This is a genomic window from Sphingomonas sp. P3_C6 (genome assembly GCF_056402595.1).
This window is the reverse complement of record NZ_JBFUHB010000001.1, coordinates 281740-335216: the sequence shown is the minus strand read 5'-3', so window position 1 is coordinate 335216 and position 53477 is coordinate 281740. Positions and strand designations below refer to the sequence as shown.

Genomic DNA, 53477 nt, shown 5'->3' with positions numbered 1-53477 from the left:
TGCACCGCCATGATCGCCTGCGCCGCCATCCGCCCGGTCTGCGCGCCACCGTTCATATAGCCCGGATAGGCATCCGACAGATGTTCGCCGGCGAATTGCAGGCGGCCCGACAGGGCATGATGCTTCGGTCCGCTCTCGCCCTCGACCCAGATCAGTTCGCCGAAGCGGGTGAGCTGGCCGGGGCGGAAATTGACATACGCGCCCAGCGTCAGCGGATCGCGGTGCCAGCCGGTGCGCCGTACCACGCCGCTCATCGCGGCACCGAAGCCGGGCACGCCGCCCTCGGCCATGCCGGCAAAGCCGCGCGCGAGCCCGACGGGGTCGGCCGCAGCGGCCGCCTCGACCTCGTCGCCGCCGAGGAACCAGGTCCAGACGCTGCCGGCATCGCCGGAGGGTCGGATGCCACCGTCCCAGCCAAGCGCCGCGCCGGCCGACGCGTCGGTCTGCCACAGCTCGCCCCCGCGCCCCAACGGCCCCTCCCAGGGACGTGACGTCATGACGGCCTGGACCTTCTCGTTATGGCCGAGATCGACCTCCGCGATGAAGCGGCGCCACAAGGGGGGCAGGGGCACGCGGAAATCGATCTGGCGCGTCAGCGGCGCGGGCACCGCGACGATCACCGCCCCTGCGCTCACCGAAGTGCCGTCGAGGAAGGTCAGTCGTGTACCGGCGCCCTCGGTGTCGATCCTGAGCAGGCGCTTGCCGGTCTCGATCCGGTCGCCGAGCGTCGCCTGCATCGCGGCGATCAACGCGCCGCTGCCACCCTGGATCAGATATCGTTCGTCGCTATGGCTGAGCACATCGACCCGCTCGCCATCGACCGTGGGCAGGTTGAAGATCAGTTCGATCGCCGAGGCCTGGCCTGGCTCGACGCCATATTCGGTCCGGCTGGTCGCCTCCATGAGCTGGCGTACCCAGGGCTGGGGCAGCTTGTCCGCATGGTTGTCGAGATACCCGCTGATCGACAGGCGATCGAGCGCGCGCGCGGTGCGGTCGTAATCCTTGTCGAGCCGGTCCGAATCCAGCGCGATCTGCGCGGCGATCGGGCGGAGCCCTTCAGCCAGCGCGGCTGGCGACAACACCGTGCCGTTGGCAAGCACCATCGTCCGGTGCGCCTCCCCCTTGCGGTCGATCAGGCCGATGCCGAAGGCCTTGGCCAGCTTGTGCATGTCGTCATGGTCGGTGTTGACGAGCTGGCCGCCGATTTCCATCGGCACGCCGTCGGCCGGCTTGTGGGTGAACATGCGCCCGCCGAGCCGCGGCCGCGCTTCATAGATGCGCGCATCGATACCGGCCTGGGTGAGGTGCCACAAAGCGGTGAGCCCGGCGATGCCGCCGCCCACGATCGCGACTGGCCCGTGGAGCGGCGCAGCACGCAGCGGGCGGGGCAGGGCGGTGACGAGGCCCGCGGCGCCGATCGCCTTGAGCAACGCGCGGCGGCTCACGCCCGGCGATCCCGCGATCGGTGGCTTCTCCCCCGCCGCCGCCAGATTCATCCGGCGCGCCGCCTCCAGCGCCCCCCAGAAAGTCGCACTGCCCCGCATTCGGCCATCCCCCCATTTCGCCGTTCCCTAGCAGGAGTACGGCCGAGCGTCAGCGTGCCTTAGCGGAACCTTGCCTAAACCCCGGCCTTGAGCCATGCGGGCGGCCATGTTGCCCTTCGCCCGTATCACCATCATCGGCATAGGCCTGATCGGATCGTCGATCGCCCGTGCCGTCCGCGCCCAGATGCCGACGGTGCGCCTGACCGGCTATGATGCCGATGGCGACGTGCGCGCGATCGCCGACCGGCTCCAGCTGTTCGACGACATCACCGACACGGCCGGCGCGTCGGTGATCGATGCCGACCTGGTCATCCTGTGCGTGCCCGTCGGTGCGATGGGCACCGTCGGGGAAGAGATCGCCGCCGACCTGCCCGCCGATGCCGTCGTCAGCGATGTGGGCTCGTGCAAGGAGGACGTCGTCCGCGCGCTGGCCAGGGTGCTGCCCGGCGCGACCGTCGTCCCGGCGCATCCGGTGGCCGGCACGGAGCATAGCGGGCCCGAGGCGGGCTTCGCGACCTTGTTCCACAAGCGCTGGTGCATCGTCACGCCGCCCGAGGGCGCAAATCCGGTCGCGGTCGAGCGGGTCAGCGAATTCTGGCGCCGGCTCGGTGCCGAGGTCGAGACGATGGAGCCCGGCCATCACGACCGCGTGCTCGCCATCACCAGCCATCTGCCGCATCTCATCGCCTACACCATCGTCGGCACCGCTTCCGACATGGAGGAAGTGACGCGCAGCGAGGTGATCAAATACTCGGCCGGCGGCTTCCGCGACTTCACCCGCATCGCCGCGTCGGACCCGACCATGTGGCGCGACGTGTTCCTCGCCAATCGCGAGGCGGTGCTCGACATGCTCCAGCGCTTTTCCGAGGATCTGTCGGCGCTGCAGCGCGCGATCCGCTGGGGCAAGGGCGACGAACTGTTCGACCTGTTCACCCGGACCCGGGCGGTCCGGCGCAACATCATCGAGCAGGGCCAGGACGATCCGGCCCCCGATTTCGGCCGCACCCACGACTGACCGACCCTAAACGTCGAGCGCGTTGATCGCCTCGTGCACCCGGCGCTCCACCTCGGCGCGGGGCAGGCCGGGGGGAATGGGTTCGCCGAACCGGAAGGTCACGGTGCCGGGCAGCTTCGGCCCATGCTTCGGCCAGACCTTGCCGCTGTCGATCGCGACCGGGATCACCGGTATCTTGAGCATCTGGTAGAGCCCGGCAAAACCGGCGCGGAGCGGCGGCTGCTCGCCCGGCGGAACGCGCGTTCCCTCCGGGAAGATCAGGATCGACCGGCCGAGCTTCAGCTCGGTCTGGCCCTCGCGCACCATGCGCCTGAGCGCGCCCGCCGAGGCCTCGCGATCGACGACGATCACGCCGTACCGCCGCGCCGCCCAGCCCCAGACCGGGATCGAGGCAAGCTCCTGCTTCATCACGATCGCCGGGGTGTGCAGCAGCCGCCCGAGCTCGAGCGTCTCGTACATCGCCTGATGCTTGGCGGCGTAGATCACCGGGCCGTCGGCGAACAACTCGCCCTCGATCCGCCGATGGATGCCGAGGATATGCTCGGTCGCCCAGCCATGGAACTTCGTCCAGATATGGGTGTGCACGATCAGCGCCTTGCGGCCGAACAGCGCCGTGACCGGCGTCAGCAGCACGATCGGCACGGAGATGCCGTAGAAGACGATCATGAACAGGATCGTCCGTAGCCAGGTCATGCGCCGATCCCCACCCACAATGCGACCCGCCTGAGCAGCAGCTTGTTATACTCGGCGACGAGCAGGCCGAAGCGCGGATGGCTCGGCACGCCGTCGCCCAGCACCACCACATCGTCGTCCAGCGCGTTGGTCAGCTCGAGCCGCGCCCGCGCCAGATGCCAGTCCGACGTCACCAGCCGCACCGATTTATACTGGTGGGTCTTCACCCAGTCGGCGGTCTCCTCGGCATTGGAGCGGGTATCCACCGCCTCGCGGCCGAGATCGATGCAGCAGGCGAACAGCGACGGCGCCTCGCGATATTCGTGCGCGAGCTCGCCCGGCCGGACCTCCGGCGCGACGCCGGTCACCAGCATGCGCTTCGCCCCATGCGCCTTCAGCACCGCGATACCGCGATCGATCCGCCCCGCGCCGCCGGTCGGCACCACGATCGCGTCGGTCTTCGCATTCTCCAGCGGCTTGGGCATGGCGAGCAGGAACAGCGCGAACCCCGCCGCCCAGAGCAGCGCCAGCGTGCCGAGGATCCGCACGATCACAGGATACGCCTCAGCGCACCGAGCACGGCAAGCCGCGCCGCACAGGTGGCGAGCAGGGCAAAGGCGATCGGCAGCAGCGCGAGCAGCAGCCAGTCGCGCGTCGAGAGTTGCAGGCCGCCGAGCAGGTCCGACCCGAGCGTCGCGAGCTGGATCCCCACCAGCACGATCATGCCGGCCGCAACCAGGGTGCCCAGCGCCCCGCCGAACAACGTATCGAGCGCGATCCGCCGCTGGAACAGCCGCGCGACCTGGACGTCGGTAGAGCCGAGCATGTGCAGCACCTCGATCGTCTCGCGGTGGGTCTCGAGCCCCGCGCGCGCGGCGAGGATCACCACCGCACCGGTGGCCGCCGCCATCAGCGCGACCAGCCCGGCGGCGAGCCAGGTCACCATGTTCATGAAATTGCTGACCGGCGACATCCAGCTTTCATGCCGGTCGACCCGCGCGGCCGGCGCGACCGCCCGGACCGCGTTCGTCACCCGGGTCACCGATGCGTTGCCGGTGCTGCCCAGGTCGACATCGATCATCGCCGGCACCGGCAAATCGGGATCGGCGCCGTCCGGCCCGAGCCAGGGGCCGAGCAGCCTGGCAAGCTCGGCGCGGTTCACCTCCACCGCGCGCGACACCTCGGGCAGGCCGCGCAGCGCGGCGAGCGCCTTGACCGTCTGGTCTTCGCGCGCGCGATCGGCCGGCTCGACGATCTGCACCGTCAGCCGCCCCGCAAGCTGCCGGTCGAGCAGCGTCGCCGCGCTCAGCGTGCCGAGCCCAAGCGCCCCGGCGAGCACCGTCAGGAACAGCATGATCGCCATGATCCACATCATCGCCCGCGTGCCCTTGCTCTCGTCGAGCAGGCGCCGGTCGGCGGCCGAGGGGATCAGCCGGACGCTCATCCGTGCGACTCGGCGGCCACGGGCGGGAACCGCAGCGATCCGGTCGGATCGAGCAGCCGCCCCTTGTCGAGCCGCATCATATGCGCGTTGGGAATCCGGCCGATCAGGTGGAAGTCATGAGTCGCGACCACGACGGTGGTGCCGAGCCGGTTGAGCGACTCGAACAGGTGAAGCAGCCGTTCGGCCATGTCAGGATCGACGTTGCCGGTCGGCTCGTCCGCGACGAGGATCTCGGGCCGGCCGATCACCGCGCGCGCGATCGCCACGCGCTGCTGCTCGCCGCCGGACAGGGTCGGCGGCTTGGCATCGACCCGGTCGGACAGGCCGACCCAGGCGAGCATCTCGCGCACCGGCGCCTCGACATCGTTTTCGGGCACACCCGACACGCGCAGCGGCAGCGCGATATTGTCATAGGCGGACAGATGCGGGACGAGCCGGAAGTCCTGGAACACGACACCGATCCGCCGGCGAAACCCGGGCAGTCTCTTGCGGGGCAGCGTCACCGCGTCCTCGCCGAACAGCCGGATGAGGCCGCGCGTCGGGCGCTGCGCCAGATAGAGGAGCTTCAGCAGGGAGGTCTTGCCGGCGCCGCTCGTCCCGGTCAGGAAATAGAAGGAGCCGGCCGACAGCGTGAAGCTGACGTCGGACAGCGTCTCCTGGCCAGTGCCGTAGCGCAGCCCCACATTCTCGAACTGGACGATATTCGCCATTACCGGCGCAACACTCGCTTCTACTGATGCCCCACTCCCCGCCATCGCACGTTCGGGGCGCGCGCCACAAGCGCGGGAGTGGCGTCATCGGCCTGAAAGACTTGCCTTAGGTGTCCGGTGCGTGCTTAGATTCGGGACAGGCGCCGCGCGATCCGCGGCGGCGGAAGCGGCCAACGATGATCCTCGAATGCACTCAATGCCGGACCCGTTACCTCGTACCCGATTCGGCGATCGGGCCCGAAGGACGGACCGTGCGATGCGCGAGCTGCAAGCATAGCTGGTTCCAGGCAGGCCAGGTGCTCGATCTGGTCGCCCGCGCCGAAGCAGACGTCACCACCTCTTCACAGCCGGTAGTGTCGCAGGTCACGGCCGCGCCGCCCGCTGTGTCCCCGGCACCGCCGCCACCATCGCCACCCCCACCCCCAGCCCCACCCCCAGCCCCACCCGACGTCGAGATCGCCCCGCCGGGCACCGCGCCGGACTATGACGCCTTCGCCCATCAACCGCCGTTTCGCCCGCGCCGCAACCCGGCGCGGCGCTGGACCATGATCGCCGTCGCCGCCGGACTCGCCATGCTGGTCGGGGTGGCCGCCATCCTCTATTCGGGCGCCCCGGGCCTCGCCCAGCAGTTCGGCCTGCCCATCGGCACCCCGCCGACCCCGCTGAAGATCGTCAACAACCCGATCGACCGGCGCGACCTGGCCAATGGCAGCGAGATGTTCGCGGTCAGCGGCAAGGTGGTGAACCCGACCGATCAGCGCCAGCATGTGCCCGACATCCGGGTCGAGCTGAAGGATGCGCAGAACCGGCTGGTCTATAGCTGGACGATCAGGCCGGAAACGGTGTCGCTGCCGCCCCGCGGCGCGGTCGAATTCAACAGCGCCAAGCTGGATGTGCCGGTCAATTCGAAGCAGCTGGTGCTGAGCTTCTCCGGCGAATCCGCCAACTGACCAGCAGGAAGCGGCTGCCATGCAGCAGCGTGGCGGCGACCATGCCGATGCCCGAGGCATAGACCAGCCCGGTCAGCCCCCAGCCGAGCTGGATCAGCCACCAGCCGGCGCCGCCCGTCACCAGGAAAAAGGCGATGACGCTGTTGCCCCCGGCCACCACCTGGTCGCCCAGCGAGCGCAGCGCATAGACGAACACCACCTGCACCCCGTCGAACAGGATGAACGGCGCCCATAAGGGCACCATCGCCAGCGCGAGCCGGTGCACCTCGTCCGTCGCCGGAAACAGCGCGACGACCCCGGCATTTCCGAACACCAGCAACAGCGCGAGGAGCCCGGTCAGCATCGCCGCGACCGAGGCGGCGATCATCGTGCGCGGAAAGGCCTGTCCCGGCACGCCTTCGCCGACCGCATTGCCGACCCGCACGCCCGCCGCCGATCCCAGCCCGAGCGCGACGGAGAAGGTGACGTTGTGGATCGCGAACACGATCTGGAAGGCATGGGCGACCGGGTCGCCGAGCCGGGTGGACAGCGCGATCAGGATGGAGAAGCCGGCAAGCTCCAGCCCCGAGGCGATCGCCGGCACCAGGCCGAACGCCGCGAGCCGCGCCGCCCCCGCCGGCACGCCGCGCCAGGCGGCAAGCGACAGGTCGTGCACACCGCGCAGTTTTGCCCGCGGCAGGGTCCAGACGGCGCAGACCATGCCGACCGCACCGATCGCCGACGCGATGGCGGTCGCCATCGCCGCCCCGACGGCACCAAGCGCCGGCAGGCCGAGATGCCCACCCGACAGCGCCCAGGCGAGTAGTGCATTGATCGGCAGGATCGCGAGATTGACCGTCGTCACCCGGCGCGGACGACTGACGCCTTCGAGAAAGAAGCTGGCCGCGACGATGATCAGCTGGAACGGGAAGCAGAGCGCCATGACCTGCACGACCCGCGACGAGCGTGGCACTAGCTCGTCGGCGACGCCCATGCCGGAGAGCATCGGCGCCGCGAACAGCAACAGGACAAGCGCGGCGACCGTGCCGAGCACCAGCGCAAGCAACAGCCCTTCACGCAACACCGCCCCGGTGCGTTTCAGGTCGCCCGCGCCATCGGCGCGTGAGGCCTGGACCAGCACGCCCGAAAGCGCGGCCAGCCCGGCCACGATCGCGACGAAGGTCAAGGACCGACTCGCACCGAGCGCCGCCACCTCCTCGGTGCCGGCCAGCCCGACCACCACCACGTCGGTAACGTGCAGGATCGTCCAGTTGAGGCTGGTCAGCATCACCGGCCAGGCGAGCGCGAGGATTCGCCGGGTCTCCCCAAAGATCGGAGAGGGTCCGATAGGATAAGACAGGGTGGGGCCGGGCATGCGCCCTGCTAACGATCGAACCGGACAGTGGATAGAGCAGTTGCCATCGCCGCAATGCCTTGCTAGGGGCGCTCGCCTACCAGCTGCCGGGGATTGCCGGCGGTGTTTCACGTGCGGCCGTGGCGGAACTGGTAGACGCGCAACGTTGAGGTCGTTGTGGGCGAAAGCCCGTGGAAGTTCGAGTCTTCTCGGCCGCACCACTTTTTTCCGTTTCTTTGTCGGATTCGCCTTCGGGCGCCCCAAAAGCTTGTTTTGGCGAGGCGTCCTTCCGAAGCTTTGCTTTGGCAACGCTGGATCGTCCGCGCTACAGTGGCGTTCTGCAACTGATCGGCCCCCGCCGGATCAGCCCGAAAGCCGCCCTTGCCTGACGTTACAGCCTATCTGAATGCGATCGGCACTGCCGTTCCCGATCACGACATCCACCATGCCTTCATCGCCTGGGCACAGGCCCGAATCGAGGACGACCACGCCGCGAAGCTGTTCGCACGCATGGCGAACCGGTCGGGCATCGGGCATCGCTGGTCGGTATTGAGGCGCACCAGTGGCGGCGGATCCCCGGTTTCGACCGAGGGATTCTATGCGAAGCAGCAATGGCCCGGCACCACCGAGCGCATGCGCCTTTATGCCAGGGAAGCGCCGACGCTCGGCATCGCCGCGATCGAGGCGCTCGCCGCGCAGGTACCGATCGCGGGCATCACCCATTTCGTCGTCGCGAGCTGCACCGGTTTCGTCGCGCCGGGGATCGACCAGATCATCGCCCGCCAGATCGGCCTGCCCCCCTCGACCGAACGGCTGCTGATCGGCTTCATGGGCTGTTATGCGGCGGTCGCGGCGCTCAGGACCGCGCGCCACATCGTCCGGTCCGAGCCCGAGGCCCGGGTGCTCGTCCTGTGCGTCGAGCTGTCGACCCTGCACCTCCAGGCGGAGAATGAGGTCGAGCCCCTGCTGGCGATGCTCCAGTTCGGCGACGGCGCCGCCGCGGCGCTGGTCACTGCCGATCCGCGCGGCTTCGCCCTCGAGCAACCCTTCGCCACCACCCTGCCCGATTCGGAGGCGCTGATTCGCTGGGACGTGACCGACAGCGGCTTTGCGATGCATTTGTCGGGCGAAGTACCCGGCCGGATCGCCGCCGGGCTGGCCGATCCCGATTTCGCCTCGGCCGCGACCGGCGGGCGTGCACCCGCCGAGATCGATGGCTGGGCGGTGCATGGCGGGGGACGATCGATCCTCGATGCGGTCGAGCACAGCCTTGGCCTCGCGCCGGAAGCGCTGGCCGCGTCGCGCGGCGTGCTGGCGGACAATGGCAACATGTCGTCCGCCACGCTGATGTTCGTGCTGGCGCGGCTGCTCGCCGGGCCGCCGGTGAAGGACGGCGTCGCGCTCGCCTTCGGCCCCGGCCTTGCTGCCGAGGGTTTCGGTTTCAGGACGCCGGCATGAGTCTCGCCGAACGCGCCATCGCCGAGGAACTGATGGACGCCGACGATCTCGACGCCGCGACCTATGCGGAGGTCGTCGGCGATCTCGCCACGGTCAACAGCGTGACGATGGCTGGCCGCCCGACGATCGATTTCCTCGCCCGGGCGACCCGCGGCATGACGTCGTTCCGCCTGCTCGATGTCGGATTCGGCGACGGCGACATGCTGCGCCGGATCGCACACTGGGCGAGGAAGCGCGGTCTCGCCGCCGAGCTGGTCGGGGTCGACCTCAACCCGCGCAGCGAGCTGGCGGCGGTAGCACACACGCCCCCGGAGCTCGGTATCCGCTATGTCACGGGCGATTATGCCGATCTCGCCGGCGATGGCTGGGACTTCATCGTCTCGAGCCTGGTCGCCCATCACATGACGCATCGGCAGCTCGTCGCCTTTCTGCGCTTCATGAACGCGGAATCGCGGCGCGGATGGCTGGTCAACGATCTCCACCGCCATGGTTTTGCGCATTGGGGCTTCCCGGTCCTCGCACGGATCGCCGGCTGGCACCGGATCGTCAGGCTCGACGGCACGCTGTCGATCGCCAGGTCCTATCGCCCGGCCGAATGGCCGCCGATCCTGGCCGAGGCCGGGGTCGATGCACGAATCTACCGCGCTTTCCCCTTCCGGCTGTGCGTCGAACATCTGCGCTGATCGTCGGCGGCGGGCCGGCGGGCGCGAGCGCCGCGATCCTGCTCGCCCGCGCCGGCGTCCCGCATCTGCTGGTCGAGCGCAGCCGCGAGACCGGTGACGCCCTGTGCGGCGGGTTCCTGAGCTGGCGCACCATCGAATCGCTGGCCAGCCTGGGCATCGAGCCCGAATCGCTCGGCGCCGCCCGCGTCACCCATGTGCGGCTGTTCGCCGGCAGGACCGTCGCCGAGGCACGATTGCCGCGCCCGGCGATCGGCGTGTCGCGGCGGCACCTCGATTCGTTGATGATCGACCGGGCGGTGCGGGCCGGCGCGGCGGTGGAGCGTGGCGTCACGGTCAGGGCGATCGACGGCACCGTCGTCCGGCTGCAGGACGAGGGCGTGGTCCGGGCCGAGGCGCTGTTCCTGGCGAGCGGCAAGCACGACATTCGCGGCCTGGCCCGCCCAGCGGCGGCGCGCGGCGACGATCCCGCGCTTGGCCTGCGGATTCGGCTTGCCCCCGCGCCCGCGCTTTCCCGCCTGATCGGCGCCACGATCGAGCTTCACCTGTTCGACCGCGGCTATATGGGCGTCGTCCTTCAGGAGGATGGCAGCGCCAATTGCTGCATGGCGGTCCACCGGTCGCGCCTGGCCGAAGCGGGTGGCCCGGAACGCCTGATCGAATCGCTCGCAGCCGAATCGCCCCGGCTGGGCGAGCGTCTTGCCTGGCGCAGGGGCGGCGAGACGATCGATGCGGTCGCCAACGTCCCTTATGGCTGGCGGGTGCGGAGCGGTGTCGCCGGCCTGTTCCGGCTCGGCGACCAGGCGGGCGTGATCCCCTCGCTCGCCGGGGAAGGCATGGGCATCGCGATCGCCAGTGGCATCCGCGCCGCCCATGCCTATCGCGACGGGGGCAATGACGCGGCGATTCCGTTCCAGCATCGGCTCGCGCGCGATCTCGCCCGGCCGATCGGCATCGCCGATGCGATTCGCGGCCTCGCCGAACGCCCGAAGATCGCCGCCGCGGCGGTGCCGGTCGCCCGGCGCCTCCCGGTGCTGATCGATGTTGTGGCGCGGCTCACCCGGATCACCCATTCCCGCCTTGACCGTGCCGTCACCGCGCAGGAAAACTGATGCCCATGGACCTGTTCACGCTATCCGAAGCCGAATGGCGCAAGCGGCTCAACCCCGCACAATATCACGTGCTGCGCGAGGCCGGGACCGAGCCGGCCTTTTCCGGCCGCTACACCAATAACAAGGCCGACGGCCTTTATCGCTGCGCCGGTTGCGCGACCCCGCTGTTCGACAGCGCCGACAAATATGAATCGGGATCGGGCTGGCCGAGCTTCACCCAGCCGCTCTCGCCCGAAAGAGTGACCGAACACAGCGATGTCACCCACGGCATGACCCGTACCGAGGTGCGGTGCGCCCGCTGCGACGGGCATCTCGGCCATGTCTTTCCCGATGGTCCGCCGCCGACCGGCCTGCGCTATTGCATGAACTCGCTGAGCCTGGATTTCCGGGCGCGCTCGGCAGAAAATAGCCGGGAAGGCGCCGCCTGACCGCGATCGGTTCACCGGCGCTTCATCCGATCTGCACCACATGCCCACAAGCAGGCCGCTTGTTTGCTGAACCAATAGAGCCTATTCCCACCCAGCCCCATGGCCCGCCGTTCCCGATCAACCCCGCCCCCGATCTGGCGCCGCCGGCTGATGCTGGCACTGCGCATCTCGGGCGTGCTCGCCATACTGGGGCTCATCGCCCTGGTCGTCGCCGTCTATGTCCAGCGCGCGCAGCTGCCGAGTTTCGAGGAACTGAAATCCTCGCCCAACGGCCAGATGATTCGTGTCCATGCGGCCGACGGCACCGTGATCGTGTCGATGGGGCCGAGCTATGGCGAATGGCTGTCCTACGACAAGATCCCGCCGGTCATGCGCGATGCGATGGTTGCGGTGGAGGATCGCCGGTTCAGGTCGCATATCGGCGTCGACCCGATCGGCGTGATGCGCGCGGTGAAGCTCGCCTTCGTCAACCGCGGCACCGACCGGCGTTTCCAGGGCGCATCGACCATCACCCAGCAGGTGGCGCGCACGATCTTCCTGTCGAACAAATATGATGTCGGCCGCAAATCGCGCGAGGCGCTGCTCGCGCTGGCGATCGAGCGCAAGTTCACCAAGGACCAGATCCTCGAACTCTATCTCAACAAGGTCTATTTCGGCGGCGGCGCCTATGGCATCGATGCGGCCGCACGGAAATTCTTCGGCCATGGCGCCGACAAGCTGAGCCTGTCCGAAGCGGCGGTGATCGCCGGACTGGTCAAGGCGCCCTCGCGCTATTCCCCGACCGCCGATGCCGAGGCGGCGATCGGCCGCGCCGGGGTGGTGATCCAGCTGATGGTCGAAACCGGCAAGATCACGGCCGCCGAAGCAGCGACCGCCGATCCCAAGGGCGTCGCGCTGGCGCCCGAGCCGAAGCAGAACAGCGTACGCTATTTCACCGACTGGGCGCTGCCCCAGCTCGAGCTGCTGATCGACGAGACCAGCCGCCCGCTCGAAGTATGGACCACGCTCGACCTGAACATGCAGCGTGACGCCGATGCGGCGATCCGCGCCAATGCGCCGGCCAACGCACAGGGTGCGCTGGTCTCGATCGACCGCGACGGCGCGGTGCGCGCGATGGTCGGCGGCAAGGATTATGTCTCGTCGATCTACAACCGCGCGACCCAGGCGGTCCGCCAGCCGGGGTCGGCGTTCAAGCTGTTCGTCTATCTCGCGGCGCTCGAAGCCGGGCACAAGCCCGAGGACACGATGGTCGACGAGCCGATCTCGATCAACGGCTGGAGCCCGCGCAACAGCTCGGGCACCAATCGCGGCGAGATGACCTTGCGCACCGCCTTCGCCTATTCGGTCAACACCATCGCCGCCAAGCTCGGCCAGGAAGTCGGGTTCAACACGGTCGCCGACATGGCCCGCCGCTTCGGCATCACCACCAAGGTCGATACCCATCCCGCAATGGTGCTCGGCACCTCCGACGTGCGGCTGCTCGACATGACCCGTGCCTTTGCCAGCGTCGCCAACAAGGGCGTCGCGGTGACGCCGTACGGCATCACCAAGGTGACCGCGAATGGCGAGACCATCTATGCCCAGCAGGTCGACCGCAGCCATGTGCTGGTCGCCCCTTACGTCGCGGCGCAGATGACCGACCTGCTGCAGACCGCGGTCAGCACCGGCACCGGCAAGGCAGCGCAGATCGGGCGCCCCGTCGCCGGCAAGACCGGTACGACCACGTCGAACAAGGATGGCTGGTTCCTCGGCTTCTCCAGCGGGCTGACCACCGGCGTGTGGATGGGCCGCGACGATGCGAAGGTCGTGCCCGGCCTGCAGGGCGGCACGGCGCCGGCGCGCGCCTTTGCCGCCTTCATGAAGCCGGCCGTCGCCAATCGCCCGGTCGAGCAGTTCGAGACCCAGGTGACCCTGCCCGAATGGCAGCTGGAGCCCGATCAGGAATCCTATTTCGGCGAGCCCGACAATGGCCTGTTCGTCGATCAGGACGGCAACCCGGTCGAACCGGGCACGACCGCACCCTCCGATGCCGGCCCGCCTATGGTCGATCCGAACGGCAACCCGTTACCGCAGGGCCAGCAGGAAGCGCCCGTGCGGGCAGCGCCGCCCGAGCGGCTCGACCAGGATTGGATGGATCAGGTATTGGGCCGCGGCCAGCAGCCCGGCCGCCCTGCCCCGCGCGAGCGCCCCAATGCCGTGCCGCCGTCAGAGCGGCCCGCCCAGCGCCCTCAGGACTCGCGCCCGACCCAGTGAAGCGCCGCGCCGTTGGCGCGCAGCCACGCCCGCGACCTGTCCGGGTCGCTTTCGTCGAGCCGTTCGACCAGCGCATGGAAGTCGGGCCCATGATTCATGTGAATCCGGTGCGCGACCTCATGCGCGACGGTGGCCCGGCGCACGAAATCCGGCGCCAGGATCAGCCGCCAGCTATAGCGGATCGCCCCGCTCGACGCGCAACTCCCCCAGCGTCCGCGCGGGTCGCCGATCGCCACCCTGGTGACGCCGACGCCGGCGCGGGCGGCGAACTCGGCCGTCTCCGCACTCAGCACGCGCAGCGCCTCGCGCTTCAGCCAGGTCTCGATCCGGCGCGACAGGCCGTCGCCTGGGCCGCCACAGCGCAGGACATCACCGTCGCGCTCGATGCGACGCGGCCGGCCTTCCTGCCAGTCGATCGTCAATTGGGCATCGCCGAACGGCACCACGCCGCCGGGCACCAGGGGTCGCGGCCGCGGCAGACGGGCACGCTGCGCTTCGATCCAGGCCTTTTGCCCTTCGGCCCAAAGCAGCGCCGGCTTGACCGGGGCGCGTAGCGGCAGGGTAAGCCGCACCCGGCCGCTCGCCGGATCGACCGACAATTTGGCGCGGCGCGCGCGGGCGTTGCGGACGACCTCGACCGGGGCGGAACCCGATCCGCTCCCCGACCCGGTCACAGCCGGCGATCGACCAGATGATATTCCAGGTCGCCGGCCTCGTCCTCGGAGATGGTCCAGCCGCGCACCGATTCCCCGGCGCGGTGGACCGCGTCGCGATCGCCGCAGACCAGATAGTGCCAGCGCGGCAGCGGTTCGTCGGCAGCGCGCAGGCGATAGGCGCAGGTCGAGGGCAGCCAGTCGATTTCCCGCACATTGTCGCGGCTCAGGCGCACGCATTCGCTGACATAAGCGTGGCGATGGCGGTAATCGGAGCATTGCGCCGTCTTGCGGTCGAGCAGCCGGCAGGAGACGTTGGTCGCCATCAGCTCGCCGGTGTCCTCATCCTCCAGCTTGTGCACGCAGCATTTGCCGCAGCCGTCGCACAATGCTTCCCACTGGCCCCGGTCCAGCTCGTCGATCGGGGTCGTTTCCCAGAAGCGGTCGCTCATTTCACCCAGCGTTTGATTTCTGCCGCAATCGCCTCGGGCGACTGATCCTGCGGCAGCAGGGCAAGCGGTTTGCCCTCGGGATCCATAAGATAGGTGGCCCGGGCATGATCCACCATATAGCCGCCACCCGGCGTCAGCTCGCCCTTCTTGTAATAGACCGCATATTCCTTCGCCACGGCGTCGATCGCCGCCGCGCTGCCGGTCAGGCCGACCATGCGCGGGTGGAAATTGGCGACGAAGCTCTTGAGCACCGCGGGCGTGTCGCGCGCCGGATCGACCGAGATGAAGATCGGTACGATCTTCGCCCCCAGCGCCGGATCGCTTTTCTCCACTGCGCTCAGGCCAAGGCCGATGTTGCGCGCATCTACCGGGCAGACATCGGGGCAGAAGGTGTAGCCGAAATAGACGATGCGATATTTGCCCGCGAAATCCCGGTCGGTGACTTGTTTGCCGTCCTGGTTGGTGAGCGTGAACGGGCCGCCGATCCGTGCGCCCTCGAGCGGTGGCTTTGCCGGCGTCGCCGGGCCGGAGCAGGCGGCGGGGAGCATTGCCACCGCAAGGGCAGCAACGGCGGTGCGGGTTGCGCGGACGATCTCATTCATGGCGTGGCCAGCCATGATCTGTTAAAGCCCTCGGCGCAAGTTCGACCCGAAGCCGTTTCGAAACAGCGCCTTCGGCACAGCAGGGATCCGTCCACCAGATGATCGCACGTATATTCGGCATCGCGCTCACCGCCGCGTTGCTCGGCGCAGCCGCCGTTCCCGCCCAGGCGCAGAACCAGTCCGAGGGCTATAAATTCCTCCAGGCAGTGAAGGACGCCAAGGGCGCGGACGTCGAGAAGATGCTGCGGGTGCCGGGGACGACGGTGCTCAACACGCGCAACAATTCGACCGGCGAGGGTGCGCTGCACATCGTGGTGAAGCGCAGCGACGCGACCTATCTGCGCTATCTGCTGGCCCAGGGCGCCGACCCCAACATCAAGGACGGCCAGGGCAATACGCCGCTGATGCTTGCCGTGGGCATGGGTGCCCCCGACATGATGCAGGTCCTGCTCGACAAGAGCGCCAATGTGAACCTGGCCAATTCGAGCGGCGAGACGCCGCTGATCCGCGCGGTGCAGCGCCGCGACCTCGGCATCGCCCGCAGCCTGATCGCTGCCGGTGCCGATCCGGACCAGGCCGACATCCTCGCCGGCAAGACCGCGCGCGATTATGCGAACGAGGATACCCGCTCGACCGCGATGGCCAAGCTGCTGGCGGAAACCCCGAAAAAGGTACGCCGCGCCGTCTCCGGACCGCGGCTCTAGGGTCCAGTCCATCCGGACGGTACCGGGAGGGAAGCGCACAAGTCCGTCATGCCGGACTTGTTCCGGCATCCACCGGGCCGGGATATCCTCCGCCGAAGAATTTGCGGCACGGTGGCCTCCAGAGCAAGTCGGTAATCATACCCTTCCCGACATGTACTTGTTCCGCGGCGAGGGCCGGGGGCCAGGTGGAAAGGCTGTCGTTGTGAAGCGGGGCGCCAGTTTGCAAGCGTCCGCCAACTGGACCCGACCTACGCCGGGGAACACGTAAGGCACATGCTCCAAGGGGATCGCTACCGAACAAGTCCGCGGCGACGATTCACTCAGACGACTCAGGCGCTTCCGAACTGGCCGTCCCACCCATCGCCTCGAAAGAACCGGTCCACAAAAGCTAGAGCAGCGCCCCGGCCTCCGGGTCGATCAATCCGATCATCCGGCGGCCGGCACGCCGCGCAAAGGCGAGCGTGTTGCGCTTGCGCGTCGCGCTGGACAGCGGGTCGGTATGCGCTTCACGCACGATCGCCGCGTCATAGCGGTCGGCGACGATCACCCCGGTGCGGGCGGGCAGGAACGCTTCCCCGTCGAGCGGCGATGAGTCGAAGCCGGCGGGAATCGCCCAGTAGAAGCGATCGCAACAGGCCAGGTAATCGGTCCATTTGCCGTCGCCGAGCAGATCGGCGCGCGATACCTTGATCTCGACGATGATGATGTTGCCGCGGGAATCGAGTGCCATCAGGTCGGCGCGCCGGCCGCCGTCGAGCGGTACCTCGGCCATGGCGACCAGATCGTGGCGGAGCAACATGCGTACCGTGCCACGGGCGACGTCTGCCGCGCAAAGCGGGGACCCGGGGGTCTCTACGCATGATTCGGGGGGACGCTGCAGCATCCCCCCAATCTAGAACATTTCACGAACGCGGGTCAAATCCGCGGGTCGCTCTTATGGGCTGTGCTATCGCTTAGCGATAGAAGACGTGGTTCCCGATCGACGCGACCTTGGTCATGCGCCAGCCCGGCGAAACCCGGCGGGCGTGGAAATACATCGCGTCGGGCGCGGGGCTGTCCCACGAATCCGACATGGCGACGCGGGCCACGGCGATCGCGGTACGGTAATGCGCATTGTTGCCGATGGCCGGAACCTCGCCGCCGCGGACGAAGGAAAACTGGCCCCGCTGCGTCACGACCGAGCAGATCGACTTGGGGAAGCGACCGGACTTGGTGCGGTTGAGGATCACCTCCGCAACCGCGAGCTGGCCCGACAGGGGCTCGCCCTTGGCTTCGAAATAGATCGCGCCGGCAAGGCAGGTCAGATCGCGGTCGCGCGTCTCGGTGTCCTGCGCGGCGACGGCGTCGGCCAGGCTGTTAAAATCGTCGTCGGTCTGGGTGGCAGCGACATCGGCGTCGGTCTTGGCGACCTGGTCGGCAGCGTTCGCGGGCACGGCCACTTGGGCGGCCTCTTGCGTCGGGCTGGCGCCGGTAATCGGGGAAACGGGGGGAACTGCTGCGCTGATCGGGAGTTTAAGAGAGCTGTCGAGCTCGAAAGCGAAGCCCGGCGTGCTGGCACCGATCAGGGTGGTGATGGTCAGAGACATCGCCGCGATGGCTGCGGCGCGAGTGAAAAACGACATTAAGACTTCGAAATATGCGGTGGTGTGCGGAAGCGGATCGGATCAGAATGATGCGATCGCCCGGACGTCCCCCCGACTGCGTAACCTAGCCGGATCGCACCCGGCACGGCACAACGCGCGTGACTGAGCGGGCCCTTTCGTTGTGCAACGCACTCGAGTCAACCTGACAACATCGTTTCTGCGGCGAATCGTTCTGCCGACACGATGTCCAGCTCGATGACCCACAAATCGGGGTCGCGGCTGCGTCTGCGGCGCCAATAGTCGGAAACGTCCGCCGGATTCTCAAAGGTTTTCGGGCCGACCGGCATCAGCTGAACCGAACCGTCAGGCCCGATTCCACGTTCGAAAGCGCCGGAATTAACCCCTTTTTCCAATGTGATGACCAGAATTGCGCCGGCCTGGGCATCGCCCTTTGCCAGCACCGTGCCGATCCCGCCCGCGTCGTTCACCCGCCTGAGCATGGCGCCCACCAGCAGCCCGCTCGGCAGGCGTTCACTCATCGATCGGCGCTCACGCCGCTGCCCGATAGCCGGGCAGGCCCGCCAGCGGGATACGGCTGCGCATGAAGGTGCCGGTGCCCCGTGCCGCCTCGTCGCCCGCGCCATCGATCAGCCGCGCCTCGGCGACGAACACCCGGCGCTGGCCGCTGACCCAGCGGCCTTCGGCCACCACCGGGCCCGCTTTGAGCGGCTTGGTGAGAAGCAGGTTGAACGCGGTGGTCAGCAGGAATCGATCGGTGACGAGGCTGTTGGCCGCGTAGAAGGCGGCGTCGTCGAGCATCTTGAAATAGCTCGTGCCATGCGCCGCGCCGCCGGCATGGAAATGGCGCTCGTCGATCGTGAAGCGGATCCGCGCGATGCCGGGCGCAGGAATCTCGAGCACTGAATCGAACAGCCGGTTGATCGGCGCCGCGGCGTACAGCGATTCGAGCGCCCTGAAATGCGCCTCCTCACCCTCGGCCGGAAGGTCAGGCGGCGTCACGGGCCTCGTCGGCGGTCAGCAGCGCATAGATGGCGTCGCGCGACCCGGCGCCGCGCAGCTTGTCGACGAACCCATGTTCGCGCAGGCGCCGCGAGACCCTGGCCAGGGCCTTCAGGTGAAGCGCGCCGGCATCGACCGGCGACAGCAGCATGAACACGATGTCGACCGGCAGATCGTCGACCGCCTGGAAATCGATCGGCTGCGCCAGCCGGGCGAACACGCCGACGACATGGCCGAGGCCGGCGATCCGGGCGTGCGGCGTCGCGACACCGTTGCCGAACCCGGTCGACCCGAGCTTCTCGCGCTTGGTCAGGCCTTCGGCGACGGCGGCGGAATCGAGTCCGTACGCCGCCGCCGCAGCCGTGGAGAGCTGCTGGAACAAGCTTTTCTTGTTGGCTGCCGCGAGCCGTTCGAGAACGGTCTCGGGCAGCAGCAGGTCACTCAGATCGGTCATCGTCATCCTTGGGCCACGCCACCCTGGCGCGCGCCCATAGCGCCGTTTGGCGCCGTGCGATAGCACATCGCTCAGGCGGCGCGGTGCGGCTCGACCCAGCCGATCGTCCCATCGCCGCGACGATAGACCATGTTGTACGCTCCCGATCCGGCATTGCGGAACAGCAGGGCGGTGGTGTTGCGCAGATCGAGCATCATCACCGCGTCGGAAACGGTCGCATCGGGCACGTCGACCCGGGTTTCCGCCACGATCAGCGGATAATCCTCCGTCACCTCCTCGGCGGCTTCGCGGAACACGGTGTAGCCGGCATTGTCGTCAATGCTGTCGGCGCCGTTGACCGCGCCATTGGCCTGGCCCGAATGGCGGTCCTTCAGGCGGCGCATATAGCGGCGCAGCTGCTTCTCGATCTTGTCGGCCACGCCGTCGAATGCGCCATGCGCATCCATGCCGTCATTGCTGCCCTTCAGCACCAGGCCCTGCATCACATGCGCCACGATGTCGCAGGTGAAGCCATTGTCGTGCGGCCCCTTGCCGAACGTGACCTGGGCCGAAATGGCCCGGGAGAAATATTTGGCCGCAATACCCTGGAGCCGAGTCTCGACATGGCTTTTCAGCGCGTCGCCCGTAGCGACCTGATGGCCCGAAATCCGGATATCCATGAGCATTCTCCTTCAACAGAACCAGACAGCTAGGCCCGGCCCCATAGCTGCGTCAACCGGACGCCTCGGCCCCCCAAAGCGGATTCTTGATCTTCTCCATAAACGCGGCATGGCGCATGAGTTCCTCGGCACTCGGTGCGAAATGCCGGGCAGGGCGAACCACCACCGGCGCGGCGGCCGCCACGAAGCTGGCCTGTACTTCGATCGTCTCGGTAACCAGGGTCAGCCCGATCTGGCGCCCGCCGGTCAACTCGACATAGACCTGGGACAGGAGCTGCGCGTCGAGCAATGCGCCGTGCACCACACGGTGGCTGCGATCGATGCCGTAGCGGCTGCACAATGCATCCAGGCTGTGCTTGGCGCCGGGATGCCGCGTGCGGGCGATCACGATCGTGTCGACCATCCGGTCGAGACTGACCGCCGCGCGCCCACACCGCGCCAGTTCCCCGTTCAGGAAGCCGAAGTCGAAGCTGGCATTGTGCGCAACCAGGGGTGCATCGCCGATAAACTCGAGCAGATCCTCCACCCCATGCGCGAACAGCGGCTTGTCCGACAGGAAGGCGTCGCTCAGCCCGTGAACGCGCTGCGCCTCGGCCGGCATGGTCCGCTCGGGATGATAATAAGCGTGGAAGGTGCGCCCGGTCTCGACCCGGTTGACCAGCTCGACACAGCCGATCTCCACCATCCGGTCGCCATCGGCGAAGCTGAATCCGGTTGTCTCGGTATCGAAGACGATCTCGCGCATTACTGATGTTATCGGGATTGCGGGGTCCGTAGGCAAGAGACCAATGACTCGACCGCCGCCCGGGTTTCCGCGAAACTGCCGCCGGTCGGGATGATGAAATCGGCCCGCGCCCGCTTCTCGGCATCGGGTATCTGCCGCGCGAGGATCGCGTCGAGCTTGGCCGCCGTCATGCCCGGCCGCGCCAGCACGCGAGCGCGCTGGATGTCGGCCGGCGCCGAGACGACCACCACCTTGTCGACGCGTTTCTCCCCGCCCGTCTCGAACAGCAGCGGCACGTCGAACACCAGCAACGGCGCATCGGCATGCGCGGCGATGAAGGCGGCGCGTTCCTCGCCCACCGCCGGGTGGATCAGCGCCTCGAGCCGCTTCAGCGCACGCGGATCGGCCAGCACCGCCTCGCCGAGCAGGGTCCGGTCGATCCCCTTCGGCCCGGTCGTGTCGGGAAACATCGCCTCGATCGCCGCGACGAGTCGCCCGCCCTCGCCCTGGAGCCGGTGCACCGCCGCATCCGCATCGAACACCGGCACGCCCAGCTCCTCGAACATCGCGGCGACGGTCGACTTGCCCATGCCGATCGACCCGGTCAGCCCAAGAGTCAGGCGGGGAGGGGTCAGCATGGCGTCACGACGTCAGCAGCTCGCGAAGCTCGTCGTCACGGTCGCGCGGCGGCTCCGCACCGAACAGCAGCTCGAAGGCGAGCGCCCCCTGGCCGATCAGCATGTCGAGGCCATCGACCGTGTCCAGCTCCCGCGCCCGCGCCGCCTTCAGCAACCCGGTCTCCAGCGGCGCATAGACGATGTCATAGACCACCGCGTCCTCGGGAAGTGGCGTCAGGTCGATGTCGAGCGGCGGCTGGCCGGTCATGCCGAGCGAACTGGTATTGACCAGCAGCGCCGCCGGCGGGATCGGCGCACTCAGCGGCAGCGCCTTGCCCTTCAGCCCGAAGGAGGACAGCAAGGCGGCCGCCTTCAGCACGTTGCGGTTCAGGATCGTCACCTCGCCCACACCGATCCGCGACAGCGCGAACAGGATGCCGCGCGCCGCGCCCCCGGCCCCGATCACCACCACCGGCGCACCGGCCAGCGGCACTTCGGCGATCGGCGCGTAGAATCCGCCGGCATCGGTATTGGTGCCGATCAGCACGCCGTCCTCGGCCCGCATCGCCAGGTTGATCGCGCCGATCGTCCCGCGCACGCCGCCGCGATCCTCGACCAGGTCGAGCGCGGCCTCCTTGTGCGGCAGGGTGATGTTGCACCCGCGCCAGGCGGGATCGGTCTTGCGCGCCTCGAAATAGGCCGCGAGTCCGTCGGGCGTGACGTGGTGCGCCCGGTAATCGGCGTCCATGCCCAGCGCCTCGATCCAGAACCGGTGGATCAGCGGCGATTTGCTGTGCTTGATCGGATCGCCGATCACCTCTGCATAGGGAACAGTCATGACGTCAGAACACCTCTAACCCGCAGATAATCGAGCACCGGCAGCAGCGGCAGGCCAAGCACGGTGAACTGGCTGCCCTCGATCCGGCTGAACAATTGCGCCCCCGGCCCCTCGATCCGGTAGCAGCCGACACAGCCCGAAATCTCCGGCCATTCGGCATCGAGATACCCCTGGATGAACTCTTCCGAGAGGATGCGCACGAACATCTTGGCCCGGTCGACCACGCGCCAGACCGGCCGCCCGTCGATCGCCATCACCGCCGCGCTGATCAGCTCATGCCTTTTGCCCGACATGCGGCGAAGATGCTCCGCCGCATCGGCCCGGTCGACCGGCTTGTCGAGCATCGACCCGTCCTCGAGCGCCACCACCGAATCGCTGCCCAGCACCAGCGCCTCGGGGTCACGGTGCGACACCCGCAACGCCTTCAGCTCGGCGAGCCGGTCGGCCAGGTCGCGCGGCGCCACGCCTTCGGCGCGCATCGCCGCCTTGGCCGCTTCCTCGTCGACATTGGCCGACACCGCCTTGAACGGCACGCCCGCTGCCGTCAGCATCGCGCGGCGCGACGCACTTTTCGACGCCAGTACCAGTCTCATGCCGAATCCCGCTCATTGGCCAATTGCACGATCGCCGCCGCCGTTTCCTCGATCGACCGCCGCGTGACGTCGATCACCGGCCAGCCATTGTCGGCGAACATCCGGCGCGCATAGGCGACCTCGCGCGTGACGGCCTCCTGGTCGACATAGGCGGTCTCCGGCGCCTGGTTGAGCGACAGCAGCCGGTTGCGCCGCACCTGGATCAGCCGGTCGGCGCTGGTGGTCAGCCCCACGACCAGCGGATGCTTCAGCGAAAACAGGCTCGACGGCGGCGGGCTTTCCACCACGATCGGGATATTCGCCGTCTTGAACCCGCGATTGGCGAGATAGATCGAGGTCGGCGTCTTGGACGAGCGCGAGACGCCGGCAAGCACGATATCCGCCTCTTCCCAATCCTCCCAGTTGATGCCGTCGTCATGCGCCATGGTGAACTGGATCGCGTCGACCCGCGCGAAATAGGCGGCATCGAGCACATGCTGCCGCCCGGGCCGCGCCTTGGCCTGCTGGCCGAGCAGGCTCGACAAGGCATCGGTCACCGGATCGAGCGGCGCGACCGCCGGCAGCCCCAATGCCCGACAGCGCGTCTCGAGCGTCCGCCGCGTCGCGCTGTTGACCAGGGTGAACACCACCAGCCCCGGATTCTGCGCGATCTCCTGCAGGATCCGCTCAAGATGGGTCTCGGTGCGCACCATCGGCCAGAAATGGCGGATCGTCTCGACATCGTCATATTGGGCGAGCGCCGCCTTGGCGATATTCTCGAGCGTCTCGCCGGTTGAATCCGACAGGAGATGGAGGTGCAGCCGCATCAGCGCCGCACGCTTTGGGCGAAAAGGGCGGGTGGGGATGGGGCTGTGGAAAACATCCGGAAAATCGCTAGCGCAACTTTCCCGTCACGCAAAGCGACCCGCTTCCGTGGAAAACTGCCGACTTGCCCACAATTGCCTGCACAGCTCCATGGTTCCACGCACAGCCTGTGGATAACGGGGACGAGCGCTACGACTCTGAGCCGAGTCAGGGCGCGCGCGCCGTCAAGCTGTTGGCATTTTCGGGATGAACGCATAAGCCCCGGCATCCACGCGCCAACGACTGCTACATCCTTTCTAGATTCTCTTCTTATTAGATAGAAGGACGGTTCCGATCCCGACTCCCGTGACCGAAAAGCGCCTGCTCGCGACCCTCAAGGGTGTCCGGCAGGACGTTCCTCCCGTCTGGCTGATGCGCCAGGCCGGACGCTATCTCCCCGAATATCGCGCGCTCCGGGCGGAGAAGGGCGGCTTCCTCGCGCTCGCGACCGATCCCGAAGCGGCGGCTGAGGTGACGCTGCAGCCGATCAGGCGCTTCGGTTTCGACGGTGCTATCCTCTTCTCGGACATCCTCATGGTCCCCTGGGCGCTGGGACAGGCGCTGAGCTTCGGTGCGGGCGAGGGGCCTGCCCTTGCCCCACCCCTGGTCGATCATGCGCTGGCGGGGCTCCAGGCGGTCCCTGAGCGGCTCGAACCGGTCTATGCGACGGTGGCAAAGGTCGCGGCGCTGTTGCCGGCCGACACCACCTTTCTCGGCTTTGCGGGAAGCCCCTGGACGGTCGCCACCTATATGGTAGCCGGCCATGGCAGCCGCGATCAGGGCGAGACCCGCCGTTTCGCCTATGCCGATCCCAAGGCGTTCGGGGAGATCATCGATGCGATCGCGGACACGACCATCACCTATCTCTCCCGCCAGATCGCGGCGGGCGTAGAGGCTGTCCAGTTGTTCGATAGCTGGTCGGGCAGTCTGTCCCCCGCTCAGTTCGAACGCTGGGTGATCGCACCGACGGCGAAGATCGTCTCCGCGCTCCACGCCCTGCATCCGGATACGCCGGTCATCGGTTTTCCGAAGGGCGCGGGCGGTAAGCTGCCCGCTTATGCGCGCGAGACCGGCGCCGATGCGATCGGCCTGGACGAAACGGTCGATCCGGTCTGGGCGCATGCCAGTCTGCCTCAGGGCTTGCCGGTGCAGGGCAATCTCGATCCGCTCGCGCTGATCGCCGGCGGCGAGGAACTCGATGCCGCGGCGACACGCGTGCTTGAGGCGCTGGCCGATCGGCCGCATATCTTCAATCTTGGTCATGGCATCCTGCAGGATACCCCGATCGCCCATGTCGAGCGCCTGCTGGCGCATGTGCGGAGAGCGCGATGAACGTCCTCGGAAACGCCTATCTCTGGGTGAAGGCGGCGCATGTCGTCTTCGTGATCTTCTGGATGGCGGGCATGTTCGCGCTGCCGCGCTACCTGGTCTATCATCAGGAAGCCCTAGTCTCTTTCCAAGAGGGGCCGGGTTCGGCCGAGGCGCAGAAATGGGTCGATCGGGAGACCAAGCTTCGCAACATGATCCTGACGCCATCGATGGTCCTGGTCTGGATCCTCGGCCTGGCGCTCGCGGCCAATGCCGGCATGTTCTCGGGCGCGGCCGGCCTCGGCTGGCTCCACGCCAAGTTTCTCTTCGTGGTGATCCTCAGCGGCTATCATGGCTGGGCGGTCGGCTATGCGCGGAAGCTCGCGGCCGGCAAACCGACCCTGACCGGCAAACAGCTCCGCCTGCTCAACGAAGTGCCGGCGATCCTCATCGCGGTAATCGTCGTCCTGGTCATCGTCCGGCCTTTCTGACGCGCTGGCCGTATCGGCAGGCCCGTGAGCGGGACGTGTTCGCTACTCCACCTGCTCCCCGGCGAAGGCCGGGGCCCAGTTGGGGGACGCTGCGATATTGACGCTGCGCCTCGCAACGACAGCCTTTCCATCTGGGCCCCGGCCTTCGCCGGGGAGCACTATGTGTGGGTGAGGCATAGTACCGACCTGTTCCGCGGCTCTGCGGAATGGCGGATACGGGAAACGTCCGGCGAAGCTCGCTTCCCAAAACACGCCTTTCCCCTCCGCGCGTCTTGACTTGAACCGGACCGGCACCTAGGTCCGGGGTTGTCGACGCGCGCGGAGCCATGTGTTCCGGGCCGCGGCACCCTCCTCCAGCATCGTCGCGTTTCCCCTTTCGCCGACAGACGCTAGCTCCCAGCACCATCCTACGTCCGGACGCCACCCATGCATCTCAAAGACCTCAAGAAGAACAAGCCGGCCGAGCTGGTCGCGATGGCCGAAGAACTCGGCATCGAGAGCGCGTCCACCCTGCGCAAGCAGGACCTGCTGTTCGCGATCCTCAAGGTCCAGGCCGAAAATGGCGAGCAGATCATGGGCCTCGGCACGATCGAGGTGCTGCCGGACGGTTTCGGTTTCCTGCGCAGCCCGGAGGCGAACTATCTCGCCGGGCCTGACGATATCTACATGTCGCCCAACCAGGTCCGTAAATTCGGCCTGCGCACCGGCGATACGGTCGAAGGCGAGATCCGCGGCCCCAAGGACGGCGAACGCTATTTCGCACTGACCCGCCTGACCTCGGTCAATTTCGACGATCCGGACGCGGTGCGCCACCGCGTCAATTTCGACAATCTCACCCCGCTCTATCCCGACGAGAAGCTGACGCTCGATCCGCAGGATCCGACGATCAAGGACAAGTCGGCGCGGGTGATCGACATCATCAGCCCGCAGGGCAAGGGCCAGCGCGCCCTGATCGTCGCCCCGCCGCGCGTCGGCAAGACGGTGCTGCTGCAGAACATCGCCAAGGCGATCACCGACAATCACCCCGAAGTGTTCCTGATCGTGCTGCTGATCGACGAGCGGCCCGAGGAAGTGACCGACATGCAGCGCTCGGTGAAGGGCGAGGTCGTGTCCTCCACCTTCGACGAGCCGGCCACCCGCCACGTGCAAGTCGCTGAAATGGTTATCGAAAAGGCAAAGCGCCTGGTCGAGCACAAAAAGGACGTGGTGATCCTGCTCGACTCGATCACCCGTCTCGGCCGTGCCTACAACACGGTCGTGCCGAGCTCGGGCAAGGTCCTCACCGGCGGTGTCGATGCGAACGCCCTGCAGCGGCCGAAGCGCTTCTTCGGCGCCGCCCGCAACATCGAGGAAGGCGGCTCGCTCTCGATCATCGCCACCGCCCTGATCGACACCGGCAGCCGCATGGACGAGGTCATCTTCGAAGAGTTCAAGGGCACCGGCAACTCGGAAATCGTGCTCGACCGCAAGGTCGCCGACAAGCGCATCTTCCCGGCGCTCGACGTCGGCAAGTCCGGCACCCGCAAGGAGGAGCTGCTGGTCGACAAGAGCAAGCTCTCCAAGATGTGGGTCCTTCGCCGCATCCTCATGCAGATGGGCACCATCGACGCGATGGAGTTCCTGCTCGACAAGATGAAGGATTCGAAGACCAACGAGGATTTCTTCGATTCTATGAATCAGTGAGCAGTGCGGCTTGCGGCATGCTGCCGCAAGACTCGCACAAGCACGGCCGGCGGGACGAAGTCCCGGTCGACGGCGCGGGCTTTGCCCGCGCCGCTTGTGTATCTGGAGCAGTCGTTTGATCCTCGAACACGCCCTCCTCACCATCAAACCCGGCCAGTCGGCCGCGTTCGAAGCCGCCATGGCGCAGGCCCGCCCGCTGATCGCCGCCTCGCCCGGCTTCCGGTCGATCGCCGTGCGAAAGGCCTGTGAAAACCCCGACCACTATCTGCTGCTCGTCGAGTGGCAGGATATCGCCAGTCATCGTGATGGTTTTCGCACGTCGGCGCGGTATGCGCAGTGGCGGGCGCTGCTTCATCCCTTTTATGAGCCGATGCCGGTCGTGACCTATTTCGGAGAGAGTCTGTGATCAATTTTGCGGATGTGTTCACTGCCGCGGGCCTTGCGACGCTCGGCCAGGTGATCATGATCGACCTGATGCTGGCCGGCGACAACGTCATGGTGCTCGGCGCCCTGGCGGCCGGCCTGCCGGCAAAACAGCGCAAGCAGGTGCTCGGTTTCGGTGTCGTCATCGCGATGATCTGCCTGATCGGCTTCGCGCTGATCGCGACCAAGCTGCTCCATGTCGTCGGCCTGCTGTTCGGTGGCGGGCTGTTGCTGCTCTGGGTCGCCTGGAAACTCTTCCGCGAGCTTCACCCGGCGCCTGCCGCCGTGCCGGTGGACGATCCCGCGACCCCGGCGGTGGAAGGCGTCAAGCCGACCAAGACTTTCCTGCGCGCCGCGATCCAGGTCGCCATTGCCGATCTCTCGATGAGCCTGGACAATGTCCTCGCCGTCGCCGGCGCCGCGCGGGAGCACCCCACGGTGCTGCTGTTCGGCCTGATCCTGTCGGTAACCCTGATGGCGGTCGCCGCAAACTACATCGCACGCCTGATCGAACGCTATCACTGGATCGCCTATATCGGCCTGGCGGTGATCCTTTATGTATCTGGATCAATGATTTACCACGGCATCGTGGATAACGACGTCGGCATCCTCCACCTGCTGGGGTGAGGGCGGGGGAGGGCCGTTACAGCACGGCGCCCCTCTCCCCCCTCTGCTCCCCGGCGAAGGCCGGGGCCCAGTTGGGGAACGACAATAATCATCGTTGCGCTACGTTATTCTGCCTTCCCAACTGAACCCCGGCCTTCACCGTGGAAGCAGGGAGGAAGAATCGAAGCAGCGTCCGGCAGGGGTCACCAGCTACCCCAGATTCTCCGCAAAAAACGCCGCCGTCCGCTCATCCGCCAGGGTCGCGGAAGCCTCCGACCGCCGCAGCCCGAACTCGGTCGCGAAACCATGATCCTCGCCGGGATAATCGAACAGCGTCACCCTGGGGTGATCGTCCAGCCCCTCATGCATGCGCTGCTGCGTTGCCTTGTCGACGAAGTGATCTTCCTGCGGCACGTGCAACAGCACCGGATGGGCGATCGCATGCTTCTCGCGCAGCAGCCCGTCGATCCCGACGCCGTAATAGCCGACGCTCGCATCCACATCGGTGCGCGCCGCGGTCATGAAGGCGAGGCGCCCGCCCAGGCAATAGCCGACCGCGCCGACCTTGCCTCCCGCGCCGAGCATCTCGCGCGCGGTACGAATCGTCGCCTCGATGTCCCTGATGCCGATATCCTGGTCGAACTGTCCCATCATCGCCAGTCCCTGCTGCAGCTCCTCGGGGATATCGGGGTCGAGTTGCGTGTCCGGCTCGAGCCGCCAGAACAGGTCGGGGGCGATGGCGAGATAGCCGTCCTCCGCCAGCCGGTCGCATTTGCGGCGGATGCCGGCATTCACGCCGAATATCTCCTGGATGACGATGATCGCCGCGCGGGGCGGGCCGGCGGGCTCGGCGCAATAGGCAGTGAAATCGCCCGTGCCGTCGAGCGTATCGATCGTGATCGTTGCGGTCATGACTGTCCTCGGCTGAAAGGGCGGCGCCCGCCCGAAATGCGTATGCTGCCGATGGGCGTTGCGATCAGGCCCAAGTCGCGCGCATACATGCGTGAAGCTTATGCAGCGCGGCCGTCGCCCGCTCAAGCGGAGATGGCCAATGAAGATCAATGTCGAAGTCGATTGCACCCCGGAAGAAGCACGCCGTGTCATGGGGTTGCCCGATTTCACGCCGGTGCATGAGAAATATATCCAGGGCGTGATGGGCGCGATGGACGGGGCCGTGCCGCCCGAGATGATCGAGAATATGATGAAGAGCTGGTCGCCGATGGGCGAGGCCGGCATGAGCTTCTGGCGCAAGATGTTCGAGACCTCGTCCAAGTAACGCCGATGCACAGCATCTTCGCCGTATCGAGCGGCGCCCCGCCTGCCGCGATCGCGATCGTCCGGCTGAGTGGGGAGGCGGCCTTCACGGCGGCGCGCGCGCTGGCCGGCACGTTGCCGCAGCCGCGCCGCGCCGCGTTGCGCGCGCTGCGCGACCGGAACGGCCTGTTGCTCGACCGTGCGCTCGTCCTTGTTTTCCCCGGACCCGACAGTGCGACGGGGGAGGACCTGGTCGAATTCCATGTCCATGGCGGTCGCGCCGTCGTCCAGGCCGTCGAAGCGGCGCTGGCGGAGCAGCCCGGCCTGCGCCGCGCCGAGCCGGGTGAGTTCACGCGGCGCGCCCTGTCGAACGGCCGCATCGACCTGACCGAGGCGGAGGGGCTGGGCGACCTGCTCGCCGCCGAGACCGAAGGACAGCGCCGCGCGGCACTGGCGATGGCTGAGGGTGCGGTGCGCAAACGGGCCGAGCAGTGGACCGATCGCCTCGTGGCACTGGCCGCGCAGGTCGAGGCACAACTCGACTTCGCCGAAGAAGATGAAGTCGATCAGGCAGCACCGCCGGGCTTCGCGGCCGAGGCGCTGGCGCTTGCCACAGAGATCGATGCGCTGCTCGCGGTGCCGCCCGTCGAACGCCTGCGCGACGGTCTGCGCGTGGTGATCGCCGGCCCGCCGAACAGCGGCAAGTCGACATTGCTCAACGCGCTTGCCGAACGCGACGCCGCGATCGTCTCGCCCATCTCGGGCACGACCCGCGATCGTATCGAGGCCCCCGTGATCCACGACGGCATCGCCTATGTCCTGACCGACACAGCCGGGCTGCTCGACGCGACACCCGACCCGATCGAACGCATCGGCATCGCCCGCGCCGAAGAAGCGATGCGCGCGGCCGATCTGATCCTCTGGCTGGGCGACGATGCGGCACCCGACCCGGAGGCGATCCGCATCCACGCGCGGTCAGACGTCGCGGGACGGCTCGCGACACCAGCCAATGCCGACCTCGCTTTGTCCGCGGCGACCGGCGACGGTATCCCCGAGCTATGGGCATTGTTGCGGAGCCGGGCCGGGGCCTTGCTCCCCCGCGAAGATGCGGTGGCCATCAACCGGCGCCAACGTGGTTTGCTGGCAATGAGCGCGGACAGCCTGCATGCCGCGAGCGGGCAGGGAGACCTGATCGTCCTCGCCGAAGACCTGCGCCTGGCCATGAAAGCGCTCGACCAGCTAGTCGGCCGAAGCGATGTCGAGGCCATGCTCGACGCGCTGTTTACACGCTTCTGCCTCGGAAAATAATGTTCCACGTGGAACGACCCATCCACACACAGGTCCGCCAGCGACCATCCGTACGTTCCACGTGGAACGTTCGAAAGATTTGGGAGCCCCCTCCATTCGAACTCCCCAACCCGTTCGTTTCGAGCGAAGTCGAGAAACCTGCCCGACTCTCGACGCTAGGACCGGCAAAAAATATTGATCGTACGCATAGACAGCGAAATCTGAAGCGCCCGCGCAAACCTTCTCCGCGCATCCGCTCCTCTGCGCGACCGTTTATTCGCCCGCCCTCGAAGGCCGACTCGCAACAGCAAGAGAGCCGATAGTGCGCATTAACCCCCGATTCCGTCGATCATCTTTGACAGCCGCCAAGCGCCCACCTAGCGAAACAAGCATGGATTTCGATGTGATCGTCGTCGGCGGGGGCCATGCCGGCACCGAAGCCGCAGCTGCGGCTGCCCGCCGCGGTGCGCGCACGGCGCTGGTCAGCTTCGACCCGGCAAAAATCGGCGCCATGTCCTGCAACCCGGCGATCGGCGGCCTGGGCAAGGGCCATCTCGTCCGCGAGGTCGACGCCTTTGACGGCCTGATCGCCCGCGCTGCCGATGCGGCCGGCATCCATTATCGCATGCTCAACCGCAGCAAGGGCTCGGCCGTGCAGGGCCCGCGCGTCCAGGCCGACCGCCGTCTCTATGCCGCCGCGATCCAGCAGATGTTGTCCGATCAGCCGGGTCTGAACATCGTTCCCGGCGAGGTAGCGGCCCTGTCGCTTGGCCCGGATGGGGCAGTTGCCGGCGTGACGCTGGCTGACGGAACCCTTCTCAACGCCCGCGCTGTTGTCCTTGCCACGGGCACTTTCCTCGGCGGCCGCATCTTTTGCGGCGAGGAACGACTGACCGGCGGCCGGATCGGCGAGTCGGCCGCCTCGCTTCTCGCGGTTCAGCTGCGCGACGCCAGGCTGCCCATGGCGCGGTTGAAGACCGGCACGCCGCCCCGGCTCGACGGCCGGACGATCGACTGGAGCCGCCTCGCCGAGCAGCGCAGCGACGACGATCCCTGGACCATGTCGCCGGTCACGCCGGGCCGGTCCTTGCCGCAGCTCTTCTGCGCGATCACCCGCACGACCGAAGAGACGCATGCGATCATCCGTGCGTCGCTCGATCGGTCCCCACTGTTCGGCGGCGCGATCGCCGGGCCGGGCCCGCGCTATTGCCCGTCGATCGAGGACAAGATCCACCGCTTCGGCGATCGTGACGGACACCAGATCTTCCTCGAACCCGAGGGGCTGGACGACGCGACCATTTATCCCAACGGCATCTCGACCTCGCTGCCGGCCGATGTTCAGGCTGCGATGATCGCCTCGATTCCGGGCCTGGAGGCGGCGCGGATCATCACGGCGGGCTATGCCGTCGAATATGATCATATCGATCCGCGCGCGCTCGATCCGACGCTTGAGGTTCGCGCGATGCGCGGGCTGTTCTGCTGCGGGCAGATCAACGGCACGACCGGTTATGAGGAAGCGGCAGGGCAGGGACTGGTCGCCGGCCTGAACGCCGCTGCCGTCGCGCTCGGTGCGGACCCGGTGGTGCTCGACCGGGCGACCAGTTATCTCGGCGTGATGATCGACGATCTCGTGCTGCAGGGCATCACGGAGCCCTATCGTATGCTCACCGCCAGGGCTGAATATCGCCTACGGCTTCGCGCCGATAATGCCGAAACCCGGCTCGGCCCGATCGCCGATGCGATCGGGTGCCTCGGCCCGGCCCGCGCCGCGCGGCTCGCCGGGCGCACCGCGCAGCGCCGCGAGATCGAGGCACTGCTCGATCAGCCGCTTTCCGCTGCGGCTGTGCTGGCCAATGGCGCGGCTGGTCCGCTCGACAGTCAGAAAAGATCGGGCGCGGAATGGCTGCGCTTCGCCGGCGTGACGATCGATCACGTCGCGCCGGGCCTGATGGCGGCGCGCGATCCGGCGCTGGTTGCCGAGATCGCGGAGGATGCCCGCTACGCGCCCTATCTGCGGCGGCAGGATGAGGAAGTGGCACAGCTTCGCGCCAATGATGCGATCACGCTACACGGCGATCTCGACTATCCCGCCATCCCCGGCCTCTCCACCGAGATGGTTGAGAAGCTCAGCCAGGTGCGTCCGGCGACGCTGGGGGCGGCAAGCCGTATTCGCGGTATCACTCCGGCTGCGCTGACCGCCATCCTGCTTCATGCCCGGCGGCGTGCGGCATGACCGAGGACGAAGCCAGGACCTGGATTCGCGAGCGCTTCGGTGCGGGAGGCGAGGGGATCATGGCCCGGTTCGCCGACCTGGTCATCGACGAATCCGCGCGCCAGAATCTGATCGCGCCGTCGACACTCGACTCGATCTGGTCGCGCCATATCGTCGACTCCGCCCAGCTGATCGGCCTCGCCGTGGAGAGTGAAGGCGACTGGCTCGATATCGGGACCGGTGCCGGTTTCCCGGGCCTTGTCGTTGCCGCGCTGACCGGGCGCCGCACGATCCTGGTCGAACCGCGCAAGCGCCGGGTCGAGTTCCTGCAAGCGGCGGCTGATGCCCTGGGCATTGCCGACCGGGTTTCGGTCGTCGCCAGCAAGGTCGAATCCGTCAACGAACCCGTCGCCGTCATCTCGGCGCGTGCCGTTTCCTATCTTGGCAGTCTGTTTACCTCTGCCGTCCAATGCAGCCGTCGCAAGACGCTGTGGATTCTCCCAAAGGGACGAACGGCGCGCGAAGAGGTGGCGGTGGTCGAGCAGACATGGCATGGTGTGTTTCACGTGGAACAGAGCATCACTGATCCTGAATCCCTCATCGTCCTCGCCAAAGGGGTGTCACGCCGATGAACGTTATTGCCGTCGCGAACCAGAAGGGCGGGGTGGGCAAGACCACCACTGCGATCAACCTGGGCACGGCGCTCGCGGCGACCGGCTCGCGGGTGTTGATCATCGATCTCGACCCGCAGGGCAACGCGTCGACCGGCCTCGGCATCAATCGCGCCGAGCGCGAGAAGTCGAGCTACGACATCCTGCTGGGCGAGATGTCGGTGACCGAGGCGGCGATTCCGACCTGCGTGCCGAAGCTCGATATCGTGCCGGCAACGGTCGACCTGTCCGGCGCGGAGATCGAGCTCGTCGAATATGAGGAGCGCACGCATCGGCTCAACCGCGCGCTCGAACGGTCGGACAAGCGCTGGGACGTGGTGCTGATCGATTGTCCGCCGTCGCTCGGCCTGCTCACCCTGAACGCGATGGTCGCGGCCAACTCGCTGCTCGTGCCGCTGCAATGCGAATTCTTCGCGCTCGAAGGGCTCAGCCAGCTGCTCAACACGGTCGAGCGGATCCGGGAGCGCTTCAACCCCGGCCTGTCGATCCTCGGGGTCGCGCTGACCATGTATGATCGCCGCAACCGCCTGACCGATCAGGTCTCGGCCGATGTGCGCGCCGTGCTCGGCCGGGTGGTGTTCGACACCGTCATCCCGCGCAACGTCCGCTTGTCGGAGGCGCCCAGCCACGGGCTGCCGGCGCTGATCTATGATTATCGTTGTGCCGGCTCGGAGGCTTATATCGCGCTTGCCCGCGAACTGATCGTCCGCCTGCCGGGCCGACCCGCTCCCGCAGAACCTGCCAGGGCCGCATGACCGACGACGCTACTGATCAGACGCCGCAGCATCCGCGGCCCAAGCCCCGCGCCGGTCTCGGCCGCGGTCTCAATGCCCTGATGGGCGATATCGCCCGCGAGGAACCGGTTCGTGGCGGCGAGGCTGCTCTCTCGACTGGGGTGCGCACTCTGCCGGTCGGCTCGCTGACGCCGCATCCGGGGCAGCCGCGCCGTCATTTCGCCGAAGCGGCGCTCGAGGAGCTGGCCGAATCGATCGCGGCGCGTGGGCTGATCCAGCCGATCGTGGTCCGCCCGCACGGCAAGGGTTATCAGATTGTCGCCGGCGAACGCCGCTGGCGCGCGGCGCAGCGGGCGCGGCTGCACGAAGTTCCGGTTATCGTCCGCGAGTTCAACGACACCGAGACGCTCGAAATCGCGCTGGTCGAGAATATCCAGCGGCAGGATCTCAACGCGATCGAAGAGGCCGAGGCCTATCACCGGCTGATCGACGATTACGGCCACACCCAGGAGGCGCTGGGCAAGCTGGTCCACAAGTCGCGCAGCCACATCGCCAATCTGCTGCGCCTGCTCGATCTGCCCAAGATGGTGCAGGACAAGGTCGTCGAGGGTGAGCTCAGCATGGGCCATGCCCGCGCGCTGATCGGTGCGCCCGATGTCGAGCAGCTTGCCTATCAGGTCATTTCCAAGGGCCTCTCGGTGCGCGATACCGAGCGCCTGGCGCGCGCGGCCAAGCCGGCCGAGGCGCGCATCCGCAGCGGGGACTCCGGCCGCGACGCCGACCTCGCGGCGCTCGAGCATCATCTCGCCGATCTGCTCGGCCTCGCCGTCCGCATCGGCCACAGCCCCAAGGGCGGCACGCTGACCCTGTCCTATTCGACGCTCGACCAGCTCGACATGCTCTGCCAGCGCCTCACCGGGGAACGAATCTAGCCTTCCGGCCGATATCCATCTATCTATCTGATAATAAAGTAAATTATCGGCATGAGCGCGGGCTGAAACAATGGCCCGGTATCCGGTTCAGCGCTGCCGCGCCGCCATCCTGGCCACCGCCACGATCGCCGACTGGGCCAGGACCGTCCCGGCATTGGCCGAGCTCATGATCGCCCGCTCCGCCAGCCGCGCCCGCTGGATCGCCTCGTTGATCTTCGGCGCCGACCAGGTCCGCAGCGCCCGCCCCGTCGACGCCCGCTCGCGAAAGAACACGCGCTCGACCACCGTCCCCGGGTTCGCACCGGCAGCAATCTCGGCCTGGAGCTCGGCCAGGGTCATCAGCCGCCGGACCAGCTGGCGCAACACCGGGATAGGCGAGACCCCGGCCTCCTCCAGCCGCGCGAGCTCGCCACCCAGCGTATCTGGATGGCCGTCGATCGCCGCCTCGATCGCCCGGCTGATCTCCGAATCGCCCAGATCGGCCCCGACATCGTCGAGCGCCGTGTCGTCCAGCTCCCGCGGGCGCTCCGGCGACGCGTCGAGATACAGTGCCAGCTTCTCCAGCTCCCGCGTCATCACCGCCCGATCCCCCCCGGTGGCATGCGCTAGCCGCGCCGCGGTGTCGCCGGTGGTGCGCAGGCCCTGCTCCCGCGCGATCGCCGTGGCGAGCTTCTCCGCGTCGCCACCCTCGGGCAGATAGCAGGCGAAACTCATCGCCCGCGGCGCACCCAGCGCCAGCTTCACCGCCTTGGACGTCGCCTTGAGCGACGGCGCGATGGCGACGACCGGATTGCCCGCCCGCTCGGAGTCGAGCAGCAGGGTGAAAGCCTCGGTGCATTCGTCGCCCGCGCCGCTGATCCGGATATGCCGAGCGCTGCCGAAAAGCGACATGGATGCCGCTTCGTCCGCCAGCCGGCCCGGATTGGACTTGAGCGTCGAGGGTTCGATATCGACTCGTTCCGCATCGGGCCCCATCGTGCGGGCGAGGCGCGCGGCGATCTCCTGCGCGCCCGACTCATCGGGGCCGTGGAGCAGATAGAGGCGGATATCGGGGCTCGCCGCATCAATCGCGGCACGGATCTGGTTGGCGTTGGCCTTCACAGCCAGTGTCTCATTTTGCGGGTTCGGCTGTCCGCTGCGCATACAGCGCGACGCGCGAGACGATCTGGTCGGCGACGATTTCCGTCAGCCGTTCGAGCGCCGTATTCTCGGCCGCGATCGTCGCATATTCGGAATTGACCACGTCTAGGCCGGCGTCGGATCCAGCAGTCGCATCGAGCAACACCGTGCCCTTGGATAGGTCAACGAGCTGGTAGCGCGCGCGCAGAGTCCGGCGCTCGCGCGAGACGCTGTCGTCGCGCCGAACGCCGAGCCCGATGATCTGGTCGTCGAGCTTGATTTCGAGCCGGTACAGCGGCGTGCCACTCGCGTGGAACCGGTCGTTCAGCGCGTTGGTCATCAGCCACCCGGCCTTGCCCTCGATCGCGCCGACCTCGACCCGAGTCAGCGCAGTCGCCACTGTGCCCGACCCGCCACCCGAATAGAGCGGATGCAGCCCGCAGCCCGCCAACGCCGGCGTCAGCGCGAGCGCGGCGATCAGCGGGAAATGCTTCATGCGACGATATTCACGAGACGGTCGAGCACGACGATTACCTTTTTGGGCGTGGCGCCATCCAGGATACGCTGCACATTGGCATTGGCCAAGGCGATCGTCTCCATCGCGTCGCGTGGCGTGCCTTTGGCGACCTTGACGGTGTCGCGCAGCTTGCCGTTGACCTGAAGCGCGATGGTCGCTTCATCCTCGACCAGCAGGCCAGGGTCGACATCTGGCCAGGACGCGTCGGCGATCAGGCCTTCGCCGCCATTGGCCGCCCAGGCTTCCTCGGCGAGGTGCGGCGCCATCGGCGATACCAGCCGCATCAGCGTCCGGATCGACTCGATCCGCGATGCCGAAGGACCGGCGCGCTCGATCGCGTTGACCAGTTCGTACAGCTTGGCGACGGCCTTGTTGAACGACAGCGCCTCGATATCGACGGCGATGCCGGCGATGGTCTGGTGAGTCTTGCGGTCGAGCGGGGTGTCGCGGGCGGTGCTTGCCTCGGTCTCGGTCAGGCCGTCGAACAGCCGCCACAGGCGCTGGATGAAGCGCCAGCAACCCTCGATGCCCGCCTCGCTCCACGGCAGATCGCGCTCGGGCGGGCTGTCGGAGAGCATGAACCAGCGCACGGCATCAGCGCCATACTGGTCGACGATGCCGGTCGGGTCGACAGTGTTCTTCTTCGACTTCGACATCTTCTCGACGCGGCCGATCGCCACCGGCTCGCCATCGGCCTTCAGCGTCGCCTTGCCGTCGGCGAGTTGCACGTCGTCAGGCCCATACCAGACGCGTTCGCCGCCTTCGCCGCGCGAATAGGTCTCGTGCGTGACCATGCCTTGGGTGAACAGCCCGGCGAAGGGCTCGGCCACGTCGAGCATGCCGATATGGCGCAGCGCCCTGGTCCAGAAGCGCGCATAGAGCAGATGCAGGATCGCATGCTCGACGCCGCCGATATATTGCGCCACCGGCAGCCATTTCTCGGCGACGGTGCGGTCAAATGGCGCGTTGCCCGGCTGGCTGGCGAAGCGAATGAAGTACCAGGACGAATCGACGAAAGTGTCGAGCGTGTCGGTCTCGCGCTGGCCCTTGCCGCCACAGCTCGGGCAATCGACATGTTTCCAGGTCGGATGGCGATCGAGCGGATTGCCGGGAATGTCGAAGCTGACATCCTCGGGCAGCACGACCGGCAGCTGGTCGCGCGGCACCGGCACCGCGCCGCACGCGTCGCAATGGATGATCGGGATCGGCGTGCCCCAGTAGCGCTGGCGCGAGACGCCCCAGTCGCGCAGGCGGAACACGGTCGAGCCCTTGCCCCAATTCTCTTCCTCGGCACGGCGGATCACGGTGCGCTTGGCCTCCTCGACGTCCATGCCGTCGAGGAAGTGGGAGTTCACCAGGGTGCCAGGGCCAGTATAGGCTTCGTCGCCCTTGAAGACAGGATCGGTCACCTCGCCGTCTGAGACGACGCGTCGCACCGGCAGATCATATTTGCGCGCGAAATCAAGATCGCGCTGGTCGTGCGCCGGCACGCCGAAGACGGCGCCGGTGCCATATTCCATCAGCACGAAATTGGCGATGTAGACCGGCAGTTTCCAGTCAGGGTCAAAGGGGTGTGCCGCACGCAGGCCGGTATCGAAGCCCAGCTTTTCCTGCGTCTCGATCTCGGCCGCGGTGGTCCCGCCGCGCTTGCACAGCTCGATGAACTCGGCCGCTGCCGGATCGCGCTCCGCCAGGGCGCGCGCGATCGGATGGTCGGCCGCCACCGCGACGAAGCTCGACCCGAAGATGGTGTCGGGCCGGGTGGTGAAGACCTCGACCTGCTCGCCGTCCGACAGCGTGAAGCGGAAGGTCAGGCCCTGGCTCTTGCCGATCCAGTTCTCCTGCATCAGCTTCACCTTGTCGGGCCAATGCTCCAGACTATCCAGCCCTTCGAGCAGCTCGTCGGCGAAATCGGTGATCTTCAGGAACCACTGGCTCAGCTTGCGCCGCTCGACCAGCGCGCCCGATCGCCAGCCGCGGCCGTCGATCACCTGCTCGTTGGCGAGCACGGTCATGTCGACCGGATCCCAGTTGACCGAGGATTCCTTGCGATAGACCAGGCCCGAGGCAAACAGGTCCAGGAACAGCGCCTGTTCGTGCCCGTAATACTCGGGCTCGCAGGTCGCCAGCTCGCGCGTCCAGTCCAGCGCGAAACCGAGCCGCTTCAGCTGCGCCTTCATCGTCGCGATATTGGCGCGGGTCCAGCCGCCGGGATGAACGCCCTTTTCCATGGCGGCATTCTCGGCAGGCATGCCGAACGCGTCCCAGCCCATCGGATGGAGCACTTCATGCCCGGTCATCCGGCGGTACCGGGCGAGCACGTCGCCCATCGTATAGTTGCGGACATGGCCGATATGGATCCGACCGGACGGGTACGGAAACATCTCGAGCACATAGGTACGCGGCTTGGCCGAATCGTCGCGCGCGGCAAAGGTGCGGCGGTCGTCCCACACCGCTTGCCATGCCGCGTCAGCCTTCAGCGCGTTGAAGCGTGACGCCATAAGGGAAAACCGATTCTAGTTGGCGATGGCCGCGCGGCGCAGATCGCGCGCACGCGTCAGGATGATGTCTTCCAGCTTCTGCACGGTCGCGGCGGCGACGGGCGATGCCACCCATTGTCCGCCCTGATTGACCTCACGCAGCGCAGCCACCCGAAGGCCGTCGGCGCGCAGATCCTGGTCGAGGATCGTCACGGTGACCTTCATCCGCTCGGTCGGGGCGGCCGGGTTCACATACCAGTCGGTGACGATGACGCCGCCGTTGGAATCGGTCTGGAGCAGCGGCATGAAGCTCAGCGTATCCAGGCTCGCGCGCCACAAATAGGAGTTCACGCCGATCGTGGTCACCTTTGCGGCGGCCAGATCGGGGGCGGCGCGGTCCTTGCCGCGATGGCCACAGGCCATGAGCGGGAGGGCAAGCGAAACCACAATCGCGGTACGCAAAAGGCGGTTCATCGGCGGTTTCCTGGACGGTTTCATGAAGATCTCGGGCATCTATAGATGGTCTCGCGCCTGCCGCAAGCATGGCGCGCGCGGGCGGCCTGTGTGCCGCGGGCAACACTTCGGGGGAAAATGCGTCAAGACAGTGGCAGGGCTGGATCGAATCGTGATAGGCGCCCATTTAGAGTGAAGGTGCCGAATCCGGGCATCGTGAGGGGTCGCACGTGTTTTCAAGGCGTTGGATGTCCGGAATCGGGGTGGGGGCGCTGGTCGCCGCCGGCCTCGCCATGGCGCCGGCAATCGGCGCCCCGGGTGATTCGCGCCTGACCGTCAAGCGCGCAGCACCGCTGAACATCGGCGACATCACCTCCTTCACCCCGGCTGCGGCCGACCCCAGGCTCGCTGCGGTCTTCGCACGGGGCGGGCTCGATACCAGCAGCTTCCGCTTCACGCCCACCGAATCGCGCCGTAACGGTAACCGCGCCATCACCGTCGCGGTCCGCGCGCGTTCGACCCGCACCGCGCTCGCTGCCGAGCGGGCGGGAGCGTTCATCGATACGCCGTCCTCGGTCAGCATCGCGCCGATCGCTTATAATCTGGGTGTCGCCGTCGGCTGGCGCCGGTTTGCGCTGTCGGGTGATGTCGCCAAGGTCGATCTCGCCGGCCTGCCGGGCAGCCGCGAAGCGGTCGATGTCGGCGTCAGCTATTCCGGCAACCGCTTCACGGGTCGTGTGAAGGCCGGGGCTGATCGGCCGCTGCCGAACGGCCCCACGCTGGTCGAGGAAGCGCCCGCTTATTCGCTGGATGTTGGCGGCTCCTATCGCCTGACCCGCAATCTCGATGTGACGGCGGGTGTCCGCTACAAGGCAGAGCGCGATTACCGGCTCCAGCCTGCACCGGACGATCGCCGCGACAGCCAGGCCGTCTATATCGGAACCGCATTCCGCTTCTGACCCGGCAGCCAGGCGTCGATCGCCGCCCAGCCATGAAATCCCCATTTTCCTATTGTCCTGAATCGCGCTGCGTCCATGCCGCCTAGCGCGATGATGGGGATATCCAGGTTGCGAGCGACCATCGCCGCGCGGACTGGCCCCAGGGCTTTGCCGCAGGGATGGGAGCGCGTCGGATAGATCGGCGATACGAACAGCGCGTCGGCGCCGGCGCTTCTTCCTGCCATCGCCTGCGCGCGCGAATGCGCAGCCCAGGTGCGGATACCGCCGGACCGGACCCGACCGGACCCGTGTACGCCGGCTTCGCCCGGTAGTGGTGTCGATCCCGCGCGCACGAGGACCAACCCCCTGCGCCGAGCCAGTCGTGCGATACGCGCGAACAGCGCCCGGCGTTCGGCCGGCCGAGTCCGATAGTGGCGAAAGACGATGCCCGCCCCGCGGGGTAGCGCTCCGACCGCCGCGCAAAGATCGTCGCCCATACGCTCGTCGGTCATCAGCCACAGCGTGGGAATCGACGGGCGCTTGGGGTGGCGGTGCGGCACACCCCTGCCTATAGCGCTGCCGATGCAGCCCGACGACCCCGAGACCCGCCTCAATGCCGCGCGCGAGGCAATCACCCATGCCGCACGACTTGCCGGCCGCAAGCCCGATCTGGTCACCTTGATCGCCGTCTCGAAGACGAAGAGCGCCGACGAAATCGAGCCGTTGCTCGCCGCCGGCCAGCGCGTCTTCGGCGAGAATCGCGTGCAGGAGGCCCAGTCGAAATGGCCGGCACTGCGCGAGACCCGGCCAGATGTTCAGCTTCATCTGGTCGGCCAACTCCAGTCGAACAAGGCGGAAGAGGCTGTCGAACTGTTCGATGCGATCCATTCGGTCGACAGGCCATCGCTGATCGCGGCACTCGCCCGCGCGATGGAGCGGCAGGGCCGGCGCCCCGACTGCTTCCTCCAGGTCAATATCGGCGACGAGGAACAGAAGGGAGGCTGTGCGATCGACGCCTTGCCGGATCTGCTCGCCGAAGCGCGTACGGCCGGCCTGCCGATCGTCGGACTGATGGCGGTGCCGCCGGCCGATGTGGAGCCAGCGCCCTATTTCGCGCTGCTTGCCAAGCTTGCGCGCGACAACGGCCTGTCGGGCCTGAGCATTGGCATGTCGGGAGACTACGGGACGGCCGTGACGCTCGGCGCCACCCATGTGCGCGTCGGCACGGCGCTGTTCGGAGAGCGCGCGTGAAAGTGGATGCCCTGATCTTCGATTTCGACGGGGTGCTGCTCGAAAGCGAATATGCCGGCAACAAGCAGATTGCCGACTATCTCACCGGGGCCGGTCATCCGATCACGCCGGAGGAATCCATGGCCAATTTCATGGGGCTGGCGGGCGGCGACTTTCTCGCGGCGGTCGAGCGCTGGATCGGCCGGGCGCTGCCCGATGACTTCCATGCGGCACGCCAGGTGGAAGACGACCGGGCGATGCGCGAAGGACTCGACGCGGTTGTCGGCGCGGTTGCTTTTGTGCGGAGTCTCCCGGCGGATTTCCCCCGCGCCATCGCTTCGTCGAGCTCGACCCGTTGGATCGAACGCCATCTCGAGCATCTCGGCATTCGCGATGCGTTCGGCGACAAGATCTTTTCGGGCCGCGAGCATGTCACGCGCGGCAAGCCCGCGCCCGACCTCTATCTCCATGCCGCGGCCGCGCTCGGCGTCGATATCGGACGCTGCGCGATCCTGGAGGATTCGCCCGTGGGCGCGACCGGTGCCGTTGCCTCGGGCGCCTATGTCATCGGATTTTGCGGCGGCTCCCATTGCGGGCCGGATCACGCCGGCCGGCTGAGGGCGCTTGGCGTGCGGGATATCGCGACCGACTTCGACGAGGTCGCGCGGCTACTCGTCTAACGCTCGCGTTCGAGGGTGTAAGTCCGCAGCGCCAGGGCATCATGATAGGCGTTGTGCGGCACGGCGCTCCTCGCCGCTGAATCGAAGCCGATTGGATCGAGCATCCGGAAACTGATCCGGTCGAGCGCCATGCGCCTGCCCGGCGCTATCACCATCAGCATCGCGGCGTGGGCGATATCCTCCGGCCAGTCGGCAATCAGTACGGGGTCGGGATCGTTGCCGAGATATACCTCGAACCGCGCTGCCATTTCCCTGCGGCTTACCGGATCGGTCCGAAGCACCGGCAGAACGTGCTGGGCGACCCAGGGCGTCGGCCGGTCGCACTCGACCGCCTCGTAAAAGGGCGGTGCATCCTCCGCCTCCGGGACGAGCGCGAGCGAGATCAGCTCACCGCCGAACCCGTTGAATTCGACGTCGAGGAAATAGCGCATCTAGAATTGATGCCCGGTGCGGTCGCGCTTGGTCGCCAGGTAGCGCTCGTTATGCGGGTTTGCCGGCAGGATATGCGGCACGCGCTCGATCACCCGGATTCCTGCCCCTTCGAGTTGCGCGACCTTCTCGGGATTGTTGGTCAGTAGCCGCACCGATCGCTGCCCGAGCAATTCGAGCATACGCGCCGCTACGCCGAAATTGCGCGAATCCACCGCGAAGCCGAGCCGGGTATTGGCGTCGACCGTATCGAACCCCTGATCCTGCAGTGCATAGGCGCGCAGCTTGTTGATCAGGCCGATCCCGCGGCCTTCCTGCCGCAGATAGAGCAGGATGCCCCAGCCGCTGTCCGAGATCGCCCGGATCGCCGCGTCGAGCTGCGGCCCGCAATCGCATTTCAAACTGCCCAGCACGTCTCCGGTAAGGCACTCGCTGTGCAGGCGGACCAGCGGGGGCTGGCCGTTCGGCGCGCCGATCAGCAGCGCGATATGCTCGCCGGGCATTTCCGGCGTGCGGAAGGCGACGATTTCCGCATCTTCGGCGCCCGACACTGGCAGGCGCGCTCGCGTCGCGATGGTCAGCCGGGCGGCATCTTCATGCGCGTCGATATCGGCCGGGGTCAGCGTCAGGTCGGTCGATGCGGTGCCGCTCGCGAAAAAGGCGGGCAGCACGCCGCCAATTCGGGCCAGGCGCAATGCCGCACCGGCCGCTTCGGATGCGGGGACTGGAATCGCACGGAAGGGGCCCTTCAGCGGCGTCTGGAGATCGAATTGCGGGTCGGCCAGTGCCGTCGCCGTGGCGAAATCGAGCCAGGGCGCGCGCTCGACCACCACAGGCGAGTCGGGGGCGGCCGCGTCGCGCTGGTTGGCGAGCTTCAGCGTAGCGGCCCGGCCGGCGGTCAGCAGAACGGCGGCGGTCCCGTCTGGATCGAACGCGGCGAGCCGCTCGGGATCGGTCGTCTCGATCGGCAGCAGGGCGAGTATCCCGTCCGATCCGGCGATCGAGATTGGCCATCCGCGCCGCAAGGCATCGATCGCGCTGGCAGTCGTACGGGCGTCGCTCACACTGCGAACTCGGTCATGATGGGAATGTGATCCGATGGTTTGAGCCAGCTTCGGCAGTCCTCGAACACAATATGGCTGGTTGCCGTCTTCGCGACATCGGCGGTTGCCCACATATGGTCGAGCCGCCGCCCGCGATCCGAAGCGAGCCAGTCCTTCGCCCGGTAGCTCCACCAAGTGAACAGCCGGCCGGGGGGCGGCACGAAATGCCGGCCAAGATCGACCCAATCGTTCGAAGCCTTCAGCCCATCGAGCGCCGCGACCTCGATCGGCGTATGGCTCACCACGTCGAGCAGTTGCTTGTGACTCCACACATCGGCTTCGAGCGGAGCGATGTTGAAATCCCCGACCAGGATCGTCGGTACCCTGAGCCCTTCGGACCAGCGCGTCATGCGCTCGACGAAATCGAGCTTCTGGCCGAATTTCGGATTCACCTCGCGGTCGGGCACGTCGCCGCCGGCCGGAACATAGACATTTTCGAGTCGTACGCCGTTTTCGAGTCGTACGCCGACATGCCGTGCCTCGCGATTGGCCTGCCAGTCGAACCGGTCATCCTCGATCAACGGCACCCGGCTGATGATCGCCACGCCGTGGTGCATGCGCTGCCCATGCAGGATGATGTGGTTATAGCCGAGCGCGCGGAACGGCGCGGTCGGGAAATCCCCGTCGATCACCTTCGTTTCCTGAAGGCACAGAATGTCGGGCGACACCTCGCGCAGAAAACGTTCGACAATCTCGATACGGAAACGAACCGAGTTGATGTTCCAGGAAACGATCTTGAGCGCCATCAAGGCGATGTAGCGGGGGGAAGGGGGGCCGACAAGGAACGGGCGGACGTGGAAAGGGCCGGAAACGGTGCAGAAAAGGAAAGGCCCTCGCTCCGGGGGCATGGAGCGAGGGCCGACCTAGCGTTCGTCACGCAGGCGGGAAGTGGGCCGTTCGAGCAACAGGGGGAAAATCCCGATCCGCCCCACATCCGCAATGTCTTTTTAGGGACCCGAACCTGTCACTACTATGAACGAAGGATCAGTTTCGGCCCAAACTCCGCCGCGGGTCGTTCCAATTGAACGTCCTGTCGCTGACCGGCACGTTGAACTGCTGATTCGACAGGCGGATCGTCGTGCGATTATTCTGTGAATCGAGGGCGACCCATCCCTGCAGCATCAGCCCTCCCGGCGCGCTTGCGTCGCGGATGAAGACCAGCGTGATGCGGCCATATTCGGGGTGCTTGGGATCGTTCGCCTCGACCGAGATGATGCGCGGATCGAATCCGGGCACCAACTTGGCGAAGCGGGTGATGTCCTTGCTGGGGTCGAGCAGCACGCCAAGCGGCGAATTGCCGATCGGCCAGCGTTGCACCTGCTTCACGGAATAATCGATGAAGGTCAGTGCCTTGCCGTCGCCCACGATCAGGATCGGCACGCCTTTCTCATACTGAAAACGCACCTTGCCCGGTTTCTTCAGGGTGAGGGTGCCGGTCAGCACCTTGCCGGCGCGGTCGGTCTGACTGAACGCGGCGGTCATGCTCTGCACCGACTGGAGATGAGTCTGGACGAGCGCGAGATCGCCGGTGGCCGGGGCCGCTGCGACCAGTGCGGGGACGGCGAGCGCCCCAAGCACGGACAGGTTGCGAAGGATCACGATATTCTCCCGAGACAGGCTCCGGCGCTAGCCGCGCCGGCTTGAACCCCTTCTGAACCGCAGGGCTTAGAGCGGGTTCCCGTCCCGGTCGCGCAGCACGTCGCGCCGCCCGACATGATCTGGCCGGCTGACGATGCCGTCCTTCTCCATGCGCTCGATCAGCCGGGCCGCGCTGTTATAGCCGATCCGCAGCTGGCGCTGCAGCCAGGAGGTCGACGCCTTCTGGCTTTCGACGACAAGCTGGATGGCGGAGCGATATTGCTGGTCCTCGGCCGAATCCTCACCGTCGGGCGCGCCGTCTAGGGCGAAGCCGTCCTCCGGCTCCTCGGTGACCGACTGGATGTAATCGGGCCGACCCTGCGCCCGCCAGTGGTCGGCGACCGCGCGCACCTCGTCGTCGCTGACGAACGGGCCGTGTACACGCACGATGCCCTTGCCGCCCGGCATGTAGAGCATGTCGCCCTTGCCCAGCAGCTGTTCGGCGCCCTGTTCGCCCAGGATGGTGCGCGAATCGATCTTCGACGTGACATGAAAGCTGATCCGGGTCGGCAGGTTCGCCTTGATCACGCCGGTGATGACGTCGACCGAGGGGCGCTGAGTCGCCATGATCAGGTGGATGCCGGCCGCGCGCGCCTTTTGCGCGAGGCGCTGGATCAGGAATTCGACTTCCTTGCCCGCCGTCATCATCAGGTCGGCAAGCTCGTCAACGATTACCACGATCTGCGGCAGCGGCTGGAAGTCGAGCGTCTCCTCCTCATAGACCGGCTGGCCGGTTTCCGAATCATAGCCGGTCTGCACGCGGCGGCCGAGCGGCTGGCCCTTTTGTCGCGCCGCACGCACCTTCTCGTTGAAGCTGGCGAGGCTGCGCACGCCGACCGAGGACATCTGGCGGTACCGGTCCTCCATCTGCTCGACGGCCCATTTTAGCGCGCGTACGGCCTTGGCCGGATCGGTCACGACCGGGGACAGCAGATGCGGGATATCGTCATACATGCTCAGCTCGAGCATCTTCGGATCGATCATGATCATGCGGCATTGGTCCGGCCGCAGCCGGTAGAGCAGCGACAGGATCATGCAGTTGAGCCCGACCGACTTGCCTGAACCGGTGGTGCCGGCGACAAGCAGATGCGGCATCGGGGCAAGGTCGGCGATGACGGGGTCGCCGGCAATATTCTTGCCAAGCACCAGCGGCAGCGAGGCTGATTGATCGTCGAAGGATTGCGATCCGATCAACTCGTGCAGCCCGACGGTCTCGCGCCGGACATTGGGCAGCTCGATACCGATCACGGTGCGTCCCGGGATGGTCGCCACACGGGCCGAGATGGCGGACATATTGCGCGCGATATCGTCGGCGAGCTGGATGACCCGGCTCGCCTTGATGCCGGAAGCGGGTTCGAGCTCGTACATCGTCACCACCGGCCCGGGCCGGATGTTGATGATCGATCCCTTGACGTGAAAATCGTCGAGCACCGATTCGAGCAGCCGGGCATTGCGCTCCAGGGCCGCCTTGTCGACCGGACCGCCCGGCGCGGGCGGCGCGGGCTTGAGCAGGTCGAGCGGCGGAAGCTGAGAATTGTCGCCGAGATCGAACGACGCCTGTTGCGACTTGGGCTTCGCCACCGACGGCGCGAGCGTGCGTTCGGCGATGACCGGGCCCGGCCGCGAATCGGGTGTCGCGACGGCACGGGGCGTCGGTTTGCGCGCTGGCTCCGGGGCGAGCACTTCCTGCTCGGGCGTGCGGCGTTCGGCCTTGATCGGTATCGGCTTGGGCAGGCGCCGCGGTCGCTCGCCGATGTCGATGATGAAGCTCCACGCCCAGGTCGCGACGCCGGCAAGGCCGATCACCGCGCCAACCGCGCGCGACGTCCACAGGATCGCGGTGGCGTCACCGATGAAGCCGATGCCCCAGCGCAGCAGATCGGCGAAGCCAAGGCCGATCATCCCGCCGAAACCGGCGGGCATGCCGTGCAGCGCGGCGCGCGAGATCATCGCGATGGTCGTGTCGATCAGCACGATCCCGCCGAGCGACGCCGCCAGCATCAGCCTCCAGCGCCCGACCGGCACGTCGCTCCACAGCCGGGCCGCGATCATCAGCGCGAGGGGCAGGAGCAGGAAGACGGGGAAGCCGAACAGCGCATAGGCGATATCGGCGACCCAGGCGCCCGGCGTGCCAAGCCAGTTCTCGGCCGGCCCGCCCGAGGCGGTGTTCAGCGACGGATCGCCCGAATGATAGGTGACGAGCGAGATCAGCACGAGGATCGCGGCGATGGCGATCGCGATCGCGCCGATCAGCGCACCGCTGCGCGCGGCACCTGCCTTCACCGTCTCGCGCCACAAGGGCGGCTGCGCCCGGCTAGCCATGATCTGGTCCTTGATTGTTCGCTGTCTGTACGCATGGAATCATCGCCCCTGGCGAGTCCGGCGTCAAGGTGGACGCATTGGCACCGTGCCTCACCCACGCTAGAGCGAGCCAATGGATAGAGCAGACGTCATCATCCTCGGCGGTGGCCTGGTCGGCAGCGCGCTTGCCGTGGCGCTCGACGCGCATGGCCTTACCGCCATCGTCATCGACATTGCGGATCCGCAGGTGATCCTTGCGGCGGGTTTCGACGGCCGGGCCTCGGCGATCGCCAGTGCGCCCTACCGCATGCTCGAAGCGATCGGGGTGATCGACCGGCTGGCTGGCTATGGCTGCCCGATCCGGGGAATCCGGGTCAGTGACGGGCTCGAACCCGGCGCGCTCGATTTCGAGCCCGATACCGACAGCGGCGCGCTCGGCCATATGTTCGAGAATCGCCGGCTGCGCGGTGCGCTGCTTGCAGCGGCCGAGGCGGCGCCGGGCGTCGATGTGCGCATGAAGACCCGCGCGGTCGCAGTCGACCGGGGTGAGCATGGCGTCACCGTCACGCTCGATTCGGGGGGCGTGGTCACGGCGCCATTGCTGATCGCCGCCGAAGGCCGCAATTCGCCGACGCGCGAGTCGGCCGGGCTGAAGGTCGCGCGCTGGACCTATGACCATGCGGCACTGGTCACCTCGCTTCATCACGAGGTCAGCCACGAGAATGTCGCCTATGAAATCTTCTATCCCAAGGGCCCCTTCGCCATCCTGCCGCTGAACGATGACGAGCAGGGCCATCGCTCGGCGATCGTCTGGTCGGTGCGGCGCGACGAGGCGCCGGGCATGCTCAAATTATCCGATCGCGGCTTCCTGGCCGAGGCCGAGAAGAAGATGGGCGGTTTCCTCGGCCGTCTCGGACCGCTCGGTGCCCGGTCAAGCTATCCTCTCGGTTTCCACCATGCGGCGACGATCACCTCGAACCGGCTCGCGCTGGTGGGGGACGCCGCGCACGGCATACATCCGATCGCCGGGCAGGGCGTCAATGTTGGTTTCCGCGACGTGGCGACCCTGGTCGAGGTGCTGGTCGACGGCAAGCGTCTCGGCCTCGATCTCGGCGACCCGCAGTTGCTCGCGCGCTATGAGCGCTGGCGCAGCCTCGACACTTTCATGGTCGCCGCTGCGACCGACGGCCTGACCCGGTTGTTCGGCATTCCCGGCCGCACCGCCTCCGCCGTGCGCCGCTTCGGCCTGTCCGCGGTGCAGAAGCTGCCGCCGCTCAAGGATCGCTTCATGTCTGAAGCGCGGGGCGAAAGTGGCGAGGTGCCGAAGCTGCTGCAGGGGCTTACGGTCTAGCGGACCGTTTCCGCGGCCTGGCGCTCGACCGCTTCGGCCTTGGCGGATTTGCGCACCATGATGAAGGTGCCGGACCAGACGCCGGGCACGTCCCATCTTCCGTTGATCTCGTTGCCGTCGGGCGCGACCGTTCCGGTATAGCGGACGACATAATGGGCACGTGACGCCGAATCATAGGATTTCACGAATCGCACGGCGTCGCCGTTGCGCCGGCCTTCCAGCCAGGCATGGAGCATGGTCGGGTCGCCGGCTTCCTCACCCGATTCGGTCGTCTCGCCGGTGATGGCGCCGGCTGCTTCACGCAGCACCGCGGTGAACGCATTGGGCGGCATGTGGCGCGGATAGTTGAAGATGCCGTCCCATTCGCCGCTGAGACTGTCGGCCGCGCTCACTGCAGCGTCACCGAATCCTCGCCATCATGGCGTCCGAAGAACTGCATCAGCTGGATGATCAACTCCGCACGATCCTCGATGCCCGGCGCTTCGAGCAGCGCCTGCTTCGCCGCCACGTCGAACGGCGCGATCTGGGCGATGCCGTTGACCAGCGCCTCGTCGTCGAGCCGATTCACCGCCTCCCAGTCGACGGCATAGCCCTGCGAATCGGCGAATCGGCGCGATTCCATCTCGAGCGAAGATCGCCGTGACAATGACAGGATCTCGGCCTCGGCCGCGACCGGCAGCAGCGCCGCCTCCACCTGGCGGAACGCGGTGGTCACGTCGAGTTCGCGCAGGACGCGAAACAGCGACAGGCCTTCGAGCACCAGATTGTAGCGCCCGTCTTCGCTCGCCTCGAACTCGGCGATCTTGCCGACACAGCCGATGTCGAACAGGGCCGGTGCCTCGCCGGGCGCCAGCGGGCCCGGGCGCGGTTGAATCATGCCGATCCGCCGGTCGCGCGCCATCGAATCGGACACCATCGCGCGGTACCGCGGCTCGAAGATGTGGAGCGGCAGGTGCATGCCCGGAAACAGCAGCGCACCGGGCAGCGGAAAGATCGAAAGCCGAGTGATGGTCGGCGTGTCGGTCATCCGAACAGGATCGCCGAAAGCCGCCGCCGTTGGGCCGAAACCCAGGGATCCTCGAGACCGACGACGTCGAACAGCTTCAATAGCTGCTGGCGGGCGGCACCGTCGTTCCAGTCCCTGTCGGCGGCAATGATGCCGAGCAATGAGTCGGCCGCCGCATCGCGGTCGCCCGCCGCCATCTGGCCGCCAGCGAGTTCGAAACGCTTGTCGAGATTGTCCGGGTTGGCCGCTACTTCAGCTGCAAGCCCCGCCAGGTCGTCGACCGGTTTGGCGTCCCTGGCCAGCGCCAGCGCCGATTTGGCGCGCTCGATCTCGGGCAGCTTGGCCAGATCCTCGGGTAGGGTCGCGATCGCCGCCTCGGCCTCGTCGATCCGATTCGCCGCAACCAGCGCGCGCACCGTGCCGGAAAGAACCGCGGGATGATTCGGGACCATTTCGTCGATCTGGCCGAATACCGACAAGGCGCGCTCGATCTCGCCTTCCGCCAGCATCTGCTCGCCCATGGTGATCAACGGTTCGAGCTCGGCTTCGGCGCTCGCCGCCTCGCTCTCGATCGGCAACTGCTTCAGGATCTGGTCGAGCATCGCCTTCAGCTGCGATTCGGTGCGGGCGCTGGTCAGGTCGGCAACGAGCTGGCCCTGGAACATCGCATAGACGGTCGGGATCGTCTTGATCTGGAATTGGGCCGAGATGAACTGGTTCTTGTCGGTGTCGACCTTGGCCAGCACGACGCCCTTGTCGGCATAGTCGGCCGCGACCTTCTCCAGCACAGGGGTCAGCGCCTTGCACGGCCCGCACCATTCGGCCCAGAAATCGATGATGACGAGCTTCGTCATCGACGGTTCGACGACGTCGCGTCGGAACCCTTCGACTGCCTCGCGTTCCGCGGCGGTCATTCCCAAACTGGCCAAGTGTCGCTCCCGTGCTTCTACGTCGCGCCTTATGTGGGTGTGCAGGCGCTCAAGCCAACCCTTTTCGTAGAGTTCGCATCAAGGGGTTGCCGGACCCGGAAGCCGATGCTAGAGGCCGCCGCCTTGACCCGCCCGGTTCGCCGAACGGTCAAGCGCCAGAGCGGGCGTAGCTCAGGGGTAGAGCACAACCTTGCCAAGGTTGGGGTCGAGGGTTCGAATCCCTTCGCCCGCTCCAGTTTCTCGTGCGGACACGAGATTAGGGACAGGCCGCGCAAGCGGCCTTTTTCTTTCAGCCCTACGATATCCTAGAAAACAAAGCCCTGCTGCGCCGGTTCGGGCGGTCGCAGGTCGATTCCTTCGATCCCCAGCATCCTGATCTTCGAGTCGGAACCGCCCGGCGCGGAGAACCCGCCGACCTTGCCGCCTGCCGCCAGCACGCGGTGACAGGGCACGATCAGCGGCACCGGGTTGGACGCCATCGCCTGGCCGACGGCGCGCGCCGATTCGGGGCCGGCGCCAAGCGCCTTTGCCACCGCACCATAGGTGGTGGTCTGGCCCCAGCCGAGCCTCCGGACGAGTTCGTAGATTTGCGTGAAGAACGGACCTTGCTCTCCAAGATCGACCTTCACCGTGGAGAAATCAGTCTCCTCGCCATCGAAATAGCGCTGCGCCGCTGCGATGGTCGCGGCGATCTCCGGTGGCGGTTCGCGGCGAATCGCATCGGGGAAGCGGCGGAGCAGCGATTGTTCGCTCGCCCCGGCCGAGGGGGACGGCAGGCGGAAGCGCACCACCCCCGCCTCGGTCCAGGCGATCGCCGCGACGCCGTTCGCCGTGTCGAAAAGCTGATAATCCGCCACGCCTCACCCTGCCCGACTGTTTCCCCGCAAAGATAGGGAATCAGGGTGTCCCGGGCCAGTCGGCAGGGCGGGCTCTGGCGTCATGGGCGTTTGCCGCGCAGCGTATTGATCACCGCAAGCGCTATCGTGCCGACGAGCGCTGCCGTCGCCCAGGGGCGTTCCTTGGCAAAGGCCTTCGCCTTGTCGGCCAGCGGGCCGGCACCCTGGACGATCGCATCCTTCGCGGCGCCATAGCTTTGCTGGAGGTTACCGGCGACCTGGTCGGCAACGCCCTGATTCTGGGTGGCCTGGTCACCCGTCGCCTTGCCTACGACTTCCTTGACTTTGCCGCCGAGATTGCGGCCTTCGCCCGCGAGCGTGTCCTCGTTCATATAAATTCCCTTCACGCGGCATTTCGTGCGTGAAATGCCCAGCCCCGTAACGATCGAAGGGCCGGACGTGTCCATCGGACCCAGGCCTTTTCATCCGGGCCGGCAACCGGTGCGCGCCGTTCCACGTTGAAGCGGCATGCCCTCAAGCGTGATCCGCTCCTATGACTATGATCCGGCCGGTCAGCGGCTCGACATCGAGTTCGTCAGCGGCCGGCGCTATTCCTATCTCGACGTGCCCGAATCGGTTGTCGACGCGATGCGCCGGGTCACGTCGAAGGGCGGCTTGTTCAACCGCCGGATCCGCGACCACTATCCGTTCGTAGAGCACGCCTGAGCGACCCTACTCCATCGGGTGCAGGAAACGATGGACTGAGGATACCACCACCGATCCCTCGCCGACACCCGAGGCGACCCGCTTGACCGATCCCGCGCGAACGTCGCCGATCGCAAAGATGCCGGGCTTGCTGGTGGCATAAGGGGACGTCGCGCCCGGCGCGTCGATGCCGGTCTGCACGAAACCCTTTTCATCCAGTGCCAGGCAACCATCGAGCCAGTCGGTATTGGGCTCGGCACCGATCATCACGAACATGTTGCTGATGTCGTGGCGTTGCGGCTCGCCGGTCTTCATGTTGGTCCAGGTAACGTGTCGCAGATAGGCGTCGCCCTCCAGCCGGGTGACCTCGCAATGGGTGTGCAGGGTGATCTGCGCCGACGACAGGATACGCTGGACGAGATAGTCGGACATGGTCTCCGCCAGTCCGCGCGACCTGACTAGGATATGCAGGTGGCGCACGGTGCGCGAAAGGAACACCGCCGCTTGCCCGGCGGAATTGCCGCCGCCCACGACCAGCACCTCCTCGCCGGCGCACAGGTTGGACTCCATCGCGGTCGCGGCATAATGGATGCCCTGACCCTCGAACCGGGCATAATCGGGCACGTCCAGCCGGCGGTAGCGCGCGCCGCTGGCGACGATCACGGAGCGGCCCGAGACGCGCTGCCCATCCTCCATCGTCACGACATAGGGATCGGTGCTGCAGTCGAGCCCCGCCGCCGGCCGGGCCAGCGCAAGCCGCGCACCGAATTTCTGCGCCTGCACCTGCGCACGCCCGGCCAGTGCCTGGCCGGAGATGCCG

General features: G+C 67.0%; 61 protein-coding genes and 2 tRNA genes (2 of these 63 only partly in view). 26 read left to right on the top strand and 37 right to left on the bottom strand.

Annotation, left to right across the window (positions count from 1 at the left end; genetic code table 11):
- A protein-coding gene (locus AC1DT7_RS01635; protein ID WP_478033772.1) for a flavin monoamine oxidase family protein crosses the window boundary here: on the bottom strand, positions 1–1544 show its 5' portion. Its footprint begins 10 nt before the window's first position; the window shows 1544 of its 1554 coding nt (coding positions 1–1544); the start codon lies at positions 1542–1544; its stop codon lies off the left edge, out of view.
- A 106-nt stretch (positions 1545–1650) separates the two neighbouring features.
- Between AC1DT7_RS01635 and AC1DT7_RS01630 the strand changes: the two genes are divergently transcribed.
- Complete coding sequence (locus tag AC1DT7_RS01630; RefSeq protein ID WP_478033770.1) at positions 1651–2559, top strand: prephenate/arogenate dehydrogenase family protein; 909 nt, start codon at positions 1651–1653, stop codon at positions 2557–2559.
- A gap of 6 nt (positions 2560–2565) precedes the next feature.
- On the opposite strand, the gene AC1DT7_RS01625 is transcribed toward AC1DT7_RS01630, so the two are convergent.
- The 4 genes from AC1DT7_RS01625 to ftsE are packed head-to-tail and all read right to left on the bottom strand — an operon-like array spanning position 2566 to position 5385.
- Positions 2566–3252: a lysophospholipid acyltransferase family protein gene (locus AC1DT7_RS01625; protein WP_478033769.1), complete on the bottom strand. Its 687-nt coding sequence runs from the start codon at positions 3250–3252 to the stop codon at positions 2566–2568.
- Entirely contained in the window at positions 3249–3785 is a 537-nt protein-coding gene (locus AC1DT7_RS01620; protein ID WP_478033767.1) for a YdcF family protein, read from the bottom strand. The genes AC1DT7_RS01625 and AC1DT7_RS01620 overlap by 4 nt, the downstream gene beginning before the upstream one ends.
- On the bottom strand, positions 3782–4675 hold the full coding sequence (locus AC1DT7_RS01615) for a cell division protein FtsX (RefSeq protein WP_478033766.1): 894 nt from the start codon (positions 4673–4675) through the stop codon (positions 3782–3784). The genes AC1DT7_RS01620 and AC1DT7_RS01615 overlap by 4 nt, the downstream gene beginning before the upstream one ends.
- A complete protein-coding gene (gene ftsE, locus AC1DT7_RS01610) occupies positions 4672–5385 on the bottom strand; it encodes a cell division ATP-binding protein FtsE (RefSeq protein ID WP_478033765.1) in 714 nt (237 codons plus the stop codon). Before ftsE ends, AC1DT7_RS01615 begins: the two co-directional genes overlap by 4 nt.
- A gap of 176 nt (positions 5386–5561) precedes the next feature.
- On the opposite strand from ftsE, the gene AC1DT7_RS01605 reads away from it, so the two are divergent.
- Positions 5562–6335 (top strand): zinc-ribbon domain-containing protein, encoded by a 774-nt coding sequence (locus AC1DT7_RS01605; protein WP_478033764.1) that lies wholly within the window; start codon positions 5562–5564, stop codon positions 6333–6335.
- Here AC1DT7_RS01605 and AC1DT7_RS01600 read toward each other — a convergent pair.
- A complete protein-coding gene (locus AC1DT7_RS01600) occupies positions 6286–7689 on the bottom strand; it encodes an MATE family efflux transporter (RefSeq protein ID WP_478033762.1) in 1404 nt (467 codons plus the stop codon). The genes AC1DT7_RS01605 and AC1DT7_RS01600 overlap by 50 nt on opposite strands.
- A 113-nt stretch (positions 7690–7802) precedes the next feature.
- Here AC1DT7_RS01600 and AC1DT7_RS01595 point away from each other — a divergent pair.
- The 6 genes from AC1DT7_RS01595 to AC1DT7_RS01570 all read left to right on the top strand — a co-directional run bounded on the left by AC1DT7_RS01595 (position 7803) and on the right by AC1DT7_RS01570 (position 13599).
- Positions 7803–7889, top strand: a tRNA-Leu gene (locus tag AC1DT7_RS01595).
- A gap of 160 nt (positions 7890–8049) precedes the next feature.
- Entirely contained in the window at positions 8050–9126 is a 1077-nt protein-coding gene (locus AC1DT7_RS01590) for a type III polyketide synthase (protein WP_478033761.1), read from the top strand.
- Positions 9123–9809 (top strand): methyltransferase domain-containing protein, encoded by a 687-nt coding sequence (locus tag AC1DT7_RS01585; protein ID WP_478033760.1) that lies wholly within the window; start codon positions 9123–9125, stop codon positions 9807–9809. The genes AC1DT7_RS01590 and AC1DT7_RS01585 overlap by 4 nt, the downstream gene beginning before the upstream one ends.
- Positions 9788–10918, top strand: coding sequence for an NAD(P)/FAD-dependent oxidoreductase (locus AC1DT7_RS01580; RefSeq protein ID WP_478033758.1), 1131 nt, complete (start codon positions 9788–9790; stop codon positions 10916–10918). Before AC1DT7_RS01585 ends, AC1DT7_RS01580 begins: the two co-directional genes overlap by 22 nt.
- 5 nt (positions 10919–10923) lie before the next feature.
- Positions 10924–11346: a peptide-methionine (R)-S-oxide reductase MsrB gene (msrB, locus tag AC1DT7_RS01575; RefSeq protein WP_478034236.1), complete on the top strand. Its 423-nt coding sequence runs from the start codon at positions 10924–10926 to the stop codon at positions 11344–11346.
- A 150-nt stretch (positions 11347–11496) separates the two neighbouring features.
- Complete coding sequence (locus tag AC1DT7_RS01570) at positions 11497–13599, top strand: PBP1A family penicillin-binding protein (RefSeq protein WP_478033757.1); 2103 nt, start codon at positions 11497–11499, stop codon at positions 13597–13599.
- On the opposite strand, the gene AC1DT7_RS01565 is transcribed toward AC1DT7_RS01570, so the two are convergent.
- From AC1DT7_RS01565 to AC1DT7_RS01555, 3 genes are read right to left on the bottom strand one after another with little or no spacing between them, the layout of a single operon-like run.
- Entirely contained in the window at positions 13575–14273 is a 699-nt protein-coding gene (locus AC1DT7_RS01565; protein WP_478033756.1) for a M48 family metallopeptidase, read from the bottom strand. The two genes, AC1DT7_RS01570 and AC1DT7_RS01565, sit on opposite strands and share 25 nt — an antisense overlap.
- Positions 14270–14704: a YcgN family cysteine cluster protein gene (locus AC1DT7_RS01560; protein ID WP_478033755.1), complete on the bottom strand. Its 435-nt coding sequence runs from the start codon at positions 14702–14704 to the stop codon at positions 14270–14272. The genes AC1DT7_RS01565 and AC1DT7_RS01560 overlap by 4 nt, the downstream gene beginning before the upstream one ends.
- Positions 14701–15306, bottom strand: coding sequence for an SCO family protein (locus AC1DT7_RS01555; protein WP_478033754.1), 606 nt, complete (start codon positions 15304–15306; stop codon positions 14701–14703). Before AC1DT7_RS01555 ends, AC1DT7_RS01560 begins: the two co-directional genes overlap by 4 nt.
- Before the next feature lie 98 nt (positions 15307–15404).
- Here AC1DT7_RS01555 and AC1DT7_RS01550 point away from each other — a divergent pair, with 98 nt between their 5' ends.
- Positions 15405–16010: an ankyrin repeat domain-containing protein gene (locus AC1DT7_RS01550; RefSeq protein ID WP_478033753.1), complete on the top strand. Its 606-nt coding sequence runs from the start codon at positions 15405–15407 to the stop codon at positions 16008–16010.
- Between the two features lie 388 nt (positions 16011–16398).
- Here AC1DT7_RS01550 and AC1DT7_RS01545 read toward each other — a convergent pair whose 3' ends face one another.
- From AC1DT7_RS01545 to AC1DT7_RS01495, 11 genes are all read right to left on the bottom strand, one after another.
- The gene (locus AC1DT7_RS01545; protein ID WP_478033752.1) at positions 16399–16893 is read right to left on the bottom strand and encodes an MmcB family DNA repair protein; all 495 of its coding nucleotides are present in this window, start codon (positions 16891–16893) and stop codon (positions 16399–16401) included.
- 70 nt (positions 16894–16963) lie between these two features.
- Positions 16964–17632 carry a cell wall hydrolase gene (locus AC1DT7_RS01540; RefSeq protein ID WP_478033750.1) on the bottom strand — a complete coding sequence of 223 codons (669 nt, stop codon included), beginning with the start codon at positions 17630–17632 and terminating at the stop codon, positions 16964–16966.
- Positions 17633–17790: 158 nt separating this feature from the next.
- Positions 17791–18132 carry a DUF1491 family protein gene (locus AC1DT7_RS01535; RefSeq protein WP_478033749.1) on the bottom strand — a complete coding sequence of 114 codons (342 nt, stop codon included), beginning with the start codon at positions 18130–18132 and terminating at the stop codon, positions 17791–17793.
- A gap of 10 nt (positions 18133–18142) precedes the next feature.
- Positions 18143–18613 (bottom strand): PaaI family thioesterase, encoded by a 471-nt coding sequence (locus AC1DT7_RS01530; protein ID WP_478033748.1) that lies wholly within the window; start codon positions 18611–18613, stop codon positions 18143–18145.
- Positions 18600–19067 carry a PTS sugar transporter subunit IIA gene (locus AC1DT7_RS01525; RefSeq protein WP_478033747.1) on the bottom strand — a complete coding sequence of 156 codons (468 nt, stop codon included), beginning with the start codon at positions 19065–19067 and terminating at the stop codon, positions 18600–18602. Before AC1DT7_RS01525 ends, AC1DT7_RS01530 begins: the two co-directional genes overlap by 14 nt.
- A gap of 71 nt (positions 19068–19138) precedes the next feature.
- The gene (gene hpf / locus AC1DT7_RS01520; protein WP_478033746.1) at positions 19139–19726 is read right to left on the bottom strand and encodes a ribosome hibernation-promoting factor, HPF/YfiA family; all 588 of its coding nucleotides are present in this window, start codon (positions 19724–19726) and stop codon (positions 19139–19141) included.
- A gap of 52 nt (positions 19727–19778) precedes the next feature.
- On the bottom strand, positions 19779–20471 hold the full coding sequence (dnaQ, locus tag AC1DT7_RS01515; protein ID WP_478033745.1) for a DNA polymerase III subunit epsilon: 693 nt from the start codon (positions 20469–20471) through the stop codon (positions 19779–19781).
- Positions 20472–20479: 8 nt separating this feature from the next.
- Positions 20480–21088, bottom strand: a complete 609-nt coding sequence (coaE, locus tag AC1DT7_RS01510) for a dephospho-CoA kinase (RefSeq protein WP_478033744.1) — start codon at positions 21086–21088, stop codon at positions 20480–20482.
- 4 nt (positions 21089–21092) lie between these two features.
- Positions 21093–21905: a shikimate dehydrogenase family protein gene (locus AC1DT7_RS01505; protein WP_478033743.1), complete on the bottom strand. Its 813-nt coding sequence runs from the start codon at positions 21903–21905 to the stop codon at positions 21093–21095.
- The gene (locus AC1DT7_RS01500; protein WP_478033742.1) at positions 21902–22498 is read right to left on the bottom strand and encodes a Maf family protein; all 597 of its coding nucleotides are present in this window, start codon (positions 22496–22498) and stop codon (positions 21902–21904) included. The genes AC1DT7_RS01505 and AC1DT7_RS01500 overlap by 4 nt, the downstream gene beginning before the upstream one ends.
- Complete coding sequence (locus tag AC1DT7_RS01495; protein ID WP_478033741.1) at positions 22495–23304, bottom strand: pyruvate, water dikinase regulatory protein; 810 nt, start codon at positions 23302–23304, stop codon at positions 22495–22497. Before AC1DT7_RS01495 ends, AC1DT7_RS01500 begins: the two co-directional genes overlap by 4 nt.
- Before the next feature lie 343 nt (positions 23305–23647).
- On the opposite strand from AC1DT7_RS01495, the gene hemE reads away from it, so the two are divergent.
- The 5 genes from hemE (at position 23648) to AC1DT7_RS01470 (ending at position 27873) form a co-directional block, all read left to right on the top strand.
- Positions 23648–24673: a uroporphyrinogen decarboxylase gene (gene hemE, locus AC1DT7_RS01490; RefSeq protein WP_478033740.1), complete on the top strand. Its 1026-nt coding sequence runs from the start codon at positions 23648–23650 to the stop codon at positions 24671–24673.
- The gene (locus AC1DT7_RS01485; RefSeq protein ID WP_478033738.1) at positions 24670–25140 is read left to right on the top strand and encodes a CopD family protein; all 471 of its coding nucleotides are present in this window, start codon (positions 24670–24672) and stop codon (positions 25138–25140) included. Before hemE ends, AC1DT7_RS01485 begins: the two co-directional genes overlap by 4 nt.
- Positions 25141–25566: 426 nt before the next feature.
- Complete coding sequence (gene rho / locus AC1DT7_RS01480; protein ID WP_332713155.1) at positions 25567–26823, top strand: transcription termination factor Rho; 1257 nt, start codon at positions 25567–25569, stop codon at positions 26821–26823.
- Between the two features lie 115 nt (positions 26824–26938).
- Positions 26939–27229: an antibiotic biosynthesis monooxygenase family protein gene (locus AC1DT7_RS01475; RefSeq protein WP_478033737.1), complete on the top strand. Its 291-nt coding sequence runs from the start codon at positions 26939–26941 to the stop codon at positions 27227–27229.
- Positions 27226–27873, top strand: coding sequence for a YjbE family putative metal transport protein (locus AC1DT7_RS01470; protein WP_478033736.1), 648 nt, complete (start codon positions 27226–27228; stop codon positions 27871–27873). The genes AC1DT7_RS01475 and AC1DT7_RS01470 overlap by 4 nt, the downstream gene beginning before the upstream one ends.
- Positions 27874–28062: 189 nt before the next feature.
- Here the strand turns inward: AC1DT7_RS01470 and AC1DT7_RS01465 are convergent, their stop codons facing one another.
- A complete protein-coding gene (locus AC1DT7_RS01465) occupies positions 28063–28764 on the bottom strand; it encodes a dienelactone hydrolase family protein (protein WP_478033735.1) in 702 nt (233 codons plus the stop codon).
- A gap of 139 nt (positions 28765–28903) precedes the next feature.
- Between AC1DT7_RS01465 and AC1DT7_RS01460 the strand changes: the two genes are divergently transcribed.
- The 6 genes from AC1DT7_RS01460 (at position 28904) to AC1DT7_RS01435 (ending at position 34942) form a co-directional block, all read left to right on the top strand.
- Positions 28904–29128, top strand: coding sequence for a DUF6489 family protein (locus AC1DT7_RS01460; RefSeq protein ID WP_465171203.1), 225 nt, complete (start codon positions 28904–28906; stop codon positions 29126–29128).
- A 5-nt stretch (positions 29129–29133) separates the two neighbouring features.
- Positions 29134–30414 (top strand): tRNA uridine-5-carboxymethylaminomethyl(34) synthesis GTPase MnmE, encoded by a 1281-nt coding sequence (gene mnmE / locus AC1DT7_RS01455; protein ID WP_478033734.1) that lies wholly within the window; start codon positions 29134–29136, stop codon positions 30412–30414.
- 370 nt (positions 30415–30784) lie between these two features.
- A complete protein-coding gene (gene mnmG, locus AC1DT7_RS01450) occupies positions 30785–32626 on the top strand; it encodes a tRNA uridine-5-carboxymethylaminomethyl(34) synthesis enzyme MnmG (protein ID WP_478033732.1) in 1842 nt (613 codons plus the stop codon).
- A complete protein-coding gene (locus tag AC1DT7_RS01445) occupies positions 32623–33237 on the top strand; it encodes a 16S rRNA (guanine(527)-N(7))-methyltransferase RsmG (protein ID WP_478033731.1) in 615 nt (204 codons plus the stop codon). Before mnmG ends, AC1DT7_RS01445 begins: the two co-directional genes overlap by 4 nt.
- Positions 33234–34031 carry a ParA family protein gene (locus tag AC1DT7_RS01440; protein ID WP_478033729.1) on the top strand — a complete coding sequence of 266 codons (798 nt, stop codon included), beginning with the start codon at positions 33234–33236 and terminating at the stop codon, positions 34029–34031. Before AC1DT7_RS01445 ends, AC1DT7_RS01440 begins: the two co-directional genes overlap by 4 nt.
- A complete protein-coding gene (locus tag AC1DT7_RS01435; protein ID WP_478033727.1) occupies positions 34028–34942 on the top strand; it encodes a ParB/RepB/Spo0J family partition protein in 915 nt (304 codons plus the stop codon). Before AC1DT7_RS01440 ends, AC1DT7_RS01435 begins: the two co-directional genes overlap by 4 nt.
- A gap of 87 nt (positions 34943–35029) precedes the next feature.
- Here the strand turns inward: AC1DT7_RS01435 and holA are convergent, their stop codons facing one another.
- From holA to AC1DT7_RS01415, 4 genes are read right to left on the bottom strand one after another with little or no spacing between them, the layout of a single operon-like run.
- The gene (gene holA / locus AC1DT7_RS01430) at positions 35030–36043 is read right to left on the bottom strand and encodes a DNA polymerase III subunit delta (protein ID WP_478033726.1); all 1014 of its coding nucleotides are present in this window, start codon (positions 36041–36043) and stop codon (positions 35030–35032) included.
- Between the two features lie 10 nt (positions 36044–36053).
- Complete coding sequence (gene lptE / locus AC1DT7_RS01425) at positions 36054–36557, bottom strand: LPS assembly lipoprotein LptE (RefSeq protein WP_478033725.1); 504 nt, start codon at positions 36555–36557, stop codon at positions 36054–36056.
- Positions 36554–39079 (bottom strand): leucine--tRNA ligase, encoded by a 2526-nt coding sequence (leuS, locus tag AC1DT7_RS01420; protein ID WP_478033723.1) that lies wholly within the window; start codon positions 39077–39079, stop codon positions 36554–36556. Before leuS ends, lptE begins: the two co-directional genes overlap by 4 nt.
- Before the next feature lie 15 nt (positions 39080–39094).
- Complete coding sequence (locus AC1DT7_RS01415) at positions 39095–39532, bottom strand: DUF3576 domain-containing protein (protein WP_372856407.1); 438 nt, start codon at positions 39530–39532, stop codon at positions 39095–39097.
- 227 nt (positions 39533–39759) lie between these two features.
- On the opposite strand from AC1DT7_RS01415, the gene AC1DT7_RS01410 reads away from it, so the two are divergent.
- Entirely contained in the window at positions 39760–40470 is a 711-nt protein-coding gene (locus AC1DT7_RS01410) for a hypothetical protein (RefSeq protein ID WP_478033721.1), read from the top strand.
- On the opposite strand, the gene AC1DT7_RS01405 is transcribed toward AC1DT7_RS01410, so the two are convergent.
- Positions 40443–40961, bottom strand: coding sequence for a thiamine phosphate synthase (locus AC1DT7_RS01405; protein WP_478033720.1), 519 nt, complete (start codon positions 40959–40961; stop codon positions 40443–40445). The two genes, AC1DT7_RS01410 and AC1DT7_RS01405, sit on opposite strands and share 28 nt — an antisense overlap.
- A 70-nt stretch (positions 40962–41031) precedes the next feature.
- On the opposite strand from AC1DT7_RS01405, the gene AC1DT7_RS01400 reads away from it, so the two are divergent.
- On the top strand, positions 41032–41700 hold the full coding sequence (locus AC1DT7_RS01400) for a YggS family pyridoxal phosphate-dependent enzyme (protein WP_478033718.1): 669 nt from the start codon (positions 41032–41034) through the stop codon (positions 41698–41700).
- Positions 41697–42359 (top strand): HAD family hydrolase, encoded by a 663-nt coding sequence (locus AC1DT7_RS01395; RefSeq protein ID WP_478033717.1) that lies wholly within the window; start codon positions 41697–41699, stop codon positions 42357–42359. The genes AC1DT7_RS01400 and AC1DT7_RS01395 overlap by 4 nt, the downstream gene beginning before the upstream one ends.
- On the opposite strand, the gene AC1DT7_RS01390 is transcribed toward AC1DT7_RS01395, so the two are convergent.
- The 5 genes from AC1DT7_RS01390 to AC1DT7_RS01370 all read right to left on the bottom strand — a co-directional run bounded on the left by AC1DT7_RS01390 (position 42356) and on the right by AC1DT7_RS01370 (position 47851).
- On the bottom strand, positions 42356–42790 hold the full coding sequence (locus AC1DT7_RS01390) for a hypothetical protein (RefSeq protein WP_478033715.1): 435 nt from the start codon (positions 42788–42790) through the stop codon (positions 42356–42358). The two genes, AC1DT7_RS01395 and AC1DT7_RS01390, sit on opposite strands and share 4 nt — an antisense overlap.
- Entirely contained in the window at positions 42791–43852 is a 1062-nt protein-coding gene (gene ribA, locus AC1DT7_RS01385) for a GTP cyclohydrolase II (protein WP_478033714.1), read from the bottom strand.
- Complete coding sequence (locus AC1DT7_RS01380; protein ID WP_478033713.1) at positions 43849–44637, bottom strand: exodeoxyribonuclease III; 789 nt, start codon at positions 44635–44637, stop codon at positions 43849–43851. Before AC1DT7_RS01380 ends, ribA begins: the two co-directional genes overlap by 4 nt.
- Positions 44638–44875: 238 nt before the next feature.
- Positions 44876–45490: a LolA family protein gene (locus AC1DT7_RS01375; RefSeq protein ID WP_478033712.1), complete on the bottom strand. Its 615-nt coding sequence runs from the start codon at positions 45488–45490 to the stop codon at positions 44876–44878.
- 66 nt (positions 45491–45556) lie between these two features.
- The gene (locus AC1DT7_RS01370) at positions 45557–47851 is read right to left on the bottom strand and encodes a DNA translocase FtsK (RefSeq protein ID WP_478033711.1); all 2295 of its coding nucleotides are present in this window, start codon (positions 47849–47851) and stop codon (positions 45557–45559) included.
- A gap of 112 nt (positions 47852–47963) precedes the next feature.
- Between AC1DT7_RS01370 and AC1DT7_RS01365 the strand changes: the two genes are divergently transcribed.
- Entirely contained in the window at positions 47964–49181 is a 1218-nt protein-coding gene (locus AC1DT7_RS01365) for a UbiH/UbiF/VisC/COQ6 family ubiquinone biosynthesis hydroxylase (RefSeq protein WP_478033710.1), read from the top strand.
- Here AC1DT7_RS01365 and AC1DT7_RS01360 read toward each other — a convergent pair.
- Genes AC1DT7_RS01360 through AC1DT7_RS01350 form a run of 3 tightly spaced genes read right to left on the bottom strand, consistent with a single transcriptional unit; the run spans position 49178 to position 51101 of the window.
- Entirely contained in the window at positions 49178–49573 is a 396-nt protein-coding gene (locus AC1DT7_RS01360) for a hypothetical protein (RefSeq protein ID WP_478033708.1), read from the bottom strand. The genes AC1DT7_RS01365 and AC1DT7_RS01360 overlap by 4 nt on opposite strands.
- The gene (locus tag AC1DT7_RS01355) at positions 49570–50208 is read right to left on the bottom strand and encodes an LON peptidase substrate-binding domain-containing protein (protein WP_478033706.1); all 639 of its coding nucleotides are present in this window, start codon (positions 50206–50208) and stop codon (positions 49570–49572) included. Before AC1DT7_RS01355 ends, AC1DT7_RS01360 begins: the two co-directional genes overlap by 4 nt.
- Positions 50205–51101: a tetratricopeptide repeat protein gene (locus AC1DT7_RS01350; protein WP_478034234.1), complete on the bottom strand. Its 897-nt coding sequence runs from the start codon at positions 51099–51101 to the stop codon at positions 50205–50207. Before AC1DT7_RS01350 ends, AC1DT7_RS01355 begins: the two co-directional genes overlap by 4 nt.
- Before the next feature lie 175 nt (positions 51102–51276).
- Here AC1DT7_RS01350 and AC1DT7_RS01345 point away from each other — a divergent pair.
- Positions 51277–51351: transfer RNA gene (locus tag AC1DT7_RS01345), tRNA-Gly, on the top strand.
- Between the two features lie 70 nt (positions 51352–51421).
- Here AC1DT7_RS01345 and AC1DT7_RS01340 read toward each other — a convergent pair.
- Both AC1DT7_RS01340 and AC1DT7_RS01335 read right to left on the bottom strand, forming a co-directional pair.
- Positions 51422–51973, bottom strand: a complete 552-nt coding sequence (locus AC1DT7_RS01340) for a methylated-DNA--[protein]-cysteine S-methyltransferase (protein WP_478033705.1) — start codon at positions 51971–51973, stop codon at positions 51422–51424.
- 80 nt (positions 51974–52053) lie between these two features.
- Complete coding sequence (locus AC1DT7_RS01335; RefSeq protein ID WP_478033703.1) at positions 52054–52344, bottom strand: CsbD family protein; 291 nt, start codon at positions 52342–52344, stop codon at positions 52054–52056.
- Between the two features lie 136 nt (positions 52345–52480).
- On the opposite strand from AC1DT7_RS01335, the gene AC1DT7_RS01330 reads away from it, so the two are divergent.
- The gene (locus AC1DT7_RS01330) at positions 52481–52678 is read left to right on the top strand and encodes a KTSC domain-containing protein (RefSeq protein WP_478033702.1); all 198 of its coding nucleotides are present in this window, start codon (positions 52481–52483) and stop codon (positions 52676–52678) included.
- A 6-nt stretch (positions 52679–52684) separates the two neighbouring features.
- On the opposite strand, the gene AC1DT7_RS01325 is transcribed toward AC1DT7_RS01330, so the two are convergent.
- Positions 52685–53477, bottom strand: the 3' end of a protein-coding gene (locus AC1DT7_RS01325) for an FAD-dependent oxidoreductase (protein WP_478033701.1). 863 nt of this gene lie beyond the right edge of the window; 793 of the gene's 1656 nt are visible here — the last part of the coding sequence; the start codon falls outside the window, past its right edge; the stop codon is at positions 52685–52687.

What these genes read in the sequence shown, in the direction of transcription:
- AC1DT7_RS01560 (WP_478033755.1), bottom strand. Translation starts at nt 14,704, where the DNA reads ATGAGCGACCGCTTCTGGGAAACGACCCCGATCGACGAGCTGGACCGG.
- hpf (WP_478033746.1), bottom strand. Translation starts at nt 19,726, where the DNA reads ATGGATATCCGGATTTCGGGCCATCAGGTCGCTACGGGCGACGCGCTG.
- AC1DT7_RS01625 (WP_478033769.1), bottom strand. Translation starts at nt 3,252, where the DNA reads ATGACCTGGCTACGGACGATCCTGTTCATGATCGTCTTCTACGGCATC.
- AC1DT7_RS01505 (WP_478033743.1), bottom strand. Translation starts at nt 21,905, where the DNA reads ATGACTGTTCCCTATGCAGAGGTGATCGGCGATCCGATCAAGCACAGC.
- ftsE (WP_478033765.1), bottom strand. Translation starts at nt 5,385, where the DNA reads ATGGCGAATATCGTCCAGTTCGAGAATGTGGGGCTGCGCTACGGCACT.
- AC1DT7_RS01330 (WP_478033702.1), top strand. Translation starts at nt 52,481, where the DNA reads ATGCCCTCAAGCGTGATCCGCTCCTATGACTATGATCCGGCCGGTCAG.
- AC1DT7_RS01410 (WP_478033721.1), top strand. Translation starts at nt 39,760, where the DNA reads ATGTCCGGAATCGGGGTGGGGGCGCTGGTCGCCGCCGGCCTCGCCATG.
- AC1DT7_RS01445 (WP_478033731.1), top strand. Translation starts at nt 32,623, where the DNA reads ATGACCGAGGACGAAGCCAGGACCTGGATTCGCGAGCGCTTCGGTGCG.
- dnaQ (WP_478033745.1), bottom strand. Translation starts at nt 20,471, where the DNA reads ATGCGCGAGATCGTCTTCGATACCGAGACAACCGGATTCAGCTTCGCC.
- AC1DT7_RS01630 (WP_478033770.1), top strand. Translation starts at nt 1,651, where the DNA reads ATGTTGCCCTTCGCCCGTATCACCATCATCGGCATAGGCCTGATCGGA.
- AC1DT7_RS01615 (WP_478033766.1), bottom strand. Translation starts at nt 4,675, where the DNA reads ATGAGCGTCCGGCTGATCCCCTCGGCCGCCGACCGGCGCCTGCTCGAC.
- msrB (WP_478034236.1), top strand. Translation starts at nt 10,924, where the DNA reads ATGGACCTGTTCACGCTATCCGAAGCCGAATGGCGCAAGCGGCTCAAC.
- AC1DT7_RS01600 (WP_478033762.1), bottom strand. Translation starts at nt 7,689, where the DNA reads ATGCCCGGCCCCACCCTGTCTTATCCTATCGGACCCTCTCCGATCTTT.
- AC1DT7_RS01440 (WP_478033729.1), top strand. Translation starts at nt 33,234, where the DNA reads ATGAACGTTATTGCCGTCGCGAACCAGAAGGGCGGGGTGGGCAAGACC.
- AC1DT7_RS01605 (WP_478033764.1), top strand. Translation starts at nt 5,562, where the DNA reads ATGATCCTCGAATGCACTCAATGCCGGACCCGTTACCTCGTACCCGAT.
- AC1DT7_RS01570 (WP_478033757.1), top strand. Translation starts at nt 11,497, where the DNA reads ATGCTGGCACTGCGCATCTCGGGCGTGCTCGCCATACTGGGGCTCATC.
- mnmG (WP_478033732.1), top strand. Translation starts at nt 30,785, where the DNA reads ATGGATTTCGATGTGATCGTCGTCGGCGGGGGCCATGCCGGCACCGAA.
- AC1DT7_RS01545 (WP_478033752.1), bottom strand. Translation starts at nt 16,893, where the DNA reads ATGCTGCAGCGTCCCCCCGAATCATGCGTAGAGACCCCCGGGTCCCCG.
- AC1DT7_RS01465 (WP_478033735.1), bottom strand. Translation starts at nt 28,764, where the DNA reads ATGACCGCAACGATCACGATCGATACGCTCGACGGCACGGGCGATTTC.
- AC1DT7_RS01495 (WP_478033741.1), bottom strand. Translation starts at nt 23,304, where the DNA reads ATGCGGCTGCACCTCCATCTCCTGTCGGATTCAACCGGCGAGACGCTC.
- AC1DT7_RS01415 (WP_372856407.1), bottom strand. Translation starts at nt 39,532, where the DNA reads ATGAACCGCCTTTTGCGTACCGCGATTGTGGTTTCGCTTGCCCTCCCG.
- AC1DT7_RS01405 (WP_478033720.1), bottom strand. Translation starts at nt 40,961, where the DNA reads ATGACCGACGAGCGTATGGGCGACGATCTTTGCGCGGCGGTCGGAGCG.
- AC1DT7_RS01365 (WP_478033710.1), top strand. Translation starts at nt 47,964, where the DNA reads ATGGATAGAGCAGACGTCATCATCCTCGGCGGTGGCCTGGTCGGCAGC.
- AC1DT7_RS01390 (WP_478033715.1), bottom strand. Translation starts at nt 42,790, where the DNA reads ATGCGCTATTTCCTCGACGTCGAATTCAACGGGTTCGGCGGTGAGCTG.
- rho (WP_332713155.1), top strand. Translation starts at nt 25,567, where the DNA reads ATGCATCTCAAAGACCTCAAGAAGAACAAGCCGGCCGAGCTGGTCGCG.
- AC1DT7_RS01435 (WP_478033727.1), top strand. Translation starts at nt 34,028, where the DNA reads ATGACCGACGACGCTACTGATCAGACGCCGCAGCATCCGCGGCCCAAG.
- AC1DT7_RS01350 (WP_478034234.1), bottom strand. Translation starts at nt 51,101, where the DNA reads ATGACCGCCGCGGAACGCGAGGCAGTCGAAGGGTTCCGACGCGACGTC.
- coaE (WP_478033744.1), bottom strand. Translation starts at nt 21,088, where the DNA reads ATGCTGACCCCTCCCCGCCTGACTCTTGGGCTGACCGGGTCGATCGGC.
- AC1DT7_RS01335 (WP_478033703.1), bottom strand. Translation starts at nt 52,344, where the DNA reads ATGAACGAGGACACGCTCGCGGGCGAAGGCCGCAATCTCGGCGGCAAA.
- mnmE (WP_478033734.1), top strand. Translation starts at nt 29,134, where the DNA reads ATGCACAGCATCTTCGCCGTATCGAGCGGCGCCCCGCCTGCCGCGATC.
- AC1DT7_RS01400 (WP_478033718.1), top strand. Translation starts at nt 41,032, where the DNA reads ATGCAGCCCGACGACCCCGAGACCCGCCTCAATGCCGCGCGCGAGGCA.
- AC1DT7_RS01525 (WP_478033747.1), bottom strand. Translation starts at nt 19,067, where the DNA reads ATGACCGATCTGAGTGACCTGCTGCTGCCCGAGACCGTTCTCGAACGG.
- AC1DT7_RS01550 (WP_478033753.1), top strand. Translation starts at nt 15,405, where the DNA reads ATGATCGCACGTATATTCGGCATCGCGCTCACCGCCGCGTTGCTCGGC.
- AC1DT7_RS01380 (WP_478033713.1), bottom strand. Translation starts at nt 44,637, where the DNA reads ATGGCGCTCAAGATCGTTTCCTGGAACATCAACTCGGTTCGTTTCCGT.
- leuS (WP_478033723.1), bottom strand. Translation starts at nt 39,079, where the DNA reads ATGGCGTCACGCTTCAACGCGCTGAAGGCTGACGCGGCATGGCAAGCG.
- lptE (WP_478033725.1), bottom strand. Translation starts at nt 36,557, where the DNA reads ATGAAGCATTTCCCGCTGATCGCCGCGCTCGCGCTGACGCCGGCGTTG.
- AC1DT7_RS01555 (WP_478033754.1), bottom strand. Translation starts at nt 15,306, where the DNA reads ATGAATGAGATCGTCCGCGCAACCCGCACCGCCGTTGCTGCCCTTGCG.
- AC1DT7_RS01585 (WP_478033760.1), top strand. Translation starts at nt 9,123, where the DNA reads ATGAGTCTCGCCGAACGCGCCATCGCCGAGGAACTGATGGACGCCGAC.
- AC1DT7_RS01535 (WP_478033749.1), bottom strand. Translation starts at nt 18,132, where the DNA reads ATGAGTGAACGCCTGCCGAGCGGGCTGCTGGTGGGCGCCATGCTCAGG.
- AC1DT7_RS01485 (WP_478033738.1), top strand. Translation starts at nt 24,670, where the DNA reads ATGAACGTCCTCGGAAACGCCTATCTCTGGGTGAAGGCGGCGCATGTC.
- AC1DT7_RS01355 (WP_478033706.1), bottom strand. Translation starts at nt 50,208, where the DNA reads ATGACCGACACGCCGACCATCACTCGGCTTTCGATCTTTCCGCTGCCC.
- AC1DT7_RS01540 (WP_478033750.1), bottom strand. Translation starts at nt 17,632, where the DNA reads ATGTCGTTTTTCACTCGCGCCGCAGCCATCGCGGCGATGTCTCTGACC.
- AC1DT7_RS01370 (WP_478033711.1), bottom strand. Translation starts at nt 47,851, where the DNA reads ATGGCTAGCCGGGCGCAGCCGCCCTTGTGGCGCGAGACGGTGAAGGCA.
- AC1DT7_RS01460 (WP_465171203.1), top strand. Translation starts at nt 28,904, where the DNA reads ATGAAGATCAATGTCGAAGTCGATTGCACCCCGGAAGAAGCACGCCGT.
- AC1DT7_RS01500 (WP_478033742.1), bottom strand. Translation starts at nt 22,498, where the DNA reads ATGAGACTGGTACTGGCGTCGAAAAGTGCGTCGCGCCGCGCGATGCTG.